This window comes from Streptomyces tropicalis, from assembly GCF_029269835.1.
GTDB lineage: Bacteria > Actinomycetota > Actinomycetes > Streptomycetales > Streptomycetaceae > Streptomyces > Streptomyces tropicalis.
Map to the genome: position 1 here is coordinate 283,490 of NZ_JARJBB010000007.1, position 57,671 is coordinate 341,160.

Here is a 57,671-nt window from a genome sequence, read left to right on the forward strand (position 1 = left end):
GCCCGTGCGGCGGCCCGGACCGCGCCGCCGCACGGCTCCTCGTGCCCCCGGGCCGGAAGCCCCCGGGACGTCACCACGGGCGCGTCGTGGCCGCCCGGCTCCTGCTCCCCTTCACTCCCGTGCGCCCTGCCGGCGGGGCCCGTCTGCGTCGGGTACCGAATAGTTCGGTCACCGATGTAAACTCGAGGGGAGAACACGCGCCCGTACCGGGCCGGAGGACGGAGACCTGATGTGGACGGCGGCATGAGCACGGCCCCGACCCGCACCCGGGCCTGGCCGTCGCTCCTGACCCGGGAACGGCCCCGGCCGGAGGCGATCCGCAACCGGCCCGGAGCATGGCGGCTGGCGGTGGCCACGGTCTGCTTCGGCGCCTTCATGGGCCAGCTGGACGCCAGCATCGTCACCCTCACCTACGGCAGCCTGCGCGACGAGTTCGGGGCGTCGCTGGCCGCGATCGAGTGGGTGTCCCTGGCGTACCTGCTCACGCTCGTCGCCCTGCTGGTCCCGGTGGGGCGCCTGTCCGACGCGCACGGCCGCAAGCTCTTCTACCTCTACGGGTTCGTCGTCTTCACCGGCGCCTCGGCGGCCTGCGGACTCGCGCCCTCCCTCGCCGCCCTCGTCGCCTTCCGCGTCGTACAGGCGGTGGGCGCGGCGATGATGCAGGCCAACAGTGTCGCGCTGGTGGCCACGAGCGCGCCGCGGGAGCGGATGCGGGCGGCGCTGGGCGTGCAGGCGGCGGCGCAGGCGCTGGGACTGGCGCTCGGTCCCACCGTGGGCGGGGCGCTGGTGTCGGCGCTCGGCTGGCGGTGGGTGTTCGGGATCAACGTTCCGGTGGGGGTCGTGGCGCTGGTCGCCGGGCACTTCCTGCTGCCCCGCACCCGCAGCCGCAGCCGCGTGGCCTCCTTCGACTGGCCGGGGCTGACCCTGCTCGCGGTGACCACGACGAGTCTGCTGCTCGGCCTCTCGGCCGCCTCGGGACTCGGGGTGCCGCCGTGGGCGGCCGTCGCACTGCTCGCCCTGGCGGCGGTGACCGGATGGGTGTTCGTACGGCGCCAGGAGCACGCGCCCGTCCCGCTGCTGGACGTGGCGCTGCTGCGGGTGAGGGCGGTCCGGTCCGGGCTGGTCGCGGCGCTGTGCGGCTACCTCGTGCTGTTCGGGCCGCTGGTGCTGGTGCCGCAGACCGTCGCGCGGGCCGGCGGCTCGGAGTTCCTTGCCGGACTGGTGCTCACCGCGCTGCCGGGCGGGTTCGCGCTGGCGGCGACCGGCGCCGACCGCCTGCTCCCCCGCGCGATGGGCGACCGGGCCCGCTGTCTGCTCGGTGCGGCGGTGTGCACGGGTACGCCCGCCGCGATGCTCGTGCTGCCCACCGGGCCGGGTGTGCTGGCGGCGCAGCTGGCGGTCCTCGGGATCGGGCTGGGGCTCTTCACCCCGGCGAACAACACCCTGGTGATGAGTGCGATCCCGGCCCGCAGTGCGGGTACCGGCGGCGGCCTGGTCAACATGGCGCGGGGGCTGGGCACGGCCCTGGGCGTCGCCCTCGTCACCCTTCAGCTGCACCTGTCGGCCGGCGGGGACGCCCGCGAGGGCTGGGACCGCTCGGTGGGTGTCCTGCTGGCCGCGGCGCTCGCCGCCACCGTCGCGGCATGGCTCTCCCCGGCCCGCGGGCGACGGCCGGCGACGCAGTGAACCGGGTCAGTCCCCGGGGCCGCCGCGGGTGAGGTCGGCCGTCTGGCGGATGACGAACTCCCATGCGGTCTCGGACAGTTCGGCGAAGGCCGGGGTGCGCAGCGTGCGCAGGGCCTCCTCGGGGCCGCTGTCGCAGACGGCACTGCCGGTGAGTACGTCGTACCCGTCACGGACGGCGACGCGCAGGCGGGTGGGTCCGTCGTCCTCGGCGTGCAGGGCCAGGGCCGCGGCGAGCGGCGGCGGGCCGCCCGGCGCGGCGGGGAGTTTGCCGTAGGCGCTGGCGAGCGGGGCGCGCCAGTGGAGGCCGAGCAGGACGGGACGCTTGGCCACCAGTTCGGCCAGGTCGGTCTCGTGGACGCCGTCGGCGTCGAGCACGGTGGCGCGGGAGTCGAGGACCAGCGCCGCGGGCAGCAGGCAGCGCAGCGTGCTGCCCACGAGGTTGCCGCCGACCGTCGCCGTCCGGCGCACGGCTCCGGTGCCCACCCCGGCGGCAGCCCGGCGCAGGGCCTCCGGCACGCGGTCGTCGATGCGGTTCAGGACGACCGCGGCGCCCAGCGCGGTGGGCCCGACGACGTCGGCCTCCGGCACGTCGCGCAGCGACATGGCGTGGGCGGGGAACCCGTCGCGCTGCCAGGTGGCCCACACGAGCGTCGCGCCGCCCACGGGCGTCGCTCCGTCGGCCAGGCACTCCCTCGCTTCGGACACGGACGTGGGCAGATGCAGGAGCACCGCGGCCGACCTGCCTTTCTGCGGAGTTCGTCGGGTGGGCGGGTGAGCAGGGTGGTCACGCATCCGGCACACCGGTCACCTGCCCGCTGGCACAGCGCATTCTGGCGGCACGGCGGGGGGCGCGTGCAGGGCTCACACGGGCACGCCGTGCGCTGCGTCCGCCGGGCCCGGCGTGCGCTGCGCACCTTCCCCCGATCCGGCGGGCGCCACGGCCGGCCCGGAACCGGCGTCGGCGTCCGCCCGGTCGGGTGCGGGTGACGCAGCAGGCCGGCGCCGGCCGTACGCGCCCCTCCCCCTCCGGGCGGGCCGCGGGCCACCCGCGCGGGTCAGCGGACGCGCGCTCTGCGGCCGGGGACGGCAGGGTGGTGCCGACGAGTTCCGCGTGCCCGCACGGAGCGGCCCCGTACGGAGCGGCTGTGCCCGTACCGGGGCGACTGCCCGTCCTGAGCGGCCACCGGCAAGCACCCACGCCCGGGAGGACGCATGCGCGAGAAGCCGCTGAGCAGGATCGAGAACGAGCTGTTGCGGTTGCGCCGGCACCTGTCCTCCGCCACGGAGCATCCCCAGGTCCCGGCGGGCTTCGCCGTGAACCGGGCTCTCGTCAGCGGTCTCGTCGCCGGTGACCTCTCCGAACCGCAGGAGGCGGAGCTGGCCGGGGAGGTGGCGCGGGCCCTGCCCTTCCACTGGTCGCAGTTCAACACCGAGGCCGAGGTCATGTCCGAGCTGACGGACCACCTGGGCGGCCGCCAGGAACTGGTGAGCTGGCTGGACCGCTTCCCGGGCGCTCCTCGGCTGGTGGCCCGGCTGTACGTCCTGATGGGGCTCCTGGACCGCTTCAGCGAGGAGGCACCCGTGGTCACCGCCTTGCGTGAGTTCCGTGAGGGCACGCCCTACCCGGCCGGCCTCCAGGGCTACCTCCTGCCCGAGACCGACGACGGCACGCTCGCCGAGCTCGCGTTCAGGATCGAGCGGCTGCTCGGCGACGGGGAGCGCGAGCGCGCGGTCGCACTCGCGCTGTCCACCGCGGAGTGCCTGGAGCGGGTCGCGCCGCGGGCGGCGGAGATCGACCCGGGGGCCGCCGGCGACCTGGGCGAGCTGATGGAGCACAGCCGCAAGGACATCCAGGAGGCCGTCTCGGAGACGCCCGCCTGACGGTACGTCGTCTCACGGGCGCCGCCGGGAGGGGCGCGCGGGCGCCCTGCCGGGCCGGCCGGCCGACCCGCACGCACGGACGGTCCGTCAGCCGGCTGTCTCGATGGTGACCTTGACGTGTTTCATCAGCGGCTGGTCGCTCTGGGTGCTGTAGTCGCCGATCGCGCACAGCACGTTCATCTCCGGCATGTACCCCGCCGCGCAGCCGCGCGGGATGTCGTACGGGACGGCCAGGTAGCCCTTCAGGTACCGGTGGGTGCCGTCCTTCGCGGTGCTGGTGATGTCGACCGGGTCGAACTCCGAGATGCCGCGCTCCCGCATGTCGTCCTGGTTCATGAAGACCAGGGTCCGCAGGTTCCTGATCCCCCGGTAGCGGTCGTTGTCGGAGTAGATGGTGGTGTTCCACTGGTCGTGGGAGCGCATGGTCCCCAGCGCCAGCGTGCCCGGGGCGGGGACGACGTCGGGCAGCGGCGCGGCGGAGAACTCGGCACGCCCGGACGGGGTGAGGAAGACCAGTTCGCGGGCGGGCTGCCGGATGCGGAAGCCGAGCGGGAGGCGCACACGGCGGTTGCAGTCCTCGAAGCCGTCGAGGACCTGGGCCATCGTGTCGCGGATGCGGTCGTAGTCCTCGACGTACCACTCCCACGGGGTGTCGCTGTCGGGCAGCGCGGCGCGGGCCATTCCGGCGATGATCGCCGGCTCGGACAGCAGGTGCTTCGAGGCGGGCCGCTTCATGCCGACGGAGAGGTGCACCATGCTCATCGAGTCCTCGACCGACGTGCTCTGGAGGCCGCCCCGCTGGTGGTCCCTCTCGGTCCGGCCGAGGCACGGAAGGATCAACGCCCGCCTGCCGTGGACCAGATGGCTGCGGTTCAGCTTGGTGCTCACCTGGACGGTGAGTTCGCAGGAGCGCAACGCCTCGTGGGTGTACGGGGTGTCCGGGGCGGCGAGGGCGAAGTTGCCGCCCATGCCGACGAAGACCTTCACCTCGCCGCGGTGCATCGCCTCGATCGTGCCGACGGTGTCCAGGCCGTGCTCGCGCGGCGGGTCGATCCCGCAGACCGAGGCCAGCCGGTCGAGGAACTCCGCGGAGGGCCGGTGGTCGATGCCGCACGTGCGGTTGCCCTGGACGTTGCTGTGTCCGCGCACCGGTGAGGGACCGGCGCCCTCCCGGCCCAGGTTGCCGCGCAGCAGCAGGAGGTTGACGATCTCGCGGACGGTGTCGACGCCGTGCTCGTGCTGGCTGACGCCGAGGCACCAGCTGACGATGCTGCGGTCCGCCTCGCGGTACACGCGTGCCGCTTTGAGGATGCGGGCGCGGTCGACGCCGGACTGACGCTCGATCTCCTCCCAGGACGTCGCCTCGCACACCTTGCGGTAGTCGTCGAAGTATGCGGTGTGACGCTCGATGAACTCCTGGTCGAGCGCCTTCGGATCGGTCCTGGACTGTTCCAGGACCGCCTTGGCCATGCCGCGGACGAGCGCCATGTCTCCGCCGACCCGGGGCTGCAGGTTCAGCGTGCTGGTCCTGGTCGACTTGAACAGGGCCATGTCGGTGAAGTCGTGGGGCACGATGGTCCGCGTGGCGGCGGCCTCCACGAGCGGGTTGATGTGCACGATCTGCGCCCCGCGCCGGTACGCCTCGGCCAGCGCGGTGAGCATCCGGGGCGCGTTGGAGGCGGCGTTGACGCCCATGATGAAGAGGGCGTCGGTGGCCTCCCAGTCCTTGAGGTCGACGGTGCCCTTGCCGGTGCCCAGGGACGCCTGCAGGGCGCGGCCGCTGGCCTCGTGGCACATGTTGGAGCAGTCCGGCAGGTTGTTGGTGCCCAACTCGCGGGCCAGGAGCTGGTAGAGGAAGGTCGCTTCGTTGCCCAGGCGGCCCGAGGTGTAGAACGACGCCTGACGGGGGCCGTCCAGTGCACGCAGGGTGCGGCCGACGAGGGCGAAGGCGTCGCGCCAGCCGATCGGGACGTAGTGGTCCGAGTCGGGGTCGTAGACCATCGGCTCGGTCAGGCGGCCCTGGTCCTCCAGCGCGAAGTCGCTCCAGCCGGACAGCTCGGTCACCGAGTGCGCGGCGAAGAACTCGCGCCCGACCCGTTTGCGGGTCATCTCCCAGGTGACGTGCTTGATGCCGTTCTCGCAGATGTCCAGGTGCAGGCCCTTGATGTCGTCCGGCCATGCGCATCCGGGGCAGTCGAAGCCGCCGTTCTCGTGGTTCATCCGCATGATGGCGCGGGGGCCGTCGACCAGTGCGTTCTCCCGCGCGAGGACGCGGCCCACGCTCTTCGCGGCTCCCCAGCCGGCCGCGGGGTGGTGGTAGGGACGGAACTCCGGCTCGCCGGCGGGCTTCGGTCCCACTCGGGGCTCGCGCCGGTCCCGGTCGTCGTGAGGGGCGTTCACGTCTGCTCTCACCTCTTCGCTGTTCGAGCATGGTCGAGCACGGCTCCGCGGCGTCGCTTCTCCTCAGGCTATGCCGGTGGATCACCCCACGCCATGCGGCTTCGGCGGGCCCCGGACGCGCTCGGCGGGTATACGGCAGACATGCCGGGTTCGCGGTGGAACGATCCCCCGGCCGGGGTGCGGCGGAGGGGCCCGGCCGGGGCGCGGGGCGTCCGGCGGGCCCCGGTCGCCGCGGTGGGGCGTGCGCTGTCACCGCGCGGCGCCCTGGCGCTGCGGGAGGTGGACGGGGCGTTCCTCTTCGCCGCGCGGGCCGCCGTGGGCATGGGCGTGGCCGCCGTGCCGATCGTGGCGGCGGGCAGGCCCGACCTCGCCGTGTACGCCATGCTGGGCTCCTTCACCAGCACGTTCGGCCGCGATCTCCCGTATGCGCGGCGGGCCCGTGTCCTCGCTCTGGCGGCCGTGGCGATGACCGCCTGCGTGGGCGGCGGTTCGGCCCTCGCGCTCGCGACGCGTCCGGGCGGGACCACGGCGGGCGCCGCCTGGGTGGTCGCGGCGACGGCGGTGGTCGCGGGCGTGGCGAAGTTCGTGTGCGACGCCGCGCGGCTCGAGGGGCTGGGCGCGGTCCTGCTGCTGTTCTCGTTCGCGGTGGCCGCGAACGCCCCCGCGGGCCGCGCCGACGTGGGGACCTGCACCGCGCTCGCGGCGGCGGGGGCGGCGCTCGCGTGGCCGCTGGGCGTCTCGGGCCGGCTGGTGCACCCGGACCGGCCGCAGCGCCTCGCGGTCGCCAACGCCCAGCGTGCGGTGGCGGAACTGCTGGAGGCGTCCGGCGCGGGGGACGTGCCGCGGCGGACGCGGCACGGCGCGACCGTCGCGGTCCTGCACGCCTACCGGTGTCTCGGACGTCCGCCACCGGCCCGGCCCCGGACTCCAGCTCCGGGCCGCGACGCGGTGTTCGTGCGTCTCACCGACCGGTCCTGGACCCTGCTGGTGCGCTCCGCGCAGGACGCGGTGGACGACCCCGCCGGGATGGCCCGGCACCTGCGCGGGCAGGCCCGCCTCCTCACCGGACGACGCCACCGCCTTCCCTCCGGCCTGTACGAGGCGCCGCCCGGAACGGCACCCCCGGGAGCGGCCGGGGGCACGGCCCGGACCGCGGCTGCCGGGGCGACGGAGACCGACGCCGCCGCGCTGCGGGCCGGCGAGCTGCTGGTCGGGCGGCCGGGCCACGGCGTGCACCTGGGCGTACTGGCCGTGCCCGCGCTGCGGATGGCGCTGGGCACCGGTGCGGCCGGGGGTCTCGCCGCGCTGCTGCACCTGGAGCACGGCTACTGGGCGGCCGTCACGGCGGCGGCCGTGCTGCACTCGGTGAACCTGCGCACCACCGCCCAGCGCGCCGTGCAGCGGACCCTGGGCACCGCCACCGGGCTGCTGATCGCCCTCGTGCTGCTGGCCGCGCACCCGGAACCCCTGGCCCTCGCCCTGGTGATCGTGTGCCTGGAGTTCCTGCTGGAGTACCTCGTGGCCCGCAACTACGCGCTGGGCGTCGTCTTCCTCACCCCGATGGCGCTGCTGTTGAGCGACCTCGCGGCTCCCGCGCCCACCGGGGAGCTGGTCCTCGACCGGGTGCTCGGCAGCGTGCTGGGCATCGCCGTGGGGCTGCTGTGCGCCCTGCTGGTGGTGCACGACCGGGCCGCCACACGGGTGGACCGTGCTCTGGCCGCGTGTGCGGCCCTCGCCGACGAGGCCGAACGGACGCGGTCCGGGACCTCCTCCGCGCCGCTCGCGCTGGTCCAGGTCCGGCTGGCGACGGCCGTCGTGGAACTGCGGGAGGCCGACGACGCCGCTGCGGGTGAGCTGTGGCCCGCGGGGATCGACCCCGCCGGACTCGCCGCCACCGAGCGACGCGCCTACACGCTGCTCGCCGAGCTGGACCGGCGGCGGTAGGGCCGCTCGAGGGTGCCGCGACCAGGTGCGCCGCGCGGAGGGCCGACGGTGCCCGGCGGATCAGGCCGGCTGCGGAGTCGACCGGTGCAGGCCCTTGCGGTCGCAGTAGGCGGGTCATGGCGAAGCCGGAGAGAAGGGCCGGCGCCGCTCCGACGGCGATCATGGTCCAGGCGCGGGCGAGTCCGGCGTCGGCGCGCGCGTCGACGAACGGGATGGCCCGGACGCCGTCGCTGGACTGCCGCATGGGCTCGAAGAGGGACAGGAAGCGGTAGAGGCCGGGGACGGCCCGGAGCGGGACGGTGGCGCCCGAGGACGGGCACCAGCGCGAGGAGGCCGGTCAGCACGGTGGGGAACAGCCACGGCGCCGGGCGCCGCAGGAGGGCGCCGAGGCCCGCCGGGGCGGTGCCTCGGACGGCGGGGTGCCCGGGGTGCCTGGAGGGGACCCCGCCGGGGATGCCCGTGCCGGACGACGGCGGACGTCCGGGGGCGGGCGCGCCGCTGCGCCCGTCCCCGTGTCCTCCGCCCCCGGTCCCGGCCCCGTCCTCCTGTCCCGCGGTCCCGTCCTCGCGTCCCCCGGTCCCGTCGCCGTGCCCGCCGGCCGCGGGGGTGTCGCGGTCCTCGCGGTCGGCGTCCATGGTTCTCCCTGGTTCCGGAGGGCCGATGCCTCCGGCTGCGGCGGCGACGGGTCACGCACGGTCCTCAGGACTGGGGACGGCGACCGTGGTTCGCGGCGTGCTTGCGGCGGGCCTTCTTCTTGCGGCGTCGCTTCGACGACATGGGGAGATCTCCTTTCACCTGGCCGGTCAGAGGTCGGGGGTGGCCGGCCGGAGGCCGGACGGGAGGCCGGGGCGCCGGGTCCGGGCGGCCGCTTCCTGGGCCTGCTCCTCCCGCAGTTCGGCCCGGTCCGCCTGTGTGCGGGCGGCGAGTTCGTCCGCGTCGGGCCGCAGGGGCATGCCCCGCCCGTGTCCGGTGTCCGGGTCCCCCTCGACTTCCTTGTTGGACTTGTGGTGGTGGGCCATGACCGCTCCCTCGCACGAGTGTTTCCTGCGCACGTTCCGGGGGCCGGGTCCGCGGGCGGCGGTCAGCCGTCGCCGCCCGGGCCCGGCGCGGCGCCGCCCGGCTGCGTCCCGTCGGCGCCCTCGGTCCTCGCCTCCGGCGCGCCGGAGGCGTCGCCGGGGGCCTCGGACGGTTCCGGCTTGCGGACGGTGCAGTGGAGGCTGTCCTGGATCACGTCGGCGACGATGGTGTCGCCCGGATCGGCCTCCCCCGAGAGGAGGAGGGAGGCGATGCGGTTGTCCAGCTCGTTCTGGATGGTCCGCCGCAGTGGCCGCGCGCCGAACTCGGGCTGGTAGCCGTGCGCCACCAGCAGCTTCTTCGCGGCCTCGGTCACCTCGAGCGTCAGTCCCTGGGCGCGGACCCGGTGTTCGCTCCGGGCCAGCAGGTGGTCGACGATCTTTCCGAGGTCCGCCTCGGTGAGGCCGTGGAAGATGATGATCTCGTCGATGCGGTTGAGGAACTCCGGCAGGAACCGCGACCGCAGGTCCTCCATGAGGTCGCCCCGGATCTCCGACACGTCGCCCCGGTGGTCCAGGATGCGGTGCGCGCCGATGTTGGACGTCATGATGACCACGCAGTGCCGGAAGTCCACGGTCCGGCCCTGGGCGTCGGTGAGGCGGCCGTCGTCGAGGATCTGCAGCAGCGTGTTGAAGATGTCGGGGTGGGCCTTCTCGACCTCGTCGAACAGCAGCACGCTGTACGGCTGCCGGCGGACCTTCTCGGTGAGCTGGCCGGCCTCCTCGTAGCCGACGTATCCGGGAGGGGCGCCGACCAGGCGGGCCACCGTGTGTTTCTCCTGGAACTCGCTCATGTCGAAGCGGACCATGCGGTCCTCCTCGCCGAAGAGCAACTCGGCGAGCGTCTTGGCGAGTTCCGTCTTGCCGACGCCGGTGGGCCCGAGGAAGAGGAAGGAACCGACGGGGCGCTTGGGGTCGCCCATGCCGGCCCGGTTGCGGCGCACGGCGAGCGCCACCGCGGTGACCGCCTCGTCCTGGCCCACGATCCTGGCGTGCATCTCCTCCTCGAGCCGCAGCAGCCGGTCCTTCTCGCCGGCGGTGAGCTGGGCGACCGGGATCCCGGTGCGGCGGGCGACGACGTCGGCGACGTCCTTCGCGGTGACGGACACCACGCCCTCGCGGCGCTCGTCGATGCCGGCCAGTTCGCCCTCGACGTCGGCCAGTTCCTTCTTCAGGTCGGCGGCCTTCTCGAAGTCCTCGGCGGCGACGGCCTGGTCCTTCTCCCGGCGCAGCTTCGCGAGGCGGTCCTCCCGGCTGACGACCTCGGTCGAGCGCACGGCGCCCCGCAGCCGCACGCGGGCGCCCGCCTGGTCCATCACGTCGATGGCCTTGTCCGGCAGGAACCGGTCGCTGATGTAGCGGTCGGAGAGCTCCGCCGCGGCGGCGAGGGCCCCGTCGGCGAAGCGGACCTGGTGGTGGGCCTCGTAGGCGTCCCGCAGGCCCTCCAGGATCCCGATGGTCTCCTCGACGCTCGGCTCGGGGATCAGGACCGGCTGGAAGCGGCGTTCGAGGGCCGCGTCCTTCTCGATGTGCTTGCGGTACTCGTCGATGGTCGTGGCGCCGACGACGTGGAGTTCGCCCCGGGCGAGGGCCGGCTTGAGCATGTTGCCCGCGTCCATCGAGCCCTCGCCGGTGGCGCCCGCACCGACCACGGTGTGCAGTTCGTCGATGAACAGGACGATGTCGCCCTCGGCCGCCTTCACGTCCTCGATGACCTTCTTCAGCCGCTCCTCGAACTGCCCGCGGTACTGGGCTCCGGCGACGAGGGCGGAGAGGTCGAGGGAGACCACCCGCTTGTCCTTGAGGGTGTCGGGGACCTCGCCGGCCACGATGCGCTGGGCGAGTCCCTCGACGATGGCGGTCTTGCCGACCCCGGGTTCCCCGATGAGCACGGGGTTGTTCTTGGAGCGGCGGGAGAGAATCTCGACGGTCTGCTCGATCTCCTCGGCCCGGCCGACCACGGGATCGAGCTTTCCGGCCCGGGCCTCCTCGGTCAGGTCACGGCCGTACTCGTCCAGCGTGGTGGCGGGGGCGCCGCCCCCGGTCTGGGCGGCGTCGGCGCGCGAGGCCCGCTCGGCGGCACCGCGCACCTTGCTCGCGTCGAAGTTCTCGGCCCGCAGTACGCGGGAGGCTCCCGAGTCGGGGTCGTCCAGGAGGGCGGAGAGGATGTGCTCGGGGCCGATGTAGGTGCCGCCCGCCGACTGCGCGTGTGCGTACGCGGTGGCGAGGGTGCGCTTGGCCGCCGGGGTGAGTCCGGGCTCGGCGGACGGCTCGGCCGACTCCCGGGGGAGGATCCGGTCGAGTTCCGTCACGAGCGTGCCGGGATCGACCCCGGCCCGGGCGAGCAGCTTCCTGGCGGGGTCGACCTGCGCGGCGGCCCACAGCAGGTGCTCGGTGTCGAGGTCCGAGGTGCCGTCCTCGGCGGCGCGCCGCACGGCCAGGTTCAGCAGTTCGTGGGAGGAGTCGCTGAGCAGCCGGCCGATCGGCACGCGCTGCACCGCGGGGGGCGACGAAGCGGGCGACGTGCCGAAGAACCGGCTGAGCATCTCGTTGAACGGGTCCGAGGAACCGAAGGCTGAACCGAAGGGAATCGACATGGCGCCTCCAGGGCGGCGAGACCACATTCCACTCAAACAACAGGGTGGGTGGCCTGCAACCGGAGCACGACCGGCCGCCGGGGGCCCGGCCTGGCACTCGGTGCCGCCCGGAATCCGGGCCGGGAGGCCGGGGCCGCCGGCCGCCCGGCCCGCGGCCCCGGCCGCCCCTGCTCGCTGCACGGGTGACTGCGGCTCGCAGCCATGGCCCGTGGCCGTAGGGGCGCCGTCAGCCCCGGGGGCTGCTGATCCGCTCCGGCTCGATGACGTAGAGGACCCGGACCTGGTCGCGGCCTCCGAACCACGGGTAGGGGCCGCCCAGGTACTTCTGCGACAGCGCCTCGATGTGCTCGACCGCGCCGTCCGTCGTGGTCCGGACGACCCGGCCGCGAATCTGTACGTACGAGGAGGGGTCGGCCGGGTCCGAGACGGCGACGGCGACGCGGGGGTCGCGGGCGATGTTCCGGGTCTTCTGGTGCGAGGCGACGCTGTTGATCAGCACGTGCTCGCCGTCGGTGTCGACCCAGGTCTGGGTGAGCTGGGGCGAGCCGTCCGGCATGGTGGTGGCGAGATAGCAGGTGCTGGGGCGGCGCAGCAGCGCCACGAGGTCCTCGCCGAGGGGCACGGGCACGGGTTCCTCCGTCGGGGGGCACGGGATCGGATCCGGCCACAGTAGACAGCGGGGCCGGGCGCGGGACACGCACCCCGCCGGTCGCCGCCGCTGCTCCGCGGGCCGGGTCCGGCTCGGGCGGCGCCGTCCCGCCGGACCGTCAACCGGGCCACCGGCCGGGCGGGTTGGGAAAACCCCTGGCTCCTCGTGCTGCGCCCGGGCTACGCTCCACGGCAAGGCGGGGTCGTAGCACAGAGGTAATGCGCCGCGATGCCATCTCGGAGGACGCCGGTTCGAATCCGGCCGCCCCGCCCCTCCACGTCCGCCGGGTGCGGCACCTCAGCGGAAGGTGTCGCACTGGGCCGTGTCCCCGGTGCGGTAGCCCTGGTGGAACCACTGCTGACGCTGCGCGGCCGAACCGTGGGTCCAGGTCTCCGGGTTCACCCGGCCCTGGAAGCGCTCCTGGATCCGGTCGTCGCCGACCGCGGCGGCCGCGTCGAGGCCGTCGCGGATGTCGGCCTGCGTGAGACTGGTGATGAGGGGCCTGCCGGTGGCCGGGTCGGGGGCCGTGGTGGCGTGGTGGGCCCACACCCCGGCGTAGCAGTCCGCCTGGAGTTCCGTGCGCACGGCGGCGCTGGAGGTCCCGGTCCGGCCGTCCTGGTTCCGCGCCAGCACACCGGTGAGGTCCTGGACGTGGTGCCCGTACTCGTGGGCGACCACGTAGGCCTGCGCGAAGGGACCGCCGCTCGCGCCGAACTTGGTGCGCAACTCGTCGAAGAAGTCCAGGTCGATGTAGACCTTTCGGTCGCCGGGGCAGTAGAAGGGGCCGACGGCCGAGGTCGCCGTGCCGCAGGCGGTGGCCACCTGCCGGCTGAAGAACACCGTCGGGGCCTGCCGGTAGGTGCTGTGCCGGTCCCTGAATTCCTGCGTCCAGTAGTCCTGGACGCTGTTCACGACGGCGACGACGCGGCAGTCCTCCCTGGCGTTGGCGTCCCGGCCGGTGCGGCAGGACTGCGCGAGCTGCGGCAGGGAGGAGACGGGCGGCGCGGGCCGGTGTCCGCCCGAGGAGAGCCCGAGCTGGTCGGGGCCCACGCCGAGCAGGAGCCCGACCGCCAGCACGATCAGGCCGATGACGCCGCCACCGACGGTCACGCCCCCGCCGGGGATCCGGCTGCCCCGGGTGTCCTGCACCTCGGAGGTGTCCAGATCCGCGTCGTCGTCGAACTGCATGTGCGCCACCCTCGCGATGTGTCGGTGCCCGGCTGCATGCGTACCCCGGCCGGAGTCCGGGGGCACCCGGGCGGGTTCCGTCCTCCGGGTCCGCCCGCGGGGACCCGGTACGTCCCCACCCTACGAGTGGCCCGGGGCGCGGGGCGGCTGCCCGGGGCCGGGCGGGCCGCGGTGTCCGCCGCGTGGATGCGGGTCAGGCCGGGCTGAGCGGATGGGAGGCCGTCGCGGAGCGCGGCGGCCAGGCGTGCGGGGAGAGGATGCCGAGGACGTAGGCGCGGGCGACGAGGGCGGCGCGGGTCGGTGCGTCCAGGAGGTCGCGCAGCCGGCTGAGGTGGTAGTCGACGGTCTGGCGGGACAGGTGCAGGGACGCCGCGATGTCCGCGTTGCTGTGCCCGGCGGCGAGCAGGGCGAGGATGCGCACCTGGGTGGCGGTCAGCGGGGGGTGCGCCTCGTGGCGCAGGCCGAGGTGGGTGACGACGGCCCAGACGCCGCGCGGGCCGCCGGGGCTGCGGCCGACGGTGGTGAGGTGCAGCCAGGCCCGGCGCAGCCGGCGCTCGCTGTCGACGAGCACGGCGGAGGTGCGGGCGCTGCGGCGCCGGCCGTCGACGAGGTCGTCCCACAGCCGGTGCAGCTCCCGCCGCTCGGGCGTCTCGGCGAGGAGGGCGTCGGCCGGCAGCCCGACCAGGTCGGAGAGGCGGGCGTGCAGGATCTCGGCGGCGGCCGTGCTGGCCTCGCCGACCAGTCCGTCGGGAGTGAGGCGGACGCAGGGCAGACCGCTGTGGTCGCGCAGTGCGCGCAGGTCCTCCTCCGCCTGCCGGCGCTGGTCGAGCGCCTGGGTGTAGTCGGTGATGTCGACGTAGATCCCGGCCACGCAGCGCCGGGAGCCCCAGCGGACCGGGAAGCGGTATCCGGCGGCCCGTCCGCTGGTGCCGTCGGCACGCCGGTAGGTGAGGGTGTGGCGGACGGGTCGGCCGCCGGAGAGGACCTCCTGGTCGAGGGCGAGGAAGCGGACGGCGTCGTCGGGTCCGTCGACGTCGCCGAGGTGGCGGCCGACCACGTCGTCCCGGGTGGTGCCGTAGAGGTGGGCGTAGGCGTGGTTGGTCCACAGGTAGCACCCGGAGGCGTCGCGGACGAACGCGGCGGCGGGGGTGAGGTCGGCGAAGGAGACGTACGGGTCGGTGTCCGCGGAACGGCCGCCGACCTCGACCGCCACTCCCCTGCTGCGGTGCGGGCGGGTGCCGCGCCCGGCCGCGGGCCAGCTGACGTCGAAGGTCCGGCCCTCGAAGTGCGCCTGGTAGTGGCCGCCGGTCCCCGGCGGGTGGGGTGCCGTGTCGAAGTCCGCGCGGAGGGTGTCCAGGAAGCGGCGGGCGGTCCCCTCGTCCGTGAAGGCGCCGCCGCCGCTGTCGACCACTCTCAGCCCGCCGTCGGCCTCCCACCAGGACACGGGGAGATGCGCGAGCAGGGACTTGAAATCGGCCTCGTCCACGGCCCAACTCCTTCAACATTCCATCAGAATTACGTTGAGTAACACGGCATGCGTATCCCGTAGGAGCGTGCGGCATGCCGGGGGGCAGCCCGGGGCCGCCCTCTTCCCGCCGTCGCCCCGGGGCGGGCACTAGCGCATCACCGAACCTTCACACACCGTCAACTGGGTGCGTACTTCAGGCATTTGCCTGACCCGTTCGGGCCCGGCGCCCTCGGCCGGACGGTGCGGGACTGCTTCGCTTGAGAGAGGACGCGCGACGCCGCGCAACCGGCGGCCGACAGGCCGTGAGGGCCGACACGACCGCGTGCCGAAACGTTTCGATGTCCCCGGAGACCAGAGGAGATGGGTATCTGTGAGCAAGGTGCTGTACGTGCATGCAAAGGGCGGCCCGCCGGTGGGATACGCCCTGACGCGGGTGGCCGCGAGGGCCGCGGTGCACCTGCTGGCACTCAGCGAACTGCCCGGCACGGTCGCGGCGGACGCCGCCCGGCTGTGCGCCTCGGTCGTGCGTCCGGACGCCACCGGGGAGCGGGACCTGGTGGAGCTCATCACCGACCGGGCGCGTGCGGTGGGCGCGGACGCCGTCGTCACCTTCTCGGAGTACGCGGTCGTCGCGGTCGCCGAGGCCTCCCGGCGGCTCGGCCTGCCGGGAGCGGGCGAGGCCTGCGCGCTCGCCCGCGACAAGCGGCTGATGCGGAGCGTGTGGGACCGGCACGGCATCGAACAGCCCCGCTTCCGGGCCGTCGCCACGGCCGCAGAACTGCGCTCCGCGACCGAGGAGTTGTCGTTACCTCTCCTGCTCAAGGCGGCCTGGAGCGCCGGTTCGACCGCCCACCAGGTCATCGAGTCGACCGAGCAGGCGCCGGGTGCCTGGGAACGGTCGCGCGCGGTGATGGCCGCATCGGCGCAACTGGGCTACGCGGAGCTCCATGTCGCGGACGCGGGTGAGGACTTCATCGTCGAGGAGATCGTCTCCGGCTCGGCCGGGGACTGGTTCGACGGACCCGGCTGGGGCGACTACGTCAGCGTGGAGGGCGTCGTCGTGGACGGCGTGTTCAAGCCGGTGTGCCTGAGCGGCCGGATGCCGACGGTGGCACCCTTCACCGAGCGCGCGGGCATCACCCCGGCGGCCCTCGGGGACGCGGCGCAGGAGCGGGTCGTGGCGCTCGCCCGGCGCGCGGTGGAGGCGCTCGGGCTGGACACCTGCGGCACCCACACGGAGATCAAGCTCGGTGCGGGCGGCCGGATGTGGGTGATCGAGACCGCCGCGCGCTTCGGCGGCGCCATGACGGTCCCGCAGATCGAGGAGGTGTTCGGACTCGACCTGGTCGGCCTGTTCACCGACCAGCTGCTCGGCCGCAGGCCGCTGTGGCCGGACCGGACCCTCACACCGCACGAGGCCAAGGGCGCCGCGGGCTCCTTCGTGGTGCTCGCCGTCGACGGTGCCGGCGCGCCCTGGACGCGGCGGCACCGGTGGGACTCCTGCGCGGTGGTGCGCTCGGCGCCGGTGAGTGCGGGCGGCACGCTGTCCGTCGTCGCGGAGAGCTCCCTGCCGGACGGCACGCCCGTGCCCGTCTACGACCCGGCCGCCGGGGCCAACACCATGGCGGCGCTGTGCCTGCTGTCGGCCGACGCCCCGCAGACCGTCGTCCACGACTTCACCGCCCTGGTGGACGCCCTGCCGGCGATCCTGCCCGCCGCCGGTGCCGAGGAGGTCACGGCATGACCGCCGCACCGAGCGAGCCCCGGCTGCCCGACGCCGCAGGCGACCGGACGGTGGTGGGTGCCAACCTGTCGCTGCCGCTGTTCCGCGCCCTCTCCGGAGTGCTCGCGGGCCATCCGTACCTGAAGGTCGTGGTGGACCGGACGGAGGGCACCTGGCACCTGCTCGACACGCACGTGCACCCCTTCCACGTCGACTACATCGCGATCCGCGTCCTCGGCATGACCCTGGAGGAACTCGACGCGGAACTCGACGCGTTCAACGCCTCCGTCTACATGGCCCCCGACCGCCGCTTCCTGCTCGGGGTGCTGTCCCTGCACGCGGACGAGGACGCCGACGGACGCGAGCGGCCGTTCCTGGTGCTGGAGACCACCGAGGCCGACACGATGAGCGGCCCGCTGCTGGAGGAGTTCTACCGGTTCGTGCGCGGCCGCGTGGACGGCCGGCTGCCCCTGCTGCTGAAACCCGCCAACCACGGCCAGGAGCACGAGCTGGCCAAGGTCAGCGAGGTGCACGTCCCGCGGATCCTCAGCCACGAGCTCTTCGGCAACCGCACCCGCACCTGCCTCAACCCCGGCGAGGCGGAAGGACGGCTGCGGTACTTCCGCACCCGCGAGGAGTACCAGGAGGCCGCGGCCGGACTCGGCTGGTCGGACATCGTCGCGATGCCGTGCCTGCCCGACGACGTCCCCCGCGTCGCGGGTTTCGTCAACACCGCCCCGATCACGCCGCTCTCGCACACCAACGTCCTCGCGTCGGGCTGGGGCATCCCCAACGCCATCGTGCGCGACCTCGACGCGCTCGTCCGCGACAAGGGCCTCGACGGCGCCTGGGTGCGCTACCGGGTGCGGGAGGACGAGATCACGCTGTCCCGGCTGGCCGCCGAGCCGTCGCTGGAGCGGCCGGTGTGGCACCAGCAGCGCATCCGCCTGGACGCCCCGTGGCTGGAGGACGCGCCGGTGCTGGCGCTGCACCGGCTGCGCCGCGAGGACCGCGACTGCTACGGCACCAAGGCGGCCAACCTCGGCGAGCTGCACCACGTCCTGGACAGCCGCACCGCCGACCTGACCGTGTTCCACGCCCGGCCGCGCCCGCCGCGGGCCGATCTGCTCGCACACCTCGCGGCCCGGCTCGGCGAGCCGGACGCGGACCGGGAACGGCTGCGCGTCGCCGCCGCCGAGCGGGTCGCGGCCACCGTGCGGGCGCCGGAGGGCGTGGCGCTGCCCTTCCGGCTGCACCACCTGTTCCTCACCTCGTCGCCGGCGCTGCAACAGGGCATCGGCAAGCTCAAGATGGCGCTGGAGCTGGAGGCGTTCGACGTCGTCGACACGCTGTGCCTGCACCTCCAGCAGCTGGTGCGCAGCACCCCGGTCCCCGACGACGTGGCACGGGCGGTCCTGCAGTCCGTGCCCGGCGCGCTGGACGCGGACAGCCGCCTGGTGGTGCGCTCCTCCTCCAACGCCGAGGACCTGCCCGGGTTCTCCGCCGCCGGGATCTACGACTCGGTGACCACCGTGCGGGGCGCGGACCAACTGCTCGACGCGGTACGGCAGGTGTGGGGTTCCCTGCTGTCCGCGCGGAGCGTCCGGCTGCGGCACGAGTACGGGATCTCCCTGGACGACACCTACATGGGCGTGATCGTGCAGGAGTACGTGCCCGCGGACCTGGGCGGTGTGCTCGTGACCTGCAACCCCACCCGGCGGGAGGACTTCCGCAACGTCTACCTCAACTGCTCGCCCGGTTCGCCCGAGCGGGTGGTCGACGGCACCGTCCTGCCGCACCAGTACCTGTACAACACGGTCGAGGGCGGCGGGCGCACGGTCGACGTCGGCTCCTCGGGCCGGGACCTCGACGCCGCGACCCGCACGTCGCTCGCCGGGCTGGCGCTCACGGGCCGGCTGCTCCAGTCGCACTTCAGCGGCGACGACGTGGACGGCGCGCTGGACATCGAGTGGCTGATGACCGCCGAGGGGACCTTCCGGCTGGTCCAGATCCGCCCCTACGCCCGATGAGGCGCCGTACGGGCCGGTGGTGGCCCTTCCCGACGTCCGCCCCCGCGCCCACGGCCGCGGCCCGGCGCATCATCCGTCTGAACAACGGCTTCCAGCTGCTGTTCAACCTGCTGTGGTGGATGCCGGTCTTCTACGCCTACCAGCGCGACGCGGGGCTCTCCGACGGCGAGATCTTCGGCATCCAGAGCATCTACTACGTCGCCTTCTGCCTGTTCGAGATCCCGACCGGTCTCGTCGCCGACCGCATCGGCGCCCGCAACTGCCTGCGCGCCGGGGCCGTGGTGATGACGGCGGCGAACCTGGCGCCGGTGTTCGCGCCGTCGTACACCGGCTTCCTGCTGCACTTCCTCGCCATCGCGGCGGGCCGCTCACTGACGTCCGGTGCGGCGAGTGCCTACCTCTACGACGGGCTGCGCGCCGAGGGCGCGGACGACCACTACCTGCGGGCGGAGGGGACGGCGCGTGCGCTGGGGCTCGCCGCCAAGGTCGTGTGCTGGCCGCTGGTGGGGCCGCTGATGCTGCTGGCCCGTCCGGCGCCCTACGTGCTGAGCGCGGCGGCCGCCGCCGGCTCGCTCGGCTGCGCGCTCGCCCTGCCACGGCTCGCCCCGCGGGCCGCGGCCGCCGCGGGCGTGCGCACCGGGCGGCGGCCGCGCGGTGCCTTCCTGCGGGACACCGGTGCGGCGCTGCGCAGTCTGCGCGCCTCGCCGTGGCCGGCCCTGCTGATGGTGCAGGGCGTGGCGGTGTTCACGCTCTCGCGCATCTGCCAGGTCAACCTCTTCCAGCCCGTGCTGCTGGACCACGGCATCGGGGAGGGCGCCAGCGGCAGTGTGCTGGCGGCCATGACGGTCGCCGAGGCGGTCGCCTCCGCCCGTCCGCAGTGGCTCGGCCGGCGGCTGCCGCCGGTGGCGTGGGTGTCCCTGCTCAGCATGGCACTCGCCGCGGCGCTGGCCGGCACCACCGTCGGCGGCCCGTGGGGCGCGGTCGCGCTGCTCTGCGTGTTCGCCGCGATCACCGGTCTCGTGTATCCCGTGCAGCGCAAGCTCATCAACGACGCGATCCCGGCGGACGCGCCCCGTGCCACCCTGCTCTCCGTGGAGAGCATCGTGGACCGCGGCGTGTGCGCACTGGCCGCGGTCGCGGCGGGCGCGTATCTGGCGGCGGGACGGCTGGACGCGCTGCTGTGGCAGAGCGCGGCGGTGACGTGCGTGCTCATGCCGGTCCTGCACGTGCTGCTGCACCGGACCCGCCGGACCGCGGGGGCGGGACGCACCGGGCGCGGGTCCCGGCCGGCGGCACCCGGCACCGGGCCGCGGCCCGCTCGGGCGCTCCCGGAGGAACCGGTCCCGCTGCCGGTGGACGAGGGCGCGGCACCGCGGACCTGAGACGCCGGCACCACGCGGGGCGGGGCCGGCGGACGCGTCTGTCCCATGCGGGCTCCTCCCGCCGGACCCGGCGGTGACCCCACCCCTGCGCCCGGGCGGCTCGGCGTATGGGGGACCGCGCCGCGTGACCCGCTGTCCGGGCGGAGAGAGCCGGCGGACGTCGGAGGTGCGGCGAGCGTGGGGGCGGCGCCGTGCGGGCGCAGGGCGTGCGGGCGTGAGAGGGCCGTGCGGCGTCAGGGTCCCGGCGGCCGCGGGCGGCACACGCCCGGGTGGGCTCACGGGGCGGTCCGCTCGCCGGCCACGGGTTCCACCGGAGCAGGACGTCCGGTCCGGCGTCCCGTGGCGGCCAGGATCGCCGGCGCCGCCGCACCCAGGAGCCCGAGGGCGGCCGCGCCGCGCAGGACCGCGTCGATGGCCCCGGCGTCCGACGCGGCGGTCGCGGCCGAACCGCTCGCGGTCTCCAGGACGGTCGCGGCCAGCGTCACTCCGACGGCACCCGCGAGGACCAGCGAGGTCAGGACCACGCCCGAGGCGATCGCGCTCTGCCGGGGCGGGACGTACGACTGCGTCGCCACGTTGGTCAGTGCCCAGCCCAGGCCCACTCCCACGCCCACCACCACGAACACCAGGCTGTAGAGCCACAGCGCCTTCGCGAAGGTCAGCCCCACGAGCGCCGCCCCGCTGACGAGCATGCCCAGCGCCATCAGGACCTCGGCGCGCCACCGCTGGGCCAGCCGTCCGGACCAGTAGCTGGCCCCGCCCGCACCGCACGACAGGGCCAGGAAGACCAGTCCCGCCTCCAGCGGCGACAGCCCCCGCGCCTGCTGGAGGTACAACGCGGAGAACACCGCGACCAGGCAGTAGACGACGTTGGACAGGGAGCCCGCGGCGGTGACCACGGCGAAGGGCACGTTGCGCAGCAGCGACAGGTCCATCAAGGGGCTCGCGGCGCGTCGTTCGACGAGGAGGAAGGCGCACAGGAGCACGAGGCCCCCCGCGATCACGGTGAGGGTCGCGGGGGAGAACCAGCCCCATCCATGGCCCTGGTCCACGCCCAGCATCACGCACACGAGTCCCAGAGCGACGGTGAGGGCCCCGGGCACGTCGAGGCCGCGGCGGGCCGAGTCGTCGCGGCTCTCGGGGACGTAGCGCAGCATCAGCGCGCCCGCGACCGCGCACAGCGGCACGTTGAGGAAGAACGCCGCGCGCCAGCTGACGTGCTCGGCGAACGCCCCTCCCACGAAGGGGCCGAGCGCGGTGCCCACCGCACTGAACGCGAGCACGGTGCAGACGGCTCTGGCCTGCCGTCTGCCCGCGAAGCCCGCCGCGGCGATGGCCACCGCGAGGGGGAAGATCATCGCCGCTCCGACTCCCTGGACGCCCCGCCCGGCGACCAGCCACGCGGCGTTCTGGGCGGCCCCGCAGAACACCGAGAGCGCGGCGAACACGGTCAGGCCGACCAGGATCAGCCTGCGCCGCCCGTGCTGGTCGGCGAGGCGGCCCGCGATGACCATGAGCGCGCCCAGGGACAGCATGTATCCGCTGACCAGCCACTGGAGGTTGGTCGAGGTGGTGCCGAAGTCGCGGGCGATGACCGGCAGCATGAGGTTGAGGGCGAACCAGTCCAGCTGGACCAGCAGCATGGAGAGGGAGGCGGCGGCGATGAGGGCCCGCTCGCGCCCGCTGTATCCCGCCGACCGCTCGGATGCGTCGTCCGTCTGACCACTCACGTCGCCTCCCGGCCGTACGACGCCCTCGGCGTCGCTCCGCGCGCTCGCCGCGGTGGGGCGCGTGCCCGCGGCTCCGCGCCGTGCACGGCATCCGCCGCTGTCGCGCTGTCGTCTCCCCGGCGTACCGCCCCGGCGGTGCGTGCGGGCACGGCCGGGGCGGCGGTGCGTGCGGGCACGGCCGCGGAGCGGACGGCCGCGGCGGTACCTGCCGCACACGCCTCGGCCTCGCCTCGTACGCCCGGCCCTGCACGGCCGGACGGGACACTCCCTCGATTCTCGGCCGGGGCCACCGACTCTTCCACCGGAGCGCTGTCGGCGGACGGCCGTCGAGAAGGACCCGGACCGGGGAACGGGCGCGGGCCGGAAGGCGGGCGCCGAGCGGAGGGGCGGGCCCGCAGGCGGCCCGGGCCGGGGGACGGGCACCGACCGGCAGGCGGGCCCGGGCCGGGAGACGGGCGGCTGCTGCTATGTTCGCAAGCCCGCGGCCGCGCGACCGGCGACTTGCGCCGCCCGCCCCTGCCGAGGAGCCCCGCATGACCAGCCGCGTCGTCCTCGTCTCGCCGGCGCTCGGCCCGTCGCAGCGCCGGGCGCGGTTCTACGACGGCGACCCGCTCGACGCCTCCGGAGCGGCGGAAGCCGGGGCGGCGGCCGGTACCGTGCCGCCCGGCGACCGGGTCCTGGTCTCCCCCGCCCTGCGGTGCGCGCAGACCGCGTCCGCGCTGGGTCTGGACGCGACCGGGTGCGGGGACCTGGCGGGCCTCGACGTGGGCCGGTGGCGCGGGCGGTCGCTGGACGAGGTCGCGGCGGCCGAACCGGAGTCCGTGGCGGCCTGGCTGGCGGATCCCGGCGCGGTCCCGCACGGCGGCGAGTCGGTGCGCGAGATGTGCGCGCGGATCGCGGGATGGCTGGAGTCCACCGCTTCGGGGACGGACGGGCGGACGGTCGCCGTGGTGGAACCGGAGGTGGTGCGGGCCGTCGTGGTGCACGTGCTGTCGGCGCCCGCGGCCGCGTTCTGGCGGGTGGACGTCCCGCCGCTGACGGCGACCGAGGTGAGCGGCCGGTCCGGACGCTGGAACCTGCGCGCCGGCCGTCCGCTCGGCGCGCCGGAGCGTACGCCCGGCCCCTGACATGCGTCCCCGCGGTGCGCGACCGGCGGCGCACGACGTCCGCGACGGACGGACCGGCGAGGCACGGCCGGGACCGGCCGGGAGGGCAGGGGGCCTTCGGACGGATCCGAAGGCCCCCGTGGTGCGGACGGACTCAGTGGACGGCGGATGCCGTGCGTCCGGTTGCGGCCGTCCCCGACCGCGGGGCGAGCAGGCGCTCCGCCAACTCGCCGAAGACGAGCCCGAATCCGGCCCACAGCACGGCCTGGACGGCCAGGGCGGAAAGCCGGAACCGCCAGAGCAGCGCGGCCGGGAAGTCCTTCGGCACCTCGTCGACGACCGGCAGGAAGGCGTAGGCCAGGCCGATCACGAGGGCGAAGGCGGCCACCGCCGCGACGGTGGCGTACCAGGTGCCCAGCACGGGTGCGAGCCGCTTGCCGAGGAGCGTGGCGGCGATCGCGAGGAGCACACCGAGCATCATCATCAGGAAGTACAGCGTGGTGCGCCTGCCGATGGTGCCGGGGTCGCCCACCGAGGGCGGATTGGCCGGGTACTTGAGGAACGGCACGACGTACACGGCGAGCAGGGCGCACGCGGACAGCAGCAGCGCGGTCGCACGCGGGCCGAAGCGCCCGACGCGGCCGAGCGCGCAGCAGTACGCGAGCGCGGCGATCCCGCCGAAGGCGACCCCGTAGACCAGGACGCCGGTGGCGAGGCCCGCGGTGGACTGCAGGGATCGGGAGACGACCTCCACCCCGTGCTCGTGGGAGTGGGCCTCCTCGAAGCGGATCGCCCTGTCGATGTCCGGCTCACCGAGGAGGTAGCCGGTGACGAGGGCGAGCAGGCCGGCGGCGAGACCGGCGAGCATGCCGCGCACGAGGAGGTTTCTGACCGTTGCGGAGTTCATGGGCGTACGGCGTCCCTCGCGTCAGTGGCAGGGGAAGCCGAGGAGGTGGCGTGCGTCGTGCACCCACTCGTGGACGTCCGTGCCGTTGAACACGGAGGTGGCGCCCTGTTCGGCGCCGACGAAGTACAGCAGGACCAGCATGAGGACGCCGAAGAAGACCGCCCAGGGCGCGATCGCCCTCAGCGGAAGCTTGGCGGGAACGACGGGGGTGGTGGCTGTCGGCAGGGCGACGGTCTGCGCCATGGCAGGACCTCCTCTGGGAGTTCGCGTCCCATCTCGGTGGTGCACGTGACGACGGCTGCGGGTCTGACTCACGCGGCGCCCCAGCGAGCTGGACCGTCCCGTACACAGTGGCGCGACCGTGCCGGATTTCCACCGGCTTCCGCCTGCCGTCGTCGATATCGGACCGACAGTACCGTGGGGCGGGGTCCCGGCCAAGACCGGACCGGCGGCCCGACCGGTGCGACCCGGCGACCCGGCAGGGCGAGCGGAGCGGGGCGACCGGCGCGGGTGACCGACCCGGCGACCCGGCAGTGCGACGGCGCGGGTGATCGCCGCGGGGAGGGGGGACCGCGGTCCTGACGGATTCGGGCCGGACCCGGCAGGTGTCGTCCCGGGGCCCCGGGGCATCCGTCGCAGTTATGGAGGCACAGTCACAGTCAATGGCGCTTCGCGGTCGCGGCCAGGCCCGCCGCGTGGCGGACAGCACCGCGGTGAAGGCGGCGGCCCGGGCCGGATTCGCCGCCCGCGGGCTGATCTACGTGCTGGTGGGCGTGATCGCCCTGCAGATCGCGTTCGGCGAGGGCGGCGGCGGCAAGCAGGCCGACCGCGGCGGTGCCCTCAGCGAGCTGGCCCAGAAGCCCTTCGGTTCCGTGGTGCTGTGGGCCGTCGGGCTTGCGCTGGCCGGGATGGCGCTGTGGCGCCTGTCCGAGGCGGCGTTCGGGCAGGCCGGTCCGGACGGCGGCAAGCCGTCGAAGCGGGCGATGGCCGCCGCGCGGTTCGTCTTCTACGTCTTCGTGTCGTACTCGGTGCTGTCCTACGCCGCCGGCGACAAGGGCAGCGGCAGCGGTTCCACCGACAAGCGGACGGAGGACGTCACCGCCATGGTCCTGAAGTGGCCGGGCGGGCAGTGGATCGTCGGCCTGGCGGGCGCCGCCGTCGTCGGCGCCGGGCTGTGGATCGCGGCGCGGGCGGTGAAGAAGAAGTTCCGCAAGCACCTGCGCACGGAGGCGATGTCGCAGAAGGCGCAGCGCTTCACCGACTTCTTCGGCGTGGCGGGCGGATCGGCCCGCGGTGCCCTCTTCGCCGGCGCCGGCGTGTTCGCGATCGTCGCCGCCGTCCACCACCAGCCGGGTAAGGCCAAGGGCATGGACGACACCCTGCGCTCCTTCGCCGACCTGCCCGCCGGTCCCTGGCTGCTCGCCGTGATCGCGCTCGGTCTGGCCGCGTTCGGTGTCTTCTCCTGGTGCAACGCCCGCTGGCGCAAGGTCTGATCAGGCGTGTGGCGCTGCGAGCCCCGGACCCGGCCGCGCACCACCGGGCCGGGGCTCGCGCCCGCCGCACACGGGCCGTGCGGGCGGTGAAATGACGTACGGGGACGGGGAGTCGGCGGTGCTGAACTCTTGACGGGGGTGTGGCCACGTTGGTTCAGTGGATGAGCCACTGAACCACTGAGCCAACGACCGGCCGGGCGACGGAACCGGTGCGCCGCGGGGTGCGGCTCGGGGTGTCCGCCGTTCCCTGGAGGGTGAGTTGGAAGCGCTGCCACGTGCATCGGTCGTCGACGTCCTGGAGGACCGGCTGCGGGAGGAGATCCTGGCCGGCCGGCATCCCGCGGGCAGTCTGCTGCCGCCCGAGCGGCAGCTCGCCCAGGGGTACGGGGTCACCCGGACCACTCTGAAGCACGCCTTCGGCCGCCTGGTGCAGGCCGGTCTGCTGGAGACCCGGCACGGCATCGGCACCCGGGTCCGGGACTACGAGCGGCTCGGCGGGGCGGACCTGCTGCCCATGCTCGTACGGCACGACGCACGCTGGCTCGGGGAGATCTTCGACGTGCGGTGCGGCGTCGGGGCGTTGATCGCCGGCACCGCGGCCTCCCGCGCCTCGGACACGGCACGCACCACTCTGAGGGCCCTGGTGGAGTGCGTGCGCACGGCGGACGGGCCGGACGCCGTGCAGCTCGCCGACGCCGAGGTGCACCGCGCACTGGCCCGCGCCACCGGGAACCGGGTCTACGTGCTGCTGACGAACACCCTCTTCAACGCCTACCTTCCGCTGCGCCGCCATCTGGCGGGCCCCTTCCAGGACGCGGAGGAGGCGTACACGCGGCTCGCCCCCGTCGTCGCCGCGGTCGAGGCGGGTGATCCGGCGGCCGCCCGGGAGGCCGCGGAGGCGTACCTGAGGACGACCGAACACATCATGCGGGCGGGCCTGAAGGGTGCCGCGCGGTGAGCGCCGCGGAGCGCGCCACCGTCTTCGCGGAGACGATGACCGGGACGGTCCGGCTGCGCGGCGAGGACGCGGACCGTCCGATCCGCGCCGATCTCACCGTCCGCTGCGGGACGTTGATGCTGCCGCACCGCACGACGCCGGCCCGGGCCACGGGACGAGTGCGCATCGCCGGTCGGGCCGACGACACCCGGGCCGCCGGGACCCTCGAGATCTCTCCGCTCGCCCGGCGCCGCATCCACTACCGGATCACCTTCTCCCTCGACGGCCGCCCCTGCGTCCTGGAGGGCTGGAAGTCGATCGGCCTGCGACGGCCCCTGGCGTCCCTGACCGTGCTGCCCTTCACCCTCACCCGCGAGGGCTCCCCGGACCCGGTCGGCACCGGCGTCCTGCGCTTCCGCACCACGACCGCGCTCGGCCCGTTCCTGGCGAGCATGCGCTTCCCGCGCCGGGACGAGGCCCGCGCCGCATGGGCTCCGCGCTCCACCGGGACCCCGGGCCGCACCGAGGTCTGGTACACCACCGCCACCGACCCGGCGACGGGTACCGGGCTGTGGCTGCACCACGAGGTCGTCACGCCGGCCGGCTCGGGCAGCCCGTACGCACACGGCTGGGCCGCCGTCTTCCCGGGGAAGGGCGCGGACCCGGTCGTCCATGCCCGGTTCGGCCCGGTGCCGTGGCCCCCGGAGCCGTCCGGGGGTTTCACGGCCGCCGGGGTGGAGGCGGTGCCGGGCCGGCTGCGCGGCACCGCGGGCCCGCTGTCGTGGGACCTCACCGAGGAGTGCGGCGACGACGGCCCGCTGTACACGTTCCCCCGCTGGTCCTGGCGGCGGCCGCTGCTGCCCGCCGCCCAGATCGTGCCGTCCCCGCGGGCGCACTACACGGGAGTCGTCCGCCACGGTCCGGACCGGCTGGAGCTGCGTCGCGCGCCGGGCGCGTCGGCACGGATCTACGGCCACGGCAACGCCCGCCGCTGGGCGTGGCTGCACGCCGACCTCGGCGGAGGGGACGTCCTGGAGGTGGTCGCGGCGGTGTCCATGCGGCCCGGCCTGGACCGGCTGCCGCCGCTGGTCTTCCTGCGGCTGCGCAAGGACGGCCGGGTCTGGCCCCGGGGCGGACTGCGCTCCGCGATCGGCTGGGCGGGCCGGGGCCGGTTCCGGGCCGACCTGGGGCTGCCCGAGTGGACGGTGACCGGACGCGCGGGGCGCCGCCGCGTCACGGTCCGGGTCACCCAGCATGCGGACCGCACGCTGGAGTTGGGGTACACCGACCCCGACGGCTCCCCCGCCACCTGCCGCAACAGCGAGACCGCCGACGCCCGTGTGGTACTGGAACGCCGTGGCCGCGGAGGGTGGCGCACCGAGGCAGAGTGGACCCTCGACGGCACCGCGCACGCGGAGGTGGGGGACCGATGAGCTCCACCGCCGTCCGGGGACTGGTCGCGGCCCTGCTGGCGGACGAGGGCGGCGGCTGGCCGGCGGCCGTGCCGGACCGCGTCGGCCGGCTGCTGGCCTCGATGCCCGCACCGGCCCGCCACGGCTTCACGGCGGCGGCCGCCGCCGTGGACGCCTGCGCGACGGCGCGGACCGGGCGCCGTCTGGCCCGGCTGACGCCCGCGGAGCGGGAGACGGTACTGACCCGGCTGGCGGGACTGCCGGGAGCGGCGGCGCTGCTGGACGTGGTGAAGGTGCCGGTGCTGCTGGCCGCCGGCACCGAGCGCATGCTGCACGCGGGGGCCGCCGCCCCGCCCCCGGCCGCTCCCGAGGACCCGCCGCTCGACTGCGTGCCGTCCGCGCACTGGCCGGACCGCTCCCGCGCCGACGCCGTGGTGATCGGGTCGGGCGCGAGCGGAGCGGTGGCGGCGCGGACGCTGGCGCGGGCCGGGCTGCGGGTGCTGGTGCTGGAGGAGGGGCGGCGGCACAGCACCGCGGAGTTCGGCCGGCGGGCACCGCTCGACCGGTTCGCCGAGCTGTACCGCGACGGCGGAGCCACGGTCGCGCTCGGCGCTCCCCCGCTGCTGATCCCGACGGGACGCGCCGTGGGCGGCACCACGGTTGTCAACTCGGGCACCTGCTACCGCACTCCGGACCATGTGCTGGCGCGCTGGCGCTCCCGGTCGGGTCTGCACGACCTGGCGGACGCGACCGCGTTCGGCGCCCGGCTGGACGAGGTGGAGCGGATGCTGCGGGTCGCCGTCCAGCCGCTCGACGTGCTCGGTCGCAACGGCACGCTCGCCCTCGCCGGCGCCCGCGAACTGGGCTGGCGGGCCGGTCCGTTGCGGCGCAACGCGCCCGGCTGCCGCGGCTCGTGCCAGTGCGTCGTCGGCTGCCCCGCCGGGGCGAAGCAGAGCGTCCAGCTGTCGGTGTTGCCGGAGGCGTGCGCGGCCGGGGCGCGCATCGTCACCGAGGCGTCCGTGCGGCGGATCCTGACCGAGCCGGACCGTCCGGGCGGGCCCGTCGCATGCGGTGTGGCGGTCCGGCGGCCCGACGGCACCGAACTGGAGATCCTCAGCCCGCTCGTCGTGGTGGCGGCGGGCGCCCTGCAGTCCCCGCTGCTGCTGCGCCGCTCCGGGCTGGGCCGCCATCCGCGCATCGGGCGGAACCTGGCCGTGCACCCGGCGACGAGCGTGGCGGGCCGGTTCGCCGAGCCGGTCGACGACGGCGGCCCGGCGGTGCTGCAGAGCGCGGGTGTGGAGGAGCTGCACGGCGACGGCATCCTCATCGAGGCGACGGCCCCGCCACCCGGCATGGGCTCCTTCGTCCTGCCGGGTGTGGGCCGGGAACTCCGGTACGAGCTGGAGCAGTCCGGCCGCCTCGCCACGTTCGGTGCGATGATCGCCGACCGTCCCGGGGGCCGCGTCCTGGGCCGGGAACGCGGGGTACTGCGCTACGACCTGCACCCGCGCGACGCGCGACGCCTGCTGCGCTCGGTGCGGGCCATGGGCGAACTGCTCCTGGCTGCCGGCGCGGAGGAGGTCCTCACCGGTGTGCCGGCGGCCCCCGGGGCACGCACCCTGGTGGAACTGGACGCGATTCTGGCCGATGTGACGGTGCGCCGGCTGCATCTGTCCGCGTTCCATCCCACGGGTACCGTCGCGCTGGGGGCCGATGCGGCGACGGCACCGGCCCATCCCGACGGCCGGCTGCGGGGCGTGCGCGGGGTGTACGTGGCGGACGCGTCGGGGCTGCCGAGCTGTCCGGAGGTGAATCCTCAGCTCAGCATCATGGCCGTGGCCCTCACGGTGGCGCAGGCCGCCGGGGCCTCGGTGTCCGGCTGATTCACCCGACTCCCCACCGGGCCGGGGTCCGTGGGTCCTATGCTCGCGGCCCATGAAGACTCCCGACTGCTACGCATGCTCCCAGGAAGCCCAATTCGGCTCCCTCGCCCCGCGCGAACGCGTCGCCTTCGACCCGCACTGGCGGGTGGCCCACGACTTCAAGACGGCTCTGCCCGGGTGGCTGGTGCTGCTGCCCCGGCGCCATGTCACGGCCGTCCACGACCTCACGGACACCGAGGCCGCGGCGCTGGGCGGGTGGCAGGTCCGGCTGTCCCGGGCGCTCGCCGACCTGACGGGGTGCGTCAAGACCTACGTCGTCCAGTTCGCGGAGGCCGAAGGATTCGCCCATGTGCACTTCCACATCGTGCCGCGGGCGGCGGACCTGCCCCCGGAGCACCGCGGCGTGGGCGTGTTCGACCTGCTGCGCCGGCCGGCGGAGGAGCGGGTGACGGCCGAACAGGCCGACCGCATCGCCCTCGACCTGCGCGCCCGGATCGGCGGGCGGCCCACGGATCGTCCGGTGCAGGAATCCTGAGCGCAGGCCGTACCGGGGGCCGCCCGCCGCGGCGGCTGCGGGGTCACGCGCCGGAGGATGTCTCCAGTACGCGCTTGAGGTTGCGCAGTGTCGTGTCGATGTTGCGGACCTGGAACTCGGCGAAGGTACTGCCGCGGGTGGCCAGCCGGTCGAAGGCGTTGGCCGCGAACGTGGGCCACGAGCGCCGGTCGTCGGTCCAGGTCTCCGTGACGCGCGTTCCCTCCCCCTCGGGCGCGAACCGGTACTCCCAGGTGGCGATTCGGCTGCGCAGCACCGGGCGGTTCAGGCCGATCGCGTGAACGCGGAAGGCGAAGTGACTGCCGGGCTCGGCCACGGTCACCGTGCACTGCGTGACCCAGCGGAACGCACCGCGCTTGTTGCGCCCGACGAACGTGGTGCCCTGCGCGGCCGGCGAGTCCGGCACCCCCGCCGCCGTGCCGAGGTTCTCCGGACTCCAACGGCCCATGTCGGACGGCCGGCTGACCGCCTCGTAGGCCGCCGCGGGCGGAACGTTTATGACAACACTGCGAGTCACGGTGAAAACGCGGGCCACGATGACGCCTTCCGGAGGGGACACCAGTACGCTACTGATCGGTAGTAATCATGGCATGCACCGGTCCCCCGGCGCCCGCTCCCGAGCAGCGCACAGCGTCTCGGACTCGGGGCCAACGGGTGACCGCGCGCACGGCGTTCGACACGCACCCGGGCGGCCCATACCCGCACAGGGCCGGGTGGCCACGCGGGTGAACGGGTGATACTTGCGCCGAATCCGATTGCGCCTGCGAGACCCTTCCCGCGCTCTGTGCCACGTTGTCTACCGCGCAGCCCCCTATCGGTGTTCATTCTTGCGCACACTGCGGCTTGAGGAGAAAACCTGTGACCAAATTCCAGCGGATCATGACTTCTGCCGTCGTGGCCGGCAGCTTCGCCGTGGCGAGCATGGGTGTTGCATACGCGGACGACACCACCAACGACAGCCCGAGCTACACCTTCAACGGGAGTCTGCTGGGCGGGACCCCGCAGACTCCCCAGACGCCCCAGACGCCCCAGACCCCGCAGACTCCCCAGACTCCGCAGGCGCCTCAGCTTCCCCAGGGCGCGGCGCAGAACCAGCCCGGGACCAAGCTCGCCCCCAAGAGCTCCGGGCAGCCGGGCGACGACAACACCACGCTCGACCAGGGGCAGTGCCAGGACCAGAACCAGAACCAGAACCAGAACCAGAACCAGAACCAGGGTCCGGGGCACGACAAGGATAAGGACAAGGACAAGGACAAGGACAAGGACAAGGACAAGTGTCAGGTGCCGCTGACGCCGAACACCCCCAACACCCCGAACACCCCGAACACCCCCGGCCCCGGCGTCCCGAACACGCCCAACACCCCCAACACGCCGAACACCCCTAACACCCCGGGCCTGATGAGCACGCTCCGGACTCTGCTGCAGCCGACCAGTCTCTTCTGACCCGGCAGCACGCGAAGGCGCCGTACAGCGAATTGCTGTACGGCGCCTTCTTCCGTGCGGGGCCGGTCACCCTCCGGGTGTGTTCGGGGTGTTGGGGGTGTTCGGCGTGTTCGGGGTGTTGTTGTTCACGCCGTTCGGGGTGTTCGGCGTATTGGGGGTGTTCGGCGTGTTGGGGGTGTTGTTGTTCACGCCGTTCGGGGTGTTCGGCGTATTGGGGGTGTTCGGCGTGTTCGGGGTGTTGTTGTTCACGCCGTTCGGAGTGTTCGGCGTATTGGGGGTGTTCGGCGTGTTCGGGGTGTTGTTGTTCACGCCGTTCGGAGTGTTCGGCGTATTGGGGGTGTTCGGCGTGTTCGGGGTGTTGTTGTTCACGCCGTTCGGAGTGTTCGGCGTATTGGGGGTGTTCGGCGTGTTCGGCGTGTTGTTGCGCCCGTTCGGAGTGTTGGGCGTGTTCGGGGTGTTCGGCGTGTTCGGGGTGTTGTTGCGCCCGTTCGGAGTGTTCGGGGTATTGGGCGTGTTCGGCGTGTTCGGCGTGTTGCCGCGCCTGTTCGGAGTGTTCGGCGTGTTCGGGGTGTTGGGCGTGTTCGGGGTGTTGCCGAGGCGGTTCCGCGTGTTCGGGGTGTTCGGTGTGTTCGGTGTGTTCGGTGTGTTCAGCCGGTTGCGCGGGCCGGGGGGCTTGGGCCGCTCGACCGACTTGGTGACCGAGTCCTTGTGGGCCGTGGGCGCGGCTTGGGCACCGGCCACACCGACTGTTCCTGCGATCAGTGCAGCAGCGCAGGAGGCACCCGCGATGCGCGCTATTCGCTTCCGGGCTGTAAACATGAGTCGCCTCTCAATCGCCTTCGACTGTGCGGACCGTCCATTCCCCGTGACGGCTGGCATTTTGCCTAAAAACCGTTTTTCCCATGGATGCCGGGCCGGCAGGGGAGGTCGCGGCGTGGGGAGATTCCGAGCGAGTCATGGCCTCCGGTGGAGTCGGCGGATTCTGCGGACGACGTTCCGGGCTGAACGCGCCGGCCGGGGGCGCGGATGCCGCGCCCTCCCGGGGCATGGGACATCCCCCTTCTTCGGCCGCACCGCAGAAGGGTGCGACCGGCGCAACCACGCAGGAGCAGCTGCGACACATGTCGAGCGCTGCCACGCATCGGCCATGGGGTTTCTCTCCGCCCTCTCGACGCACTCACGGAAACGAGGGACAGCACAGGGGCGCACGCCACGGACATCCCGGGTCGTCACCCTCGGCTGTCGTCTTTTTTCTGGTGTGCAGGCTCGTGGAGGAGTCCGGCTTTCCAGCAGGGTGTTCCTGGCGCATTCGGGCGATCGACCGGCTGTCGACCTCGCCGCGTGTCCGGTGGGGGTGCGGTGGAGCAGGAGCGTGTCCCCCGACTGCTGTCGTGTGCAGCCGCCCCGGGTGGGCACGCGGGAACGGGTACACATCAGGCTCTGATCGCCACGGCCGTCTGGCCGTTCGACCGGCACTCGCCCTGTCCCGCAATGGGCCGTGGAACTGCCCATGCGCTTCACTCTATCGGCGGTACGACAGCGACGCAGCTTGAGCGCCGCAAGGCCATTCCCACCGGCTCCGCGCCGCTCGGCGAGCGGGACGGAGCCGGTTCCGGCCCACTTCCGGCGGGCGGTGTCTCCGCGTGGTCCGCTGTGGTCCGCTTTTCAAGGGAACCTGCTGTCACCGCGCCACGGCACACGAACGGTCGAAAGCATTCACTAGCTTTCATCAACGGAGACAGCAGATTTTCTGCTCGTACTTCATGACATGTTGGGCCTCCTTTCCTCTCCCTCCCGGAGGCGCAGCGTGGACAACCGCGTTCCCGGCCGCAGGACGGCACCGGTCCATCCGAGGTGGTCCGACCGCCTGATACGGCAGATCGACACCTTCGCGGCCACCCGGTCGCGCGCCCGGACCGTGCCGGCGCTGGTCCTGGTCAGGGAGGACGGCGGCGACGTCCGCGCGCCGGCCTTCCTGGTCCGCGAGTACGAGCACCGGCTGACGCGGGCGCACGGCGACTCCGCCTGTCAGGTGCCGCACGCGGTGGTCGACGACGCGGAGTCGGACGGCACTTTCCTCGCGGCGATCGACCACGTGGCGGCACGGTTCGAGATGACCATGCCGTCGGGGCGCCTGCGGCTTCCCGCCTTCCACACCTGCCGGGCCGTACTGGATCTGGAGCGTGGCTCCGGTGATCTGCGGGCCCGGCAGCAGCCGGTCCTGGACGGCCTGTACGGGGCGCTCCTGGAGCGGAGGCGGGCGCTCGGGGCCTGCGCGCGCATCGCCGGATTCCTCGGACAGCACTTCCTGACCGGCTGGCTGCAGGGGCTGGTGGCGGCGCTCGTCGTCGGCCTGCCGAAGGCCTGCTACGGGTTCCGTCTGCGCCGCCGGGGCCTGCGATGGGTGGCCGACGAACTGAACGCGGCCTGCTTCCTCGACGCCTCCCTCGCCTTCTGCAAGGACGGCGGTCTGGCACCCGAGGATCCCCGGGTCCGGCGGATCCTGCTGCGGGCGCTGCTCGCCGACCTGCGCCGGGCGACGCGGCGCAGGTCCCCGCTGAGCCATCTGTGGGCGCGGCGCCGGTGGTCCTTCGTGGTCCTGATTCCCGAGGTCGACGACGTGCGGGGCCCGGGCCGGGCGTTCCTCGGCACCTTCGGGGAGCTCGCCGTGGACGAGACGACCCGGCCGCTGCTGGTCCTGGCCGCCTGCGCGGGTCCGCCACCGGACTACGCCGTGCCCGCGGACGCCGACCCGGCCCGGCCCAACGGCATCGCCGACAAGGTCTTCACCCTGCTCGGCGAGGGCAGCGCCGAACCGGTCCGCCTGGTCACGCTGCCCGCCGAGGACGACGACGCCGAGCGCACGGCGGAGAAGCGGCTGACCACCCGTCCCGGCGTGGACGCCCGCAGGGACAGCGCGCTGGACTGGCTGCGGCCGACCGCGCTGCCGGTCCTGGCCGTGCTGGGCGTCGCCGCCGTCCTGGTGCCCCGCCATCTGTGGGCGCCCCCTCCGGCCGCGCCGAAGGCGCCGCCCTCCTGCGTCTCGGTGCGCACCGGGGAGCGGGTCGGCATCACCGACGGGGTCCGCTGCGACCTGGCCGTCCCCGGAGCACGCGGCGAGGAGCTGCGGGAACTGGAACGGGAGGTGGCCCGGCAGAACGCCGCGATCACGGACGGGCGGTACCAGACCCTGGTGTTCCTCGCGCCCCTGAGCCTGCAGGCCGGGGTGTACGACGACCCGCCCATCGGGCTCCAGATCCTGCGCGGGGCGATCGCCCAGCAGCACCGCCTCAACAGCGAGGTCCGGCAGAACAAGATGCCGATCCGGCTGCTGATCGCCAACACCGGCCAGTACTTCCGCTACGGCGCCCGCAGCGGGGCGGCGCCGGGCGATCCGGACGTCAGCCGCATGATCATCGAGCGGCGGCGGAAGGAACGCATCGCCGCGGTCATCGGCCTCACCCAGAGCCGGCCCGAGTCGATGCAGGCGGCCCGTGAACTGGACCGGGCCGGCATCCCGGTCGTCGCCAACGGGGTGACCGGCAGCCGGCTGGTCGGCCCCGACGCACCGCAGCGCTACTTCCAGATCTCCGCTCCCAACACCCGGGTCGCCGCCGTCCTGGCCGACTTCGTGCGCCGCTCCCCCGCCGTCCGCGCGTTCACCGGCCGCAGCCCGCACGCCGTCGTCGTGTACGACCCGACCGACGCGTACTTCAGCACGGACCTGAAGGACCTCTTCACAGGGGCCTACCGCGCCCACGGCGACATCGACGAGGTCGCCTACAGCGAGCGGCCGGGCGCCACCACGCCCGCCGCGATCGCGGCCGACGTGTGCAACAAGGTCGCGGCCACCCACGGCATCGTGGTCTACCTGGGCCGTTCCGGGGTGCTGCCGAGTCTGCTGAACGCCATGCAGTCGGCGGGCGGCCCGTGCCAGCCGCCGCAGGGCACGACGATTCCGCTGATCGCCGAGAGCGCGCCCATCGACTTCCAGCTCCATCCGGTGCGCACGGCGCGGTCGTACCCGTACGTGACGGTCTTCTACGAGACGGCCAACGCGCCCACGCAGGACGCCCGGGACCCCTACGCCCAGTTCGCCCAGGGCTTCGCCGCGGTCTTCGGGACGCGGGGTGCCGACGCCGACGCGGCCGGCGGGTTCGACACCGTCGGCATCGTCACCCAGGTCATCGAGAACCTGCTCCCCACCTCGCCGAGCGCCGATGTCGAGCCCAACGACATCTACCTCTGGCTGACCGCCCACGGTGTGGCCCAGTACCCGGGCGCCTCCGGTGTGCTGCGTCTGGACGGCTCCCACAAGTACCCGCCCGACAAGGCCGTCTTCGTCCGCGGGATCGCCCAGCCGCAGGGCACCACCACCACGCTGCTGAGCTGCGGTCTCCTCCCCGACCGGCAGGATCCCGCGACCTGGGGGACCCCGCCGGACGCCTTCCCCTGCCCGCGCGACCCCCGCTGACCGGCGGGCCCTCGCGTGCGCCCGGGCCGGTTCGGATCGAGAATGAACCGGCGGACGGGGGGCGGACGGCGCGCGGCGGATGCCGAAGGGACATCTCCATGGACGCTCAGGTGCCCTCCCCGACGGGAGGATCCCCGGGCACCCGCACCCCCGCGGGCAGCGGGCCGGCATGACGGCCCGGCCGGGCAGGAACCCGGTCCTGCCACGGGCGGTGCAGGTCACCGCCGCGGCCGGCGCAGGCTTCTACGCCTTCCTATACGGCCTGGACCAGCCGGTCTCGGCGCTCTACGCGATCTTCGCTCCGATCGCCCTCGGGCTGCTGTCCACCGTCCCCGGCACCGGACGCGCCCAGGCCGCGCTGACGGTGAAGGCCCTGCCGGCCGCCGTGCTGCTGGTGCTCCTGGGCACGGCGCTCGCGGTGGCCACGTCGGCCGCCGTGGCCGGCATGCTGGTCGTCGGGTTCGTGCTCAGTTTCGCCGCGGTCGCCGGTGCCCGCGTCGGGGGAGCCGCGCCCGGACTGCAGCTCCTGTACATCCTGGCCTGCTTCCCGCCGTACGCCCCGCAGACCCTGGGGGCCCGGCTGACCGGCCTCGTCGTGGGCGTCCTGCTGCTGGCCGCGGCCGAGGTGCTCCTGCTGCCGGGCCCGGTCCCGCCGACGTACCGGGACGTCCTCTGCGACGGCCTGCGGGCGGCGGCCACGGCGGTGCGCGATCCGGACCGTGTCACCCCGGCGGACCTGCGCGGGCGGGGCGAGGCGCTGCGGCTGTCCAACGTGGCGGCCGGGGAGTGCCCGGCCGGACCGGGGCGCAGGGACCGGGCGCTGGCCCAGGCGGGAGCCGCGGTCCGGCGGGTCCTGGAGCAGCTGGCCACCTGGGCCGGGGGCCCGGATCCGCACGACCGGCCCCCGGGGCCCGACCGGGCGGCCGCCGCGCTGCTGGATCGGGTCGCCGGCGACTGCGCGGCGACCGAGGGCGCCCTGCGGGCGCGCGGCCGGCCCCCGTCTCCGGCGGCACTGGAGGAGGCCATCCGGCTGTTCCAGGCCGAGCGGATCGAGAGCACCGCCGAGGCGCCGCGCCGGGGACCGGGCACGGCCGTGCTGCGCCGGCAGGCGGCCGTGCTCGCCCTGGCGGAGTCCACGTGGATGGCGGTGACCGCCGTCGGCGTGGCCGACGGCGGCCGGCTCCGGGGGCCGCTGCCCCCGCGCGAGGTCTTCTGGTACGCGACCCTGTCGACGCCCCGGCTGTGGGCGCGCCGGATCGCCGGGAACCTCACCCACCGGTCGGTGTGGTTCCAGAACGCCGTACGGGTCTCCGCGGGCCTCGCGGCGGCCCGGCTGGTCGCCGGCACGCTGGACCTGGCGCACGGGTTCTGGGTCCTCCTGGCGGTGCTGACCCTGGGTCGCACCACGGCCGGCGCCACCTGGCGGGCCGTGCGCCTGGCGCTGGTGGGGACGCTGGTGGGCGCGGTCGCCGCGGGGGCGCTGCTCGCCGGGCTCGGCTGGCACCCGGCGGTCTACGCCATCCTGCTGGTGCCGGGCATGCTGGCCGCCTTCGTCCTCGGGCCGCGACTGGGCGTGGCGTACGCGCAGGGACTGTTCACGCTGGTGGTCGCGCTGATCTTCGCGCAGATCACGCCGACGTCCTGGCACCTGTCGGAGGAACGCATCGTCGACGTCGTCACGGGCAGCGCCATCGGTCTGCTGTGCGGACTGCTGGCCTGGCCGGCGGGGGCGCGCCGCGAGGTCCGCCGGACGATGGCGGCGCTGCTGCACGCCTGCGGCGGGCTGATCCCGGCCACGGTCGACTGCCTGCTGGCCCCGCCGGGCCGGGGCACGGACCCGCCCGAGACGTTTCCGGCGCTGCACCGTCTGCGCCTGGCGGAGGCGGCCTACGCGCAGTACCGCAGTGAGCCGCCGGCCGCCCGGGAGGGGGCGCCGGTGGACTGGCACGCGGTGCTCATCGTGGCGTACCAGTCGGTGCTGGGCGCCCAGCGGCTGCCGCGGTTCGAGTCGGCGGCCCGGGATGCGCCGCCGGGGGCGCGCGACTGGGCCTGCCGGACGGCGGCCGGGCTGGCGGACGACGCGGACCGGATCGCCGGCCTGTTCAGCCACCCGGACGGGGCCCGCCCGGGGCGGAGTCCCCGGGCGCTGCCGCCGGACCACCGGGCGGCGCTGCCGACGGTCGTCGATCTCGAGGTGTGGCTGACGGGCATCGACCGGCAGCTCACCCGCATCGAGGCGTCCGTGGGCCCGGAGCCGGGGCGGGGTTCCACCTCGGAGGCCGCTCCGGGCGGGTAGGACGGTGCGGCCGCGGGGGGCGGTCCACTGCCGGGGGCCGGTGCTGAGTCCCGAGTGGTGGGAAGTGCGCGCCGGGGGTGGTTCGGGTGCTCCCACGTCCCGATGGACCGGCCCCCGTCTCACACGGAGGCGTGTCCTTCGAGGTACCGGCGGACGGCGCCCGGAAGGGGGACACGGGCCGCTTCCGCGAGCGGCATCCAGCGGCGCTGTGCGGGGGCGAGCCGGGCGTCGTCGGACGGGGTCTCGCTGAGCAGCTGGCACACCACGGCGGGTACGGCGTCCCGCGCACCCACGGCACCCTCGGCGGCGTGAGGGCCCGCGAGGCCGTCGGGACCGTCCTGGGCGTCGGGGGAATCGGCGTGCTCGGGACCGGAGGGCAACACCGTGGAACCGTCCACCAGGTAGCCGGTGAGCTCGTACACCAGGCGCGCGGCTGCGGCCTCGGCACGCTCGGCGGGCTCCCGGCCGCCCGTGGGCAGCGCCCAGCCGTCCGGCCCCTCCGCGAGCAGCAGCCGCCCGTCGTACACGACGACCGCCTGCACCACACCCTGGTCCGTCCGCTCCGGCGTCATGGCCCGGCCGCTCCTCGCCTCGTCGCGCGCGGGCCGTCCGGCCCGCGGTCCCGCCGCCTTGCGTACCCGTCCTACCCGTACCGCGGGGGTTCACGCGCGGGCCCCGTCACGGCCGGAAGGCGGACCCGCCGGGCGGGCGGGACGCACGTGATGCCCTCTAGGCTGGAGGCAGGGGGATCTTCCGGCGCTGTCGGCACCGCGGGAGTGACCATGAGCAGGGAACCCGAGGAGAGCACCGAACCCGGGGCGATCGGCACCGAGGCACGGCGGGCACTCGAGCGGGAACTCGCCGATCTGCGCACCGAACGCGAGGCGGTCGCCTCCACCCTCGGCGGCACGGACACCGCCGGCGACACCGCCGACCAGGCGGACGAGTTGCAACGGGCCACCGAGCTGGACCGGCTGGACAACCGGATCGAAACGCTCCGCACACGGCTCGAGAGGGCGAGCAGGGCGGCTCCGCCGAGCACGGACGCGGTGGGGGTGGGCAGCACCGTCGAGGTCCGTTTCGCGGACGGCACGACGGAGACAGTGCAGATCGGTGAGATCGCCGCGGAGTCGGACCTGACCCTGGTGACCGCCGACAGCCCGCTCGGCCGCGCCCTGCTGGGCCACCGGGCCGGCGACTCGGTCGCGTACGACACCCCGGACGGCCGCGCGACGGCCACCGTGGTGTCGCTCGGCGAGCGGCCGGACGCAGCGCGGTAGCCCCCGCCGTCGCCGGTGAGGGTGCCCGAGCCGGGAAGCGGACCGTCAGGCCGGGGTCGGGGGAGGACCGGAGGGCGCAGCCGGCGGGTCGTCGAGGAACGCGGCGGTCGGCACGTGGAAGAGGCATCCGGTGACCGGCACCGAGAAGTCCAGGAGCCGGTCGTGCACACCGGGGCGGTCACCGAGGAACATGTTCCGCAGCATCCGTTCGGTGACCTCGGGCGTACGGGCGTAGCCGATGAAGTACGTGCCGAACTCACCGTCCCCGACGCGGCCGAAGGGCATGTTCTCCCGCACGATCTTCCGTTCGCGCCCGTCCGCGCCGGTGACGGTGGTGAGCGCCACGTGCGCATCCGCGGGCTTCTCCTCGTCCGGCAGCTCGACGTTGTCCGGTTTGGTGCGTCCGACGGCCAGCTCCTGTGCGCGGGTGGTCAGGGCGTTCCAGGCATCCAGGTCGTGCAGGTACTTCTGGACGACCACATAGCTGCCGCCCGCGAAGGCGGGGTCCTCGTCGCCGACGAACACCGCGTCCGCCGCCACCCGGCCCTCGGGGTTCTCGCTGCCGTCGACGAAGCCGAGAAGGTCGCGCTCGTCGAAGGAGCGGAAGCCGTGCACCTCGTCGACGACGACGGCCGCCCCGCGGAGGCGTTCGCCGATCAGCCGGGCCAGTTCGAAGCACAGGTCCATGCGGCGGGCGCGGAGGTGGAAGAGCAGGTCGCCCGGGGTGGACGGAGCCCGGTGGCGCGGACCGTCCAGGGGCACGAAGGGGTGGAGATCGCGTGGGCGCGGTCCGGTGAAGAGCCGGTCCCAGGCGGCGGAGCCGATGCCGACGACGCAGCTCAGCCCGGCGTCGGGGGCACGGAAGCCGACCGAGCGGCGCAGCCCGGCGATGTCCTGGAGGAGTTCACGGACCGCGGGTTCCCCGCCGTCGTCGACGGTGCAGACGAGGAACATCGCGTACCTCGCCGGCGGGGTGGTCACCGTCTGCGGTGCGCTCACGGCCTGCGCCTCCTGATTCTCCGCGGCCGCCGGCCGCCCGGCCCGGGCGCAGGCGTACCGGGGCCGCGGCGTCCGTCCGGGCACGGCTCTCCCCCAGTCTCACCGCGCCCTCCGGGGCCCGCCAGGCGAGTGGCCCGTTCCGAGCGGCACCGGCCCGTCCGCCGGAAGCCCGGACCCCTCCTCCAAGGGCTTTTTCCGACAACGCCTCCCGCCGACGTTTTTCGGACGCCTTTCGCGGGGCATTCCACCACCCGTCATAAAGCCCCCTTGAGGGAGGCCGAACAATTGCTTATGGCAGGACGGGCGCATGTGACCACCGTCTCCGTCCGCGGCGGAACCGAATGCAGGGAGAGCCCGTCAGCACGTCCGAAATCCATTGCACAGCGGGCCAGTTGGGTCAAGAGCATTCCGAATGATGAGATACGCTTCCGATGCAGGACGCCGCCCCAGTCGCACACGGGCGCAGCGCCGCATCACGTCGTGGGTGACGCCTCCCTCCGCCCTGTCGGAGCGCACCGGATCCGTCACACCGCCGTCGGTCCTTCCTTCTGCCGTCGGTTCAACCAGCATGCTTCGAGCAGGAATTGATGCCCGTTCAGTCTCTCGCGGAGCTCATACGCTTCGCGCGCACCAACTCGCCTTTCTACCGCTCCCTTTACGCCCACCTTCCCGAAACCGGGATACGCCTCACCGACCTTCCCGTGGTCCCGCAGGCGGATTTCTGGCGGGCCAACACGCCGCGCGACAACGGGCTACTGACCGCACCCCTGGACGAGGCGGTCGTCTTCCGCAGCGGCGGCACGACGGGATCCCCGAAGTTCTCCTACTACACCCGCACCGAATGGCGGGAGTTCACCACCGCGTTCGGCGCCGGACTGGTCACCGCTGGATTGCGGGCGGGCCATCGGGTGGCCGACCTGTTCTACGCGGGCGACCTGTACGCCAGTTTCAGCTTCATCCTCGACTCGCTGCACCGCTGCCCGGTCGCCAACGTACGGCTGCCGCTGGGCGGCGCGGCGCCCTGGGAGTCCACGGCGGCCACGCTGGAGGACTTCGGGGTGCAGGTCGTGGCCGGTACCCCGACCACCCTGTGCTCACTCGCCGAGCGCCTCGCCGCCGCCGGGCGCACCCTGCCCGAGGTGGAGCTGCTGCTGTTCGGCGGCGAGTGCCTCTTCGGAGACCAGCTCCCGCTGCTGAAAGCGGCGTTCCCGAACGCCCTCGCGCGCTCCCTGGGGTATGCGAGCGTGGACGCCGGGCTGCTCGGCGAGGCCGTGCCCGGCGAGGACACCCGGGTGCACCGCGCGTTCACCCCGCACACGCTGGTCGAGATCCTCGACGACGAGACCGACCGTGCCGTCGAGGACGCGGGCGTGCCGGGCCGGCTGGTCGTCACCGACCTGCGGCGGCGGCTGATGCCGGTCCTGCGCTACCCGGCCGGCGACCGGGCCGCCTGGGTGGACCGCGCCGCGGGTGTGTTCCGCATCCTCGGCCGCGCCGAGGAGGGCGTCCGGGTCGGCCCCGTGTCGCTGTACACGCAGGACGTGCACGACGTCGTCACGGCGACGGACACCGACGGCGACGTGGCCGGACTGCAGCTCGTGGTGCGCCGCAGGGACGGCCGGGACGGCCTGGTGCTGCGTCTGGCCACCGCCGAGCCGGGCGCACGGCACACGGCCCTGGGCGAGGCCCTCGCCGGAGCCGTCCTGGCACAGCGCCCGCTCTACGCGAGCGCCGCCACCGCCGGACACGTCAACGCACTCACCGTCGAGTGGGTGCGGCACCGCGACCTGGCCGTCAACTCCCGCTCCGGCAAGCTCATCCGCGTCGTCGACGAACGGCCGCACTCATGAGCGCGGCGGCTCCGCGCGCCCGCCGGCTGCCGGTGGTGCTGCGCAACCCGGCGTTCGGCCGGGTGTGGGCGGGGCAGTTGCTGACCCAGATGGCCGGGCGGATGGTCCAGGTCGGCGCGGTCTGGTGGCTGGTCGGCTTCGCCGGCGGTGGGCACCGCGGGCTGTCCTCGGGGCTGTTCCTCACCGTGAGCACCCTGCCCGCGGTGGCCCTCGCACCCGTGGTCGCCCGGGTGGTCGCCCGCCGTCCCCACCGCTCGGTGCTGGCCGGGTCGGCGGGCGCGGCGGGTCTGGTGGCCGCGGTCACGGCGGCCTGGGCCGGTGCCGCGGCACTGCCCGTCGCGGTCGTGTTCGCGGCCGGACCGGCGCTGGCGACCTGCCAGGCGCTCTTCGACCCGTGTCTGACGACGTCGGTGCCGGAGCTGGTCGACGACGCCGACATCGAGGCGGCCACCGGGTTCGAGCTGTCCACCCAGTCCGTGGCCGGCCTCGCCGGTGGGCTGCTGGGCCCGCTGGTGGTCGACGCGGCCGGGCTGGCGGGCGTCGTCGCCGGATGTGCGGGGGCGTACCTGCTCGCCGCGCTCCTCATCGCCACCGCCCGCTTCCCGCTCGGCGCACCCGCCACCGCGCCGGCCGGCACGCACGGTCCGGAGCACCCCTCGGACGCGCAGGCCCCGGAGCACGCGGTGCCCGCGGGCGGACCGGCCGAGGGGGCCGCTGCCCGGCCGCGGCCGCTGCGCCGCGTGCTGGCCGGTCTGCCGTTCGTGCGGCGCGTCCTGGTCTGCTTCACCGCGGCCAACCTGTTCACCACCGCCGTCTACGTCGTGATGCCGCTGTACACGCGGGGCGTGCTGCACTCCACCGGATCGACGGTCGCCTCGCTGGAGGCGGCGCTCGGCGTGGGCGCGCTCCTCGGGGCGGTCACCGGCGGGCGGCTGCCGGGGCGTCCGACCGTCCTCGGCGGCACCTGCCTGGCCGCGATGGCCGTCGCCCTGGGCCTGCCCGGCCTGGTCGCCGGCCATGCGGTCGCGGCCGGCGCGCTGGTCGTCGCCGGCTGGTGCGTGGGCGTCATCGGAGTGCGGTTCGTGGCGCTGTTCCAGCGCACCGTGCCCGCCGCCGACAGGCCGGCCTTCTTCGCGGTGATGCAGGCCCTGCTGGGCGCCACCTTCCCCGTCTCGTCGCTGCTGTTCGGCGCGCTCGGGGACCATGTGACGGCCCGTACGCTGTGCCTGGTCCAGGGCGCCGGACTCGTCCCGGTCGCCCTGGCACTGTGGTGGCTGGGCCGCCGTGGGCAGGACGGGGCACCGCGAGAGACGGCACCGGCCGTCCTACCGCGGGACCCGGCCGCCGCACCGGCCGAGGACGCCCCGGCCGTGCCTGCGGGGGGCGTCTCGTGAACGCGGTCCTCGCCCCCGCCGCCGTCCAGGACATCGCCGAACTGCGGCAGTTGTACTTCGACGTCTACGGGCACGGCTATCCGGTGCCACTGGGCAGCGACCCGGCCGTGATGCGCCGGCTGATCACCGACGGCACCGCGCACTGGCTCACCGCCCGCACCGAGCGGGACGGCCTGGTCGGTTCCGCCGTCGTGCAGACCGACCAGGGCAGCCGGATCGGCAAACTCGTCGGCCTCGCCGTGCGGCCGGGCCACCGCGGCGGCGGACTCGCCTCCGTGCTGACCGGCGCGGTGTGCGACGAGGCGTTCGCCACCGGCCGGCTGGACTCCGTGTACGCCACCGTCCGCGTCGTCACCGAGGGCCCGCAGCACGTCGTCGTCCGCAACGGCTTCCGGCCGCTCGGGCTGATGCCCAACGCGGTCGAGGTCGAGGGCTGCGAGAGCCTCGCGCTGTTCGCCCGGTACGCCGGCGGCGTTCTGGAGCGGCGCGCCCCCGTAGCCCGGGTCCCGGAGGGCCTCGGCGCGCTGCTCGGCGCCGCGTCCGCGGGGGTCGGCATCGACTGGGCGGGGACGGAGCGGATCGCCGCCCGTCCCGCGCCGCGGGCCGCCGGGCGCGCCGAGCCGGTCGAGCTGATCGCGGCGCCCGCGTTCGTCCGGCGGCGCTTCGTGGAGCGCTTCCCCGACGCCGCCGACCGCTTCTTCCCCCTGCACACGCCGAACGCGCTCCTTGTCCCCGCCGACGCCGGGTTCGAGGCGTACGTCGACCTCGACCCGGTGGCGGGCAGCTGCGCCCTGGTCGCGGTGCACCCCCGGCCGGCGGCGGTGGCCGGGGCACTGGAGGCGCTGATGTCCGTGATCACCCGGGCCGGCGCGGACTACGCCGAGACGCTGCTGCCGCTCGCGGACACGGACGCGCTGGAGGTCTTCCTGGCCTCCGGCTTCGTGCCGAGCGCGGTGTACCCGGCGATGCGCCGCATCGGCGACCGGCTGCACGACTACGTGGTGCTGTCCCGGACCAGCCGTCAGATCGACTTCCGGACGACGGCCGTCAGCACCCTGCTCCAGCCCTACCTGAGCGCCTATCTGAGCGCCTGGACCTCCACCTACCTCCCCCTTCACGAGGTGTCCCGATGAACCCCCATCTCGCCCCCGTCGAGGTCCCCGACCCGGCGGCTCTCGGCCATGTGCAGCGGCTGTGCGACGTGGCGTCGCCGTACGCCGCGGGCCCCGACGAGGACGCGCTGTTCGCCGCCGCGATGGCCGAGGCCCACGACTGGCACGCGCAGCGCTCCCCGTTCTTCGCGTCCCTCCTCCAGGACCGGCCGGAGGCTCCCGCGCCGACGGTGGGCAGCGGGGTGCGCACCCCGCTGGTGCCGGCCGAGTTCTTCAAGCGCCACGAGGTGCTGTCGGTCCCCCGCGAGGACGTGTTCCTGCACCTGACCTCGTCGGGCACGTCCGGGCAGAAGTCGCAGATGTTCTTCGACGAGTGGACCATCCGCGCGGCCCAGCGCATGGTGGCCCGCATCTTCGACCACTACGGCTGGATCACCCCGGACCAGCCGGTCAACTACCTGCTCTACAGCTACGAACCGGCGCCGTCCCTGAAGCTCGGCACCTCCTTCACGGACAACTACCTGTGCGACTTCGCACCGGCCCGGCACACCACGCACGCCCTGCGGCACACCGGCTCCGGCCACGAGTTCGACGTGCACGGCTGCATCGCGGCGCTCCGACGGTACGCCGACGACGACGTGCCCGTGCGCATCCTCGGCTTCCCCGCGTTCCTGCACTTCACCCTGGAGCGGATGGCGGCCGCGGGGCTGCCCCCGCTGGAGCTGCCGCAGGGGTCGCTGGTGGTACTCGGCGGGGGCTGGAAGGGCCACGCCGACCGGCAGATCGGCAAGGCCGCGTTCTACGCGGAGATCACCGCGCGCCTGGGGATCCCCCGCGACCGGATCCGCGACACCTTCGGATCGGTCGAGCACTGCGTCCCGTACGTCGAGTGCGAGGAGCACCGGCTGCACGTGCCGGTGTGGTCGCGGGCCGCGGTCCGCGACACGGCGACGCTGCGCCCCCTGCCGTACGGGGAGCCCGGCTTCCTGCACCTGGTCAGCCCTTACATCACCTCCGTGCCGGCGCACAGCGTCGTGATGGGCGACCTGGCGTCGCTGCACCCGGGCGGGGAGTGCGGCTGCCCGCTGCCCACCGACTGGTTCACCGTGCACGGCCGCGCCGGCGTGAGCCGCAACCGCAGCTGCGCGGTCGCCGCCGCCGAACTCATGAAGGGAATGTCGTGACCACTTCCGCCTCCGTACTCCACCTCTGGCAGGGCGAGTTCGTCGACGACGCCGAGGCCGGGCGCCGGATCGCCGCGCTGCCCGAGCTGGCCGCCGGGGTGCTGGCGCGCCCGCTGCCCACCGAGGTGGTGCTCGCGGCCTGCGCCGCGGTGAGCGCCGACCTGGCCGACCCCGCCTCCGCGCTGTACGGCCGGCTGGCGGCGCACCTGCCGGCCGGCGAGGCGGCCGCGGCCCTCGCCGAGCTGTCCTCGGCGCTCGCCCCGCAGGCCCTGGAACGCAAGCTGCGCCGGGAGCTGGGCGGTCTGCGTCCGGAGCGGCTGACCCGCCCCGACGCCCGCGAGACCGTGTACGAGGCCTGGGCCCCGGTCGGTCTGCTGGTGCACATCGCGCCCGGCAACGCGGCCGGCGTCGCCCCGCTGAGCGTCGTCGAGGGCCTGTTGGCGGGGAACCTCAACGTGCTCAAGACCAGCGGCGGCGACACGCCGCTCGCCCTCGACCTGCTCGCCGCACTGGGCGCCGCGGACCCGACCGGACGGGTCCGCGAGCGCGTCGTCGCCCTGCGCTTCCCGTCCTCGCGCGGGGAGTGGCTGACGGCGCTCTGCGGCCAGGCGGACGGGATCGCCGTGTGGGGCGGCGAGGACGCCGTGCGCGCCGCGGGCGAGCTGGCGCCGCCCGGCTGCCGGGTCGTGGAATGGGGCCACCGGATCTCGTTCGCCTATCTGACCGGCCCGGCGGCCGCCGACCCTGCCGTGCTCGACGCGCTCGCCGGGGACGTGTGCCGCCTGGAGCAGCAGGCGTGCTCCAGTCCGCAGGTGGTCTACCTCGACACCGAGGACACCGAGGAGGTGTTCGCCTTCGCGGAGCGGTTCGCCGAGCGGCTGGCGAAGGTCAGCGACGCGCTGCCCGCCCCGGTGCCGGGCCCGGCCGAGCAGGCCGAGATCACGACCGCGGAGCAGCTCGCCCGGCTGGAGGCGCACCTCGGGCTGACCCGGGTGTTCTCGGCCGACGACGGCAGCTGGCGGGTGCTGGCCGACGCCCGGCCCGCGCTCGACGCCTCCCCGCTGCACCGCAGCGTGCGCGTGAAGCCGCTGCCCCGGGGCGCGATCACCGCGACGCTGCGGCCGATGCGCCGCTACCTGCAGACGGCGGCCGTCGGCGGCGGCCGGGCGGACGTGGCGGAGGTGTCGCGGGCGATGTTCGCCGCGGGCGTCTCCCGGGTCACCCCGGTGGGGTCCATGCTGGAGAGCTACGAGGGCGAACCGCACGACGGCGTCTACGCGTTGCAGCGCTACAGCCGCCGGGTCGCCGTACGCACGCCCGCCGGGGAGTTCGGCACGGTGGCGTGCCTGGACGATCTGGTGGCGGCGCCGGTGCTGCCCCCGGCACCGCAGGCACCGCTGCTCGGGAAGGAGGGCGTGCAGCGGGCGCTGGCCGCCCTGGACGCGCGGTACGCGCACCTGCACTTCCGCAGCGGCGGCTCCACGGGCACGCCCGCGCTGTCGGTGTTCACCTGCGACGACTACGACAACCAGATGCGCGCCGCGGCCGACGGCCTGCTCGCCGCGGGGTTCGACCCGGCCCGTGACCGGGCGGCGAACCTGTTCTACTGCGGCGGGATGTACGGCAGTTTCATCAGCTTCTTCTCCATCCTGGAGCGGCTGAACGCGACCCAGATCCCGATGGCCGCGGGACCCGACCACACGGCCGTCGCCGAGGCGCTGGTCGTGCACGGCGTCGACACCGTGTTCGGCATGCCGTCCTACCTGTGGCAGCTGTTCCACGCGGAGGCGGGCCGGCTGCGCGCCTACGGCGGGATCCGCACCGTGTTCTACGGCGGGGAGCACTTCACGGCCGAGCAACGGCGTGTGCTGACCGAGGAGTTCGGGGTACGGATGATCCGCTCCGCGGCGTACGGCAGCACGGACCTCGGTCCGCTCGGCTACCAGTGCGCCGCCTCGGAGGGGTCGGTCCACCACGTCCTGACGGATCTGCACACGCTGGAGGTGCTCGACCCGCACGAGGACCGGCCGGTGACGCCGGGCGAGCCGGGCCGGCTGGTGTTCACCTCGCGGGCGCGTGCCGGGCAGCGGCTGGAGCGCTACGAGATCGGCGACCTGGGCCGTGAGGTGGGCGGCCCGTGCGCGTGCGGCAGCCATGTGCCCCGGCTGGAACTGCTCGGCCGCTACGGCGACGTCGTACGGGTGGGCACGTACTTCCTCAACTACCGGCGGCTGGCGCAGGTGGCGCAGGAACGCCTCGGCTATCACGGGGAGGTGCAGGTGCTGGTGGACCCGGGGCCGGACCGGGAGCGTCTGACGGTGCGCCTGGACGAGGGGTACGCGTCCGGCGCGGCCGCCGCCCTGGAGGCGCTGGCCGCGGGCGTGCCGGAGCTGGCATCGGCCGAGGCGGAGGGGCTGCTGGACCTGGCGGTGGAGACGGTTCCGGTGGCCGCCTTCGAGCGCACCCCGACCAGCGGCAAGCTCCGCACGGTGATCGACCGCCGCCGGGGCGCTGCGCCGGGCTCCGGTCCGGACTCCGGTCCGGCGAAGGGGGCCTGACGGCGGGAGCCCGCACCACGGCTGCCGTCCGCCCCGGACGGTGCCACGTCAGGCCGCGCGCGTCCAGGGGCGGGCCGCACGCCGGGCCGCGGCGGTGGGCTGCGCCGGCCGGACGCGGTACGTCGTCCGGCCGGGGTCGGCCAGGGGCTCGCCCAGCGCGATGCGCCCCGCGGAGTGCAGTGCGTCGCACTCCGCGGTGGGCAGCGCGACGTAGCAGCTCCCCCGGCCCGTGGCGGGGTCGAGCGGCTGCCAGTAGCGGTACCTGCGGCGCCCGTCGGCGTGGACGGTCAGGAAGACCGGGGTGCGCGAGTCGGAGATGACGCGCAGCAGGTCGGCGCCGGTGGGGCTGAGCGGGCCGGCGGTGCGGCCGCGGTGGGTCAGGATCACTCTTCATTCCTCCCCGGCCGCGGCACGCGGGTCCCGGCCGGCACCGGAGGTCCGGCCCGCCGGCAGCGGTCCGCGGCGGTCGTCCGGCCACGACCTCCGCAGAGGAGCGTGGACACCTTCAACCGGGCCGGGGACGGGCTGCATCGACGAGGACCTTCCTGAACGGGGACGTGAGACCAGGTACCCCGCTCGGGCCACAATGATCTCCTTACTTTCCAGCATTGTTCAGCAGACCACTGACAACAACCCGGCGCGCCGGTCGCACGCCCCCCGGTCAAGTCGCCGTCGGATCCCCGTCCTCGCCGACCCTGGGGATGTCGCCGGTCCGCGGTCCGTGCGCCAGGAGTCGGGGCACGGACCGCGGACCGGGGCGGGTGGGCGTGCTGGTCAGGGGCGCGGGGCCGGGGTCTGGAGTCCGAAGGCGGCGGTGTTCAGAGAGCGCCGCATGGCCCGGCCCATCGGCCGTTCCACGAAGCGGTGGACGAGGTACGACAGGGCGATCAGGGCGGTCACCGTGACGGCGACCAGGAGCGGCGGGGAGACGCGGTGGCCGTAGTGGTGGGCGACCGTCATGCCGATGGTGTCGTGCAGCAGGTAGAGGGGGAAGGTCATCGTGCCGGCGACGGTCAGCCCGCGCCAGCGGATGCGGCGGGTCCGGCCGAGCGCGATGGCGGCGAGCAGGGCGAAGAACACCGTGACCACGAGGACCAGCCAGCCGCGGTCGGGCGACCAGGTGGCCCAGTTGTTGCGGCCGCCCTCCGGGATGAGCAGGAAGTGCAGCGCCAGCAGCCACGACATGCCGACGATGCCCCACAGCAGCGGTGTGGAGCGGTACCGGTGCATGAGGTAGAAGGCCATGCCCGCGATGAAGTACGGGGCGGACGTCGGGTTGGTCACGAGGGTGAGCAGCGGGATCTGGGCAGCGGGCGCGAGGACCGCGGCCACCGTCCACACCCCGCAGAAGATCACCACGCGCCGGTAGGTGAGGCCCTTCCAGACCACGACGGCGAAGGTGAGGTAGAAGCAGAGTTCCGGCCACAGCGTCCAGTAGACCGGGTCGAGGTTGTCGACGCCGAGGGGCGCCTGGAACATGGTGAGGTTCGCCAGGAGCATCCGCGGGTGCGGGTGCCCGAAGGGGCTGTCGGCGAAGTAGACGACGCACGCCGACACCACGATCGCGATCCAGTACATCGGGTACAGCCGGGTGACGCGGGAGATGAAGAACTCCCTCGGGGTGCGCCCCCACGCGCTCATGCAGATGACGAAGCCGCTGATGAGGAAGAACAGTTCGACGCCGAGCCGCCCGAAGGCGAAGTAGCCGTGGGCCTCGGGGAAGGTCTGCTGGTACGGCAGCCCCCAGACCACCTTCATGGCCCCGGGGGTCTGCCCGACGAAGTGGAACAGGACCACCGACAGGGCCGCCAGGAAGCGCAGCCCGTCCAGTGCGGCCAGCCGGTCGTGACGCGGGAGCCGTCCGGCCACGACGACGGGTGGCGGGGGGTCCGCGCGTACCGGCACGGTCGGCAGGGCGGTGCCCCCCGTCCCTCGCCCCGTGGCGGTGTCGGCGGCGGCCCGGTGATCCGTCGTGGTCATGCAATCCCTGTTCGGTGTCGTGCGTGCACGGTCGGGTCCGGGGCTTGTCGTGTCACCCGTCCGGCGGACGAACGGAAGGCTGCCGCCTCGCGCCGGACCACCCGGAAGGGGCACGGCAGACGTTCCGGCCCATGGACCGCGCCTACCCCGAGGTCGGCGATACGCACTGCCCCGGACACCGATTCCCCCGACCGCCCCACCGTGCGGGGCCCGGCGGTGGCGGTCGCCCACCACGCCGGGCCGCCCGCTCCCGGGGCGCCGCGGGGCCCTCAGCGGTCGTCGGTGTCTCCGAGGCTGCGTACGGCCTCCTTCATCTTGGCGACCGCGAAGCCCCAGCCCTGCTCGACGGTCGGCTTCGCCGGAACGGCGACCTCGTCCGGGTTGGTGAGCACGTCCAGCAGGACGGGCCCTGGGGTGTCGAAGGCACGGCGTACGGAAGCCTCCAGCTCGGTCGGGTCCGTCACACGGATGCCGGTGATGCCCATGGCGGTGGCGACGGCGGCGAAGTCGGGGTTGTCGAGCACGGTACCGAACTCGGGCAACCCGGCTTGTTCCTGTTCCAGTTTGACCATGCCGAGGCGGCGGTTGTCAAAGACCACCAGCTTCACGGGGAGCTTGCCGCTGCGCAGCGTCATCAGGTCGCCCAGGAGCATGCTGAGACCTCCGTCACCGCAGAAGGCGACGACCTGCCGGTTCCGGTCCAGGCACTGCGCGCCGAGGGCCTGCGGCATCGCGTTGGCCATCGAGCCGAGGTTGTACGACCCGATCAGCCGGCGCGCGCCACGCATCTCGACGAACCGGGACAGCCAGACGGTGGCCATGCCGGTGTCGGAGGTGAAGACGGCGTCGTCGGCGGCCGCCCGGTCGACCGCGGCGGCCAGGGCCTCCGGGCGGATGCCGTGGTCGCGGTTGTCGAGTGCGGAGCGCAGGCGTCCGACGAGGCCGTGGTCGTGGGCGGGGTCGGCGAGGCGGGCCTGCCCCGCACGCCACTGCTCGAAGCGCCGCCGGGCGCCGTCCAGGTGGGAGCGGTCGCGTGCGCCGCCGTCCGCGGTGCCGGCCAGATGGCGCAGCAGGTCGCGGACGGTGGCGCCGGTGTCGCCGACGAGCCCGAGGTCCACGGGGACCCGGCGGCCGATGTGGGCGGCCTCGGTGTCCACCTGGATCACGGTGCAGCCCTGCGGATACCAGTCACGGTAGGGGAAGTCGGTGCCCAGCATGAGGAGGGTGTCCGCGTCCTGGAGGGCCGACGCGGCGGCCGGGTTGCCGATCAGCCCGGTCTGGCCGACCTGGAAGGGGTTTCCCTCGCCCTCGAAGCCCTCCTTGGCCTTCAGGGTGAGCACCATGGGCGCGGCCAGCCGGTCGGCCAGCGCGAGGACGTCCTCGCGGGCGGCGCGGGCGCCGCGCCCGACGAGCAGCGTGACCCGCTCGGAGCTGTCCAGCCGGCGTGCGGCCTCGGCCACGGCCTCCTCGTCGGGGCGGCTGACGGGCTCACTCAGGCGGAAGCGCGCGGGACGGTCCTCGGGCACCTCCTGGTCGCCCAGGTCGCCGGGCACGGTGAGGACGGCGACGCCCTTGCGGCTCAGGGCGGTCCGTACGGCGGTCTCCAGCATCTGCGGGAGCTGGCCGGGGGACGTGAGCGTGGCCCGGAAGACGGCGACGTCGGCGAAGAGGGCGTCGTTGTCGACCTCCTGGAAGTAGTCGCTGCCGAGTTCGGCGAGCGGCACCTGGCCGGCGATGGCGAGGACGGGGGTGCGGCTCTTGGCGGCGTCGTACAGCCCGTTGAGGAGGTGGACGGAGCCGGGGCCGACGGTGCCCATGCACACGCCGAGGGTGTCGGTGAGCTGCGACTGGGCGCTCGCGGCGAACGCGGCCGCCTCCTCGTGCCGGCAGCCCACCCACTCCATTCCGTCGGTGGTGCGCAGGGCGTCGGTGAGTGGATTGAGCGCGTCGCCGACCACGCCGAAGACCTGGCGCACGCCAAGCTCGCTCAGGGCGTCCACGACGACGCGGGCTACGGTTCGGGCCACGGGTCTCTCCTCCGGATCAGTGCAGAACGGTACGGGTCAGACGGTGAAGCGGTCGGGGTCGGCGGCCTGCCAGTCGGCGGCCCATGACGCCGGCGGCTCGGCGAGCAGCTGCCCCGGCTCCAGCCATTCGTAGAGCTCCGCGTAGGAGCGTTCGGTGCAGGGGTCGATGCGCCGGTGGAGCATGTGGGGGCGCAGCTCGGAGGGGTCGGAGGCACCCATGGACGCCATCATCTGGAGGGCGCCGGCGACGGTCGCCTCCTGGAGGCGCCGGACCCGCAGGGTCTTGTCGGCCACGTCGAGGGCGCGGGCGCGGCGCGGGTCCTGGGTGGCGACGCCGGTGGGGCAGGTGTTGGTGTGGCAGCGCTGCGCCTGGATGCAGCCCACGGCGAACATCATGGCGCGGGCCGCGTTGCCGTAGTCCGCTCCCTGTATGAGGCGTTTGACCAGGTCGGTGCCGGTGGCGATCTTGCCGCTGGCACCGATGCGTATCCGGCTGCGCAGTCCGGTCCCGACGAGGGCGTTGTGCACGGTGAGCAGGCCCTCGGTGAGGGGGGTGCCGACGTGGTCCGCGAATTCCAGCGGGGCCGCTCCGGTGCCGCCCTCGGCACCGTCGACGACGATGAAGTCCGGTGCGGTGCCTTCCTCCAGCATCGCCTTGCACACGGCGAGGAACTGGCGGCGCGATCCCGGGCAGAGCTTGAAGCCGGCGGGCTTGCCGCCGGAGAGCTCGCGCATGCGGGCGACGAAGCGGACGAGTTCGCGCGGGGTGGAGAAGACCCGGTGGTACGGAGGCGAGATCACCGTGCGCCCCTCGGGCACCCCCCGGACGCGGGCGATCTCGGCGTCGACCTTCGCGCCGGGCAGCACCCCGCCGATGCCGGGCTTGGCGCCCTGGGACAGCTTCAGCGACACGCACTTCACCTGGTCGTGGGCGGCCTTGTCGGCGAAGGCCCCGGGGTCGAAGTCGCCGTCCCGGGTGCGGCAGCCGAAGTAGCCGGTGCCGATCTCCCACACCAGGTCCCCGCCCGGCCGGAGGTGGTACTCCGACAGGCCGCCCTCACCGGTGTCGTGCGCGAAACCCCCGGCCGCGGCACCGCCGTTGAGGGCGAGGACGGCCCGGGACGACAGGGACCCGAAGCTCATGGCGGACACGTTGAGCAGCGCCATGTCGTAGGGGCGGCTGCAGTCCGGTCCCCCGATGCGCACCCGGGGCGGTGTGCTCGGCACCGGGCGGGGCGCCATCGAGGGGACCAGGAACTCGTAACCGGGCTGGTAGACGTCCCGCTCGGTGCCGAAGGGCTGCTCGGCGTCCGTGCCCTTGGCCCGCTCGTAGACGATGCTGCGGACGTCCCGGTCGAAGGGGCGGCCGTCGAAGTTCCGTTCCACGAAGTACTGCTGGAGTTCGGGGCGGATGCCCTCCAGCAGGTACCGCACGTGGCCCAGGACGGGGTAGTTCCGCAGCACCGCGTGCCGCCGCTGGAGCAGATCCCACGCGCCGAGCAGCCCGAGGAGCGCGAGAGGGACCGCGGCGAGCCACCACCACGGCGAGGCCAGGACGGCGGCGGTGCCGGCCGCGCACGCGGCGGCCAGGGTCAGCAGGACGAGTCCGATACGAGTCACCCCCCGCTGGTAACCCGCCACTCGTCCTGCATGTCCCCCACATGGCCAAGAGACCGTCAAGGACCTGCACGAACGCCGGACGCCCGCCCCGGGGCGGGCACGGGCGCGGACGGCGTCCGGGGCCGTGCCCGCGGGGTCGCTCCCGCGGGAGCGTGGCGGTCGCCTCCCGGGCTGCGGCAACCTGGCCGATGCGCTCGGCGGACGTCGTCGGGCCCGCGGCGCGGCCCGGCGGACCGGCAGGTGTGCGGGGCGGGGTCAGGACGGGGTGCGGGCCTCCCGGGCCCATGCGTGCAGGACCGGCACGCAGCGTTCGGCGAAGCGGTCGTAGTCGGCGGGGACGTTGTAGACGTGGGCGGACAGCCGCAGGTAGCCGATGCCGTCGAAGCTGGTGAAGGCGGCCTCCGCGGCCAGTTCGGCGGCGGCGCGGTCGCGCAGGGCGTCCGCCGCGAGGCGGGTGCGGCCCAGCCCGTCGGGCAGCCGGACCAGGCGCATGCCCGGCACGGGCGCGCCGACGTCCACGGGCTCCGCCGGGCCCGCGGCACCGGCGAACGCGGCGCCGATCACCCGGGCTCCGTAGTCGGCGAGTTCGTCCATGTAGCGGCGGGCCGCCGCCCAGCCCCAGGTGTCCGCGACGAAGGCCAGCGCGGCCGGTGCCGCGAGCGGCCCGGTGGCGTCCAGGGTGCCCTGCTGGTCGAAGCGGTGGGGAAACGGCTCGGCGGCGCCCCAGGAGTCGATCAGGGGGTACAGGTGCTCGCGCAGCGGGCCGCGGGCCACCAGGGCCGCCGTACCGCGTGGGGCGCAGCCCCACTTGTGGAGGTTGCCGAACCAGGCGTCGCAGACCAGCCCGTCCAGCGGCGCGGCGAGGAGCCCGGGGGCGTGGGCGCCGTCCACGAGCAGGGTGACGCCGCGCCGGGCCAGCTCGGCCCCCACGCGCTCCACGGGCAGCCGGCGGGCGGTCGCCGAGGTGATCTGGTCGAGCACCACGAGCGCACAGCCGTCGTCCACCTCGGCCATCACGGCCTCGTACGCCCGGTCCGCGTCGGCCGCGAGCGGGACGCGGGCGGTGCGCACCCGGCCGCCCCAGCGCCGGGCGAGACGCTCCGCTCCCATGGTGACCGCGCCGTACCCGTGGTCGGTGACGACGACGTCTGCGCCGGGGCGGGCGGCGAGGGCGGCGTACACGGCGCTGGCGCCCGCCCCGGCGTTCGGCACGAGGGCCAGGTCGCCGGGGTCCACGTGCAGGTGGCGGGCGATCTCCGCGCGCGTGGCGGCGATCCGGGCGGGGAGCCGGGGGAACCAGACGACGGGCGCGCGTTCCATCTCGGCCAGCAGCTCGTGCCGGCGCTGCTGGGCGGCCAGGGGGACGGCGCCGAAGGACCCGTGGTTGAGGTGGAGCATGCCGGGATCGAGGGACCATGCCGCGGCGGCGGGCCGGCCGTCGTCCAGCAGCAGGGGGCGGGGGGCGGTGACGACGTCGGTCTCGCTCACGTGACTCCTCGGCGCGCGGGACCGGCGGACGACCGGAGTCGCCGCCCCCGGGTCGCCGGTCCGGGGCGGGCGCCGCGGTCGGGCGCGGGTCCCGGCGCGGGTCCCTGCCGGTTCCCGCGACCGGGCTCCGGGACCGGGCTCCCGGCTCGTGGGTCCGGGCTCCACGCTCCGGGGGCGGCGTGCGGGTCGGTGGCCGCCGGCCACTGATCACTGGTCGCCCCACGATACCCATCCGACCGTGCCGCTCCGCTTCCGTACGCGATCCGCCGGACCTCGCCGGCCGACCCGGGCGCCGCCGTGCCGCGCCCCGGGCGGCCATGGGGCACGGAGCGACGGCGAAAAGCACTGGAATCTCGGCCTCCGCGCTGCTGGGATGGCGCCCATGCGACATGCGGACGACGTGGCGGTGACCGTGGACCGGGGCGCGTACCCGGACGCGATCACCCCGTGGGAGCGGCAGGAGTGGCGCGAGGCGGCCGTTCAGTGGGCCGAGCGGGGGGCCGTGGCGGCCGGCCTGCGCCCGTCGGGCGGGCGGAGCGTGCGGCTGCGGCCGTGGTCCGTCCTGGTCCGCTTCGGCGTAGCGGGCCGGGGCGCCGTCTGGTTCAAGGCGAACCCGCCGGCGAGCTCCTTCGAGGCGGGCCTCACCGCCGCACTCGCCCGCTGGGTCCCGGGACACGTCCTCACGCCGCTCGCGGTCGATGCCGACCGCGGCTGGTCCCTGCTCCCCGACGGCGGGACCCTCCTCCGCGACGTCCTCGCCCAGGACGGCGCCGATCCGCGCACGTGGGAGGAACCCCTGCGCCAGTACGCCCGGATGCAGCGCGAACTCCTGCCGCGGGTGCAGGACCTGGAACGGCTCGGTGTCCCCCGTGCCCGGACCCCGGACCTGCCGGACGTCTTCGACGGGCTGGTCGCCGGCAACGACGCGGCGCTGGACGAGGGGGACCGGATCCGGCTGCGGGCGCTGCGGCCCCGACTGGCCGACTGGTGCGGCGAGCTGGCGACAGCCGGAGTCACGGACTCGCTCGACCACGCGGACCTCCACGACGGCCAGCTCTTCCACGCGGGGGCGGGGCGGTACACCTTCTTCGACTGGGGGGACGCCCTGGTCTCCCATCCCTTCTGCAGCTTCCTGGTCCCCGCCCGGCGGGCCCGCGCGCGGTACGGCCCGGAGGTGCTGCCACGCCTGCGCGACGCCTACCTGGAGCCCTGGACCGGCGGCGGCCGGACGTCCGCGGACCTGCGCCGGGCGCTCACCCTCGCGACCCGCCTCGGCGCGCTCGGCCGCGCGTGCTCGTGGGGGCGCCTGTTCCCCGGTGCGTCGGCGGGAGCGGAGGCCACCGGCAGGGCCCAGAGCGCGGAGTGGCTGCTGCGGCTGTGCGCCGACCCGTGGGACTGAGGGCTGCGCTCCGCTCCGGCCGGCTCCACGGCCGGCAGGGGAGGACCTCCGGCCGGCCCATGAGTGCGTCGGAGCAGGGACTGACCGCGGCGGGCGTCCGGGACGCCGGGCTGCGCGCGGACTTCAGCGCCCGGCGCCGGGTGCTCCGTCGCTTCCGTACCTCCTCTCCGGCGGCGCGCCCGCTGCCGCCCCGGCCCGTGCGGCACCGCGTGGTGGCGGCACCGGCCCGCACGCCTCACGGGGACGACCTCCTGGACACCGGCCCGAGGCCGCGGCGCGCCGCCGCGTGGGCGTCCTGGGGGACGGGCGCCCGGGACGGGCCGCCCCCGCTCGGCTGACGCTCCCGCGCCCAGGGTTCCGCTCCCTGCCCGGAGCGGAACCCTGGGCGCGGCGCGCGGCGTCAGGCCCCGGGGCGCTCGAAGAACTGGAGGATGCCCCCGGCACAGAAGCACAGCGCCCCGCTGAAGGTGCCCCAGTTGGCGATGTCGATGTTGACCGGGCTGCCGGTCGCCGGACGGGTGAAGG

General features: G+C 74.5%; 44 protein-coding genes, 1 tRNA gene and 1 pseudogene (1 of these 46 cut by a window edge). 25 read left to right on the forward strand and 21 right to left on the reverse strand.

Going from position 1 to position 57,671, the window contains the following annotated elements:
• The first annotated feature begins 243 nt into the window (after nt 1-243).
• Nucleotides 244-1,686 (forward strand): MFS transporter, encoded by a 1,443-nt coding sequence (locus P3H78_RS16840; protein WP_276109803.1) that lies wholly within the window; start codon nt 244-246, stop codon nt 1,684-1,686.
• A gap of 6 nt (nt 1,687-1,692) precedes the next feature.
• On the opposite strand, the gene P3H78_RS16845 is transcribed toward P3H78_RS16840, so the two are convergent.
• On the reverse strand, nt 1,693-2,415 hold the full coding sequence (locus P3H78_RS16845) for an FAD binding domain-containing protein (RefSeq protein WP_276109804.1): 723 nt from the start codon (nt 2,413-2,415) through the stop codon (nt 1,693-1,695).
• A gap of 483 nt (nt 2,416-2,898) precedes the next feature.
• Here P3H78_RS16845 and P3H78_RS16850 point away from each other — a divergent pair, with 483 nt between their 5' ends.
• Nucleotides 2,899-3,567, forward strand: a complete 669-nt coding sequence (locus P3H78_RS16850; RefSeq protein ID WP_276109805.1) for a hypothetical protein — start codon at nt 2,899-2,901, stop codon at nt 3,565-3,567.
• Nucleotides 3,568-3,654: 87 nt separating this feature from the next.
• Here the strand turns inward: P3H78_RS16850 and P3H78_RS16855 are convergent, their stop codons facing one another.
• Nucleotides 3,655-5,967, reverse strand: coding sequence for an FdhF/YdeP family oxidoreductase (locus P3H78_RS16855; protein WP_276109806.1), 2,313 nt, complete (start codon nt 5,965-5,967; stop codon nt 3,655-3,657).
• A gap of 141 nt (nt 5,968-6,108) precedes the next feature.
• Here P3H78_RS16855 and P3H78_RS16860 point away from each other — a divergent pair, with 141 nt between their 5' ends.
• Nucleotides 6,109-7,911, forward strand: coding sequence for an FUSC family protein (locus P3H78_RS16860; RefSeq protein ID WP_276109807.1), 1,803 nt, complete (start codon nt 6,109-6,111; stop codon nt 7,909-7,911).
• 60 nt (nt 7,912-7,971) lie between these two features.
• Here P3H78_RS16860 and P3H78_RS16865 read toward each other — a convergent pair.
• The 5 genes and pseudogenes from P3H78_RS16865 to P3H78_RS16880 all read right to left on the reverse strand — a co-directional run.
• Nucleotides 7,972-8,227: pseudogene (locus P3H78_RS16865) on the reverse strand (ABC transporter); the annotation flags it as partial.
• A 383-nt stretch (nt 8,228-8,610) separates the two neighbouring features.
• Entirely contained in the window at nt 8,611-8,688 is a 78-nt protein-coding gene (locus P3H78_RS33670; RefSeq protein ID WP_467560784.1) for a 50S ribosomal protein bL37, read from the reverse strand.
• 26 nt (nt 8,689-8,714) lie between these two features.
• Nucleotides 8,715-8,930: a hypothetical protein gene (locus P3H78_RS16870; RefSeq protein WP_276109808.1), complete on the reverse strand. Its 216-nt coding sequence runs from the start codon at nt 8,928-8,930 to the stop codon at nt 8,715-8,717.
• A 62-nt stretch (nt 8,931-8,992) separates the two neighbouring features.
• Nucleotides 8,993-11,581 carry an ATP-dependent Clp protease ATP-binding subunit gene (locus tag P3H78_RS16875; RefSeq protein ID WP_276109809.1) on the reverse strand — a complete coding sequence of 863 codons (2,589 nt, stop codon included), beginning with the start codon at nt 11,579-11,581 and terminating at the stop codon, nt 8,993-8,995.
• Nucleotides 11,582-11,807: 226 nt separating this feature from the next.
• On the reverse strand, nt 11,808-12,209 hold the full coding sequence (locus tag P3H78_RS16880) for a PPOX class F420-dependent oxidoreductase (protein WP_276109810.1): 402 nt from the start codon (nt 12,207-12,209) through the stop codon (nt 11,808-11,810).
• 217 nt (nt 12,210-12,426) lie between these two features.
• Here P3H78_RS16880 and P3H78_RS16885 point away from each other — a divergent pair.
• Nucleotides 12,427-12,501 (forward strand) — tRNA-Gly (locus P3H78_RS16885).
• A 26-nt stretch (nt 12,502-12,527) separates the two neighbouring features.
• On the opposite strand, the gene ypfJ is transcribed toward P3H78_RS16885, so the two are convergent.
• Entirely contained in the window at nt 12,528-13,418 is an 891-nt protein-coding gene (gene ypfJ / locus P3H78_RS16890) for a KPN_02809 family neutral zinc metallopeptidase (protein WP_276109811.1), read from the reverse strand.
• 193 nt (nt 13,419-13,611) lie between these two features.
• On the reverse strand, nt 13,612-14,904 hold the full coding sequence (locus P3H78_RS16895; protein WP_276109812.1) for a PAS domain-containing protein: 1,293 nt from the start codon (nt 14,902-14,904) through the stop codon (nt 13,612-13,614).
• 352 nt (nt 14,905-15,256) lie between these two features.
• Between P3H78_RS16895 and P3H78_RS16900 the strand changes: the two genes are divergently transcribed.
• The 3 genes from P3H78_RS16900 to P3H78_RS16910 are packed head-to-tail and all read left to right on the forward strand — an operon-like array spanning nt 15,257 to nt 20,021.
• The gene (locus tag P3H78_RS16900) at nt 15,257-16,630 is read left to right on the forward strand and encodes an ATP-grasp domain-containing protein (protein ID WP_276109813.1); all 1,374 of its coding nucleotides are present in this window, start codon (nt 15,257-15,259) and stop codon (nt 16,628-16,630) included.
• Nucleotides 16,627-18,639, forward strand: coding sequence for a PEP/pyruvate-binding domain-containing protein (locus tag P3H78_RS16905; RefSeq protein ID WP_276109814.1), 2,013 nt, complete (start codon nt 16,627-16,629; stop codon nt 18,637-18,639). Before P3H78_RS16900 ends, P3H78_RS16905 begins: the two co-directional genes overlap by 4 nt.
• Nucleotides 18,636-20,021: an MFS transporter gene (locus P3H78_RS16910; protein WP_276109815.1), complete on the forward strand. Its 1,386-nt coding sequence runs from the start codon at nt 18,636-18,638 to the stop codon at nt 20,019-20,021. Before P3H78_RS16905 ends, P3H78_RS16910 begins: the two co-directional genes overlap by 4 nt.
• Before the next feature lie 275 nt (nt 20,022-20,296).
• On the opposite strand, the gene P3H78_RS16915 is transcribed toward P3H78_RS16910, so the two are convergent.
• Nucleotides 20,297-21,751 (reverse strand): MFS transporter, encoded by a 1,455-nt coding sequence (locus P3H78_RS16915; protein WP_276109816.1) that lies wholly within the window; start codon nt 21,749-21,751, stop codon nt 20,297-20,299.
• 533 nt (nt 21,752-22,284) lie between these two features.
• Here P3H78_RS16915 and P3H78_RS16920 point away from each other — a divergent pair.
• Nucleotides 22,285-22,878 carry a histidine phosphatase family protein gene (locus P3H78_RS16920; protein ID WP_276109817.1) on the forward strand — a complete coding sequence of 198 codons (594 nt, stop codon included), beginning with the start codon at nt 22,285-22,287 and terminating at the stop codon, nt 22,876-22,878.
• Between the two features lie 133 nt (nt 22,879-23,011).
• Here P3H78_RS16920 and P3H78_RS16925 read toward each other — a convergent pair whose 3' ends face one another.
• The gene (locus tag P3H78_RS16925; protein ID WP_276109818.1) at nt 23,012-23,764 is read right to left on the reverse strand and encodes a CbtA family protein; all 753 of its coding nucleotides are present in this window, start codon (nt 23,762-23,764) and stop codon (nt 23,012-23,014) included.
• A gap of 21 nt (nt 23,765-23,785) precedes the next feature.
• Nucleotides 23,786-24,007 carry a CbtB domain-containing protein gene (locus tag P3H78_RS16930; RefSeq protein WP_276109819.1) on the reverse strand — a complete coding sequence of 74 codons (222 nt, stop codon included), beginning with the start codon at nt 24,005-24,007 and terminating at the stop codon, nt 23,786-23,788.
• A 419-nt stretch (nt 24,008-24,426) separates the two neighbouring features.
• On the opposite strand from P3H78_RS16930, the gene P3H78_RS16935 reads away from it, so the two are divergent.
• The 5 genes from P3H78_RS16935 (at nt 24,427) to P3H78_RS16955 (ending at nt 30,024) form a co-directional block, all read left to right on the forward strand.
• Entirely contained in the window at nt 24,427-25,257 is an 831-nt protein-coding gene (locus tag P3H78_RS16935) for a DUF1206 domain-containing protein (protein ID WP_276109820.1), read from the forward strand.
• A gap of 259 nt (nt 25,258-25,516) precedes the next feature.
• The gene (locus tag P3H78_RS16940; RefSeq protein WP_276109821.1) at nt 25,517-26,215 is read left to right on the forward strand and encodes a FadR/GntR family transcriptional regulator; all 699 of its coding nucleotides are present in this window, start codon (nt 25,517-25,519) and stop codon (nt 26,213-26,215) included.
• Complete coding sequence (locus P3H78_RS16945; RefSeq protein ID WP_276109822.1) at nt 26,212-27,627, forward strand: tocopherol cyclase family protein; 1,416 nt, start codon at nt 26,212-26,214, stop codon at nt 27,625-27,627. Before P3H78_RS16940 ends, P3H78_RS16945 begins: the two co-directional genes overlap by 4 nt.
• Nucleotides 27,624-29,489 carry a GMC family oxidoreductase gene (locus tag P3H78_RS16950; protein WP_276109823.1) on the forward strand — a complete coding sequence of 622 codons (1,866 nt, stop codon included), beginning with the start codon at nt 27,624-27,626 and terminating at the stop codon, nt 29,487-29,489. The genes P3H78_RS16945 and P3H78_RS16950 overlap by 4 nt, the downstream gene beginning before the upstream one ends.
• 52 nt (nt 29,490-29,541) lie before the next feature.
• Nucleotides 29,542-30,024 (forward strand): HIT family protein, encoded by a 483-nt coding sequence (locus P3H78_RS16955; RefSeq protein WP_276109824.1) that lies wholly within the window; start codon nt 29,542-29,544, stop codon nt 30,022-30,024.
• A 43-nt stretch (nt 30,025-30,067) separates the two neighbouring features.
• Here the strand turns inward: P3H78_RS16955 and P3H78_RS16960 are convergent, their stop codons facing one another.
• Complete coding sequence (locus tag P3H78_RS16960) at nt 30,068-30,577, reverse strand: SRPBCC family protein (RefSeq protein ID WP_276109825.1); 510 nt, start codon at nt 30,575-30,577, stop codon at nt 30,068-30,070.
• Between the two features lie 323 nt (nt 30,578-30,900).
• On the opposite strand from P3H78_RS16960, the gene P3H78_RS16965 reads away from it, so the two are divergent.
• The 4 genes from P3H78_RS16965 to P3H78_RS16980 all read left to right on the forward strand — a co-directional run bounded on the left by P3H78_RS16965 (nt 30,901) and on the right by P3H78_RS16980 (nt 38,255).
• Nucleotides 30,901-31,485, forward strand: a complete 585-nt coding sequence (locus P3H78_RS16965) for a hypothetical protein (RefSeq protein WP_276109826.1) — start codon at nt 30,901-30,903, stop codon at nt 31,483-31,485.
• A 79-nt stretch (nt 31,486-31,564) separates the two neighbouring features.
• Nucleotides 31,565-32,929: an NfeD family protein gene (locus P3H78_RS16970; RefSeq protein WP_276109827.1), complete on the forward strand. Its 1,365-nt coding sequence runs from the start codon at nt 31,565-31,567 to the stop codon at nt 32,927-32,929.
• Between the two features lie 363 nt (nt 32,930-33,292).
• Nucleotides 33,293-35,959, forward strand: a complete 2,667-nt coding sequence (locus tag P3H78_RS16975; RefSeq protein WP_276109828.1) for a type 1 periplasmic-binding domain-containing protein — start codon at nt 33,293-33,295, stop codon at nt 35,957-35,959.
• Between the two features lie 169 nt (nt 35,960-36,128).
• The gene (locus tag P3H78_RS16980; protein WP_276109829.1) at nt 36,129-38,255 is read left to right on the forward strand and encodes an FUSC family protein; all 2,127 of its coding nucleotides are present in this window, start codon (nt 36,129-36,131) and stop codon (nt 38,253-38,255) included.
• A 119-nt stretch (nt 38,256-38,374) separates the two neighbouring features.
• Here P3H78_RS16980 and P3H78_RS16985 read toward each other — a convergent pair whose 3' ends face one another.
• Entirely contained in the window at nt 38,375-38,827 is a 453-nt protein-coding gene (locus P3H78_RS16985) for an NUDIX domain-containing protein (protein WP_276109830.1), read from the reverse strand.
• A 210-nt stretch (nt 38,828-39,037) separates the two neighbouring features.
• On the opposite strand from P3H78_RS16985, the gene P3H78_RS16990 reads away from it, so the two are divergent.
• A complete protein-coding gene (locus tag P3H78_RS16990; protein WP_276109831.1) occupies nt 39,038-39,535 on the forward strand; it encodes a GreA/GreB family elongation factor in 498 nt (165 codons plus the stop codon).
• A gap of 45 nt (nt 39,536-39,580) precedes the next feature.
• Here the strand turns inward: P3H78_RS16990 and P3H78_RS16995 are convergent, their stop codons facing one another.
• Nucleotides 39,581-40,534, reverse strand: coding sequence for a Dyp-type peroxidase (locus tag P3H78_RS16995; protein WP_438827979.1), 954 nt, complete (start codon nt 40,532-40,534; stop codon nt 39,581-39,583).
• 587 nt (nt 40,535-41,121) lie between these two features.
• Here P3H78_RS16995 and P3H78_RS17000 point away from each other — a divergent pair.
• The 5 genes from P3H78_RS17000 to P3H78_RS17020 are packed head-to-tail and all read left to right on the forward strand — an operon-like array spanning nt 41,122 to nt 48,632.
• Nucleotides 41,122-42,384, forward strand: coding sequence for a phenylacetate--CoA ligase family protein (locus P3H78_RS17000; protein ID WP_276109832.1), 1,263 nt, complete (start codon nt 41,122-41,124; stop codon nt 42,382-42,384).
• Nucleotides 42,381-43,778: an MFS transporter gene (locus P3H78_RS17005; protein ID WP_276109833.1), complete on the forward strand. Its 1,398-nt coding sequence runs from the start codon at nt 42,381-42,383 to the stop codon at nt 43,776-43,778. Before P3H78_RS17000 ends, P3H78_RS17005 begins: the two co-directional genes overlap by 4 nt.
• Nucleotides 43,775-44,911: a GNAT family N-acetyltransferase gene (locus P3H78_RS17010; RefSeq protein ID WP_276109834.1), complete on the forward strand. Its 1,137-nt coding sequence runs from the start codon at nt 43,775-43,777 to the stop codon at nt 44,909-44,911. The genes P3H78_RS17005 and P3H78_RS17010 overlap by 4 nt, the downstream gene beginning before the upstream one ends.
• Nucleotides 44,908-46,074, forward strand: a complete 1,167-nt coding sequence (locus P3H78_RS17015) for a LuxE/PaaK family acyltransferase (protein WP_276109835.1) — start codon at nt 44,908-44,910, stop codon at nt 46,072-46,074. The genes P3H78_RS17010 and P3H78_RS17015 overlap by 4 nt, the downstream gene beginning before the upstream one ends.
• Entirely contained in the window at nt 46,071-48,632 is a 2,562-nt protein-coding gene (locus tag P3H78_RS17020) for an acyl-CoA reductase (protein WP_276109836.1), read from the forward strand. The genes P3H78_RS17015 and P3H78_RS17020 overlap by 4 nt, the downstream gene beginning before the upstream one ends.
• Nucleotides 48,633-48,680: 48 nt before the next feature.
• Here the strand turns inward: P3H78_RS17020 and P3H78_RS17025 are convergent, their stop codons facing one another.
• The 5 genes from P3H78_RS17025 to P3H78_RS17045 form a co-directional block, all read right to left on the reverse strand.
• Nucleotides 48,681-49,019, reverse strand: coding sequence for a hypothetical protein (locus tag P3H78_RS17025; RefSeq protein WP_276109837.1), 339 nt, complete (start codon nt 49,017-49,019; stop codon nt 48,681-48,683).
• A 387-nt stretch (nt 49,020-49,406) separates the two neighbouring features.
• Nucleotides 49,407-50,612 (reverse strand): acyltransferase family protein, encoded by a 1,206-nt coding sequence (locus tag P3H78_RS17030; protein ID WP_276109838.1) that lies wholly within the window; start codon nt 50,610-50,612, stop codon nt 49,407-49,409.
• A 269-nt stretch (nt 50,613-50,881) separates the two neighbouring features.
• Nucleotides 50,882-52,639, reverse strand: coding sequence for a thiamine pyrophosphate-dependent enzyme (locus tag P3H78_RS17035; protein ID WP_276109839.1), 1,758 nt, complete (start codon nt 52,637-52,639; stop codon nt 50,882-50,884).
• Nucleotides 52,640-52,675: 36 nt separating this feature from the next.
• A complete protein-coding gene (locus P3H78_RS17040; RefSeq protein ID WP_276109840.1) occupies nt 52,676-54,259 on the reverse strand; it encodes an FMN-binding glutamate synthase family protein in 1,584 nt (527 codons plus the stop codon).
• A gap of 255 nt (nt 54,260-54,514) precedes the next feature.
• Complete coding sequence (locus P3H78_RS17045) at nt 54,515-55,747, reverse strand: aminotransferase class V-fold PLP-dependent enzyme (protein ID WP_276109841.1); 1,233 nt, start codon at nt 55,745-55,747, stop codon at nt 54,515-54,517.
• 382 nt (nt 55,748-56,129) lie between these two features.
• Between P3H78_RS17045 and P3H78_RS17050 the strand changes: the two genes are divergently transcribed.
• Nucleotides 56,130-57,146: an aminoglycoside phosphotransferase family protein gene (locus tag P3H78_RS17050; RefSeq protein ID WP_276109842.1), complete on the forward strand. Its 1,017-nt coding sequence runs from the start codon at nt 56,130-56,132 to the stop codon at nt 57,144-57,146.
• A 59-nt stretch (nt 57,147-57,205) separates the two neighbouring features.
• Nucleotides 57,206-57,484, forward strand: a complete 279-nt coding sequence (locus P3H78_RS17055; RefSeq protein ID WP_276109843.1) for a hypothetical protein — start codon at nt 57,206-57,208, stop codon at nt 57,482-57,484.
• Nucleotides 57,485-57,546: 62 nt separating this feature from the next.
• Here the strand turns inward: P3H78_RS17055 and P3H78_RS17060 are convergent, their stop codons facing one another.
• On the reverse strand, nt 57,547-57,671 hold the 3' end of the coding sequence (locus tag P3H78_RS17060) for a hypothetical protein (RefSeq protein WP_276109844.1). 730 nt of this gene lie beyond the right edge of the window; only the last 125 of its 855 coding nucleotides appear in the window; its start codon lies beyond the right edge, outside the window; its stop codon occupies nt 57,547-57,549.

Bases quoted from the DNA above. Each gene is read 5' to 3' on its own strand.
- P3H78_RS16840 (WP_276109803.1), top strand. From the start codon at position 244: ATGAGCACGGCCCCGACCCGCACCCGGGCCTGGCCGTCGCTCCTGACC.
- P3H78_RS17000 (WP_276109832.1), top strand. From the start codon at position 41,122: ATGCCCGTTCAGTCTCTCGCGGAGCTCATACGCTTCGCGCGCACCAAC.
- P3H78_RS16870 (WP_276109808.1), bottom strand. From the start codon at position 8,930: ATGGCCCACCACCACAAGTCCAACAAGGAAGTCGAGGGGGACCCGGAC.
- ypfJ (WP_276109811.1), bottom strand. From the start codon at position 13,418: ATGCAGTTCGACGACGACGCGGATCTGGACACCTCCGAGGTGCAGGAC.
- P3H78_RS16990 (WP_276109831.1), top strand. From the start codon at position 39,038: ATGAGCAGGGAACCCGAGGAGAGCACCGAACCCGGGGCGATCGGCACC.
- P3H78_RS17030 (WP_276109838.1), bottom strand. From the start codon at position 50,612: ATGACCACGACGGATCACCGGGCCGCCGCCGACACCGCCACGGGGCGA.
- P3H78_RS17050 (WP_276109842.1), top strand. From the start codon at position 56,130: ATGCGACATGCGGACGACGTGGCGGTGACCGTGGACCGGGGCGCGTAC.
- P3H78_RS16910 (WP_276109815.1), top strand. From the start codon at position 18,636: ATGAGGCGCCGTACGGGCCGGTGGTGGCCCTTCCCGACGTCCGCCCCC.
- P3H78_RS16860 (WP_276109807.1), top strand. From the start codon at position 6,109: ATGCCGGGTTCGCGGTGGAACGATCCCCCGGCCGGGGTGCGGCGGAGG.
- P3H78_RS17055 (WP_276109843.1), top strand. From the start codon at position 57,206: ATGAGTGCGTCGGAGCAGGGACTGACCGCGGCGGGCGTCCGGGACGCC.
- P3H78_RS16925 (WP_276109818.1), bottom strand. From the start codon at position 23,764: ATGAACTCCGCAACGGTCAGAAACCTCCTCGTGCGCGGCATGCTCGCC.
- P3H78_RS16850 (WP_276109805.1), top strand. From the start codon at position 2,899: ATGCGCGAGAAGCCGCTGAGCAGGATCGAGAACGAGCTGTTGCGGTTG.
- P3H78_RS16955 (WP_276109824.1), top strand. From the start codon at position 29,542: ATGAAGACTCCCGACTGCTACGCATGCTCCCAGGAAGCCCAATTCGGC.
- P3H78_RS16985 (WP_276109830.1), bottom strand. From the start codon at position 38,827: ATGACGCCGGAGCGGACGGACCAGGGTGTGGTGCAGGCGGTCGTCGTG.
- P3H78_RS16980 (WP_276109829.1), top strand. From the start codon at position 36,129: ATGACGGCCCGGCCGGGCAGGAACCCGGTCCTGCCACGGGCGGTGCAG.
- P3H78_RS16935 (WP_276109820.1), top strand. From the start codon at position 24,427: ATGGCGCTTCGCGGTCGCGGCCAGGCCCGCCGCGTGGCGGACAGCACC.
- P3H78_RS17005 (WP_276109833.1), top strand. From the start codon at position 42,381: ATGAGCGCGGCGGCTCCGCGCGCCCGCCGGCTGCCGGTGGTGCTGCGC.
- P3H78_RS16930 (WP_276109819.1), bottom strand. From the start codon at position 24,007: ATGGCGCAGACCGTCGCCCTGCCGACAGCCACCACCCCCGTCGTTCCC.
- P3H78_RS33670 (WP_467560784.1), bottom strand. From the start codon at position 8,688: ATGTCGTCGAAGCGACGCCGCAAGAAGAAGGCCCGCCGCAAGCACGCC.
- P3H78_RS16905 (WP_276109814.1), top strand. From the start codon at position 16,627: ATGACCGCCGCACCGAGCGAGCCCCGGCTGCCCGACGCCGCAGGCGAC.
- P3H78_RS17015 (WP_276109835.1), top strand. From the start codon at position 44,908: ATGAACCCCCATCTCGCCCCCGTCGAGGTCCCCGACCCGGCGGCTCTC.
- P3H78_RS16920 (WP_276109817.1), top strand. From the start codon at position 22,285: ATGACCAGCCGCGTCGTCCTCGTCTCGCCGGCGCTCGGCCCGTCGCAG.
- P3H78_RS16950 (WP_276109823.1), top strand. From the start codon at position 27,624: ATGAGCTCCACCGCCGTCCGGGGACTGGTCGCGGCCCTGCTGGCGGAC.
- P3H78_RS16875 (WP_276109809.1), bottom strand. From the start codon at position 11,581: ATGTCGATTCCCTTCGGTTCAGCCTTCGGTTCCTCGGACCCGTTCAAC.